Raw genomic sequence first — 57,671 nt, forward strand, 5'->3', positions numbered from 1 at the left:
GGAAGCCGGCCTCAAGACCAGGTGTCCCGGACCGCAAGGTCCCTAAAGACCCCTCGTAGACCACGAGGTTGATAGGCCGGGTGTGGAAGCCGAGCAATCGGAGGAGCTAACCGGTACTAATAGGTCGTGCGGCTTGACCATACTCCATGGAACGTGACGAGCATCGCGCCCGGAGCTCGGGTGTGAGCAGCGCTGCGCAGCGAGCGAGAGACGCTTCAGAACGACAACGCGGTGGGAAGCACCGCGAACAGAGAGCCTGCATGGCGGACGTCATGCGGGCTCTTTTGCTTTTGTCCGCGCGTCGCCGGCCCCGCGGAGCTGCCCTGCCCGAGGCGACCCTGTTCTTCTTCTTCGCGCGGCGCGGGGGCCCCGCCGGGCTCGCCCGAGGCTCGACCTTGCCGGGACGCCGCGCTCCCACGAGGGCCCCGCCCCCGGGAGGCCTCTGCTGCGCAGCTTTACCACGCCGGTTCCAGATGTACGGCGCGCTGCGGTTGCGATTATGTTCGCCGCATGCGGCCTCCGATGAAGCGGCCCACGCGGGCGGCGCAGCGCGTCCATCCGCGTGGAGTATCCGAGCGCCTCGAGCCTCTGCACGCGGCTCGCCTCGATGGCGTGAACCTTCCGGCGAACCGAGCGCGCCAGGCACCGTGCCGGGCGCCATGACAACGCACATAGAGACCACGTTGCCCGGCGAGGAGCCCGCCGAGCTGCCCGCCGGCGCATCGGCAGGGCAGGGCGCGGCGGCGGACGCGACGGATCGCCTCCCTTCTGTGCCGCGTACGGCGGCGCGCAGGCTCGTCTCGGCGTGCTTCTGGATCACGATGGCGCTCTGCCTCGCGCTGATGGCGTGCAAGACGGCGGCGCGCTTCGACCTGACCACGCTCTGGGACGACGCGTACATGTTCCAGCGCTACGCGCACAACATCCTCGCCGGGCACGGCGTCTCGTGGAACCCGGACGGGCCGCCGGCCTACGGGCTCACCTCGCTCGCCTTCATCGTCGTCGCCGTGCCGTTCCACCTCGTCACCGGCGGCAACACGAGCCTCGCCGCGATGCTTCAGAGCTTCATCTGGGGCCCGGCGCTGCTCGTCCTGCTCGTCCTGCTCGTCCTGCGCGCGGCGGGCGACGGGAAGGTCGCGCGGCTGTCCTGCTTCTCGCTTGTCGCGTTCTGCGTCGCCCGTTCCACGCTGACCGACCACTTCGTGAGCGGCATGGACACGTCGTTCGGCCTCTGCTTCCTCACCGCCTACCTGCTCCTCGCGCTGCGGCTGCTCGGCGACGCCCGGATCGCCGGCGGGGTGGCGCTCGGCGCCTTCGGCGGGCTCGCCTTCTCGGTGCGGCCGGAGCTCACGGCCTACGCCGTCCTCGTCCCGCTCGCGCTCGTCGCGCTCGAGCGCGACAGCGCCCGCCGGCGCTTCGGGCTCGCCGCCCTCGCCGCGACGGCGGGCGTCCTCGCCCTCCATCTCGTGGCCGCCAAGCTGTACTTCGGCTCGCCCCTCCCGCTCCCGTTCTACGCCAAGTCGACGAACCTCTACGGATCAGGGATCCTCCGCGCCTACCGCGGCCGGCCGACCATCGATCTCCTCGACTGGCTCGACTTCTTCTGGCCGCTCTTCGCCGTCATCGCCCTCGACGTGCTCGTGGGCCTCGGCGCGCGCCAGGCGGCCTCCGGCGCGCCGGCGGGGGAGGGGCAGAGGACCGGCCCCCGGGCGTGGTGGGCGGCGTCCACGGCGCTCGACAAGGGGATCCTCGCCGCGACGCTCCTGTGCCTCGCCTACTCGTGGTTGTTCGTCGTCCCGATCATGGGGTTTGCGCAGCGGTTCTATTACGCGCCGCTGCCAGGCCTCATCTACCTCGCTTGCCGGAGCGCTGTCCGGCTCGCGCGGACGCTCTCCGACGCCCTCGGGCAGCCCTCGCCGGCCGCCCTGCCCGTGGCCGGCGTCGCCGCGCTGGCGATCCTCTGGCTCCACCTCTCCACGCCGCTCGCCACGGCAGGCAAGGACCTCGCGGGCGCCGTCGCGGGGAACCGGCTCGGACACTTCAACATCGTCAAGCACGGCAACACCTCGGGACCGCAGAGCTACTGGTTCGCGATCGATCGCGTCTCGACGCTCCCCGACGACCTCGTCATCGCCACGACCGAGGTCGGGATGCTCGGCGCGATGAACCTCGAGAAGACGATCATCGACATGGCCGGCCTCAACGACCGGCGCTTCGCGCTCGAGCCGTTCTCCGCGGAGAGGTTCTTCGCGGCCTACAAGCCCGACCTCATCTACATGCCACACCCGCATTACGTGAAGATGATCGAGGAGCTGGAGGCCCACCCGGAGATGTCCCGCTACGTCGTCTACTCGAAGAAGAAGCTCGGGACGTCGCAGTTCGGCATCGCCGTCCGGCGCGAGAGCCGGTACTTCGAGCGGCTGCAGCAGATCGTGAAGGAGAAGGCGAGCTCGAAGTCGAAGTGACGCCCCGCTGCGCGAGGGCGATGGCGTCGAGGCCGAGCGACGCCTGCGGGTGAGGCAGTCTGGGGACGAGGCGTGGCGGCGCGCCCCATACGGCAGGCGCGATCGCGCGCCGCGCGCCGGATGCGCCGCGCCCGCCCGGTGGCATGCCCGCTGCACCAGCTTCTCCGAGGAGAGCTGAAACCATGGAATTTCCGGTGCGGCGAGAAATGTTCACTCGGCCCGAAAACAACGGGTGGGTGCGCACCCTGGCCAGGTTTGGGTTTGCGGCCAAGGGCGTCGTCTACGTGCTCATCGGCGCGCTGTCGCTCCAGGCTGCCTTCAGCGGCGGCGGGACGGCCGGCGGGCGCGAGGCGGTCGGGCTCCTCGGCGAGCAGCCGTTCGGGCAAGCGTTGCTGTTCCTCGTGGGGATAGGGCTGCTCGGGTATGCGCTGTGGCGAGAGGTCCTCGCCCTCAAGGACCCGGGCCACGTCGGGAACGACGCCAAGGGCGCGACCGAGCGCGTGGGCTGGGCCGTGAGCGGCGTCATCTCGGCGGGGCTCGCGCTGACGGCGTTCCAGCTCGCGCTGGGCCAGGACACAGGCGGCGACGGGTCCCGGACCTGGGTCGGCAAGGTGATGGAGCAGCCGTTCGGGGGCGTCCTCGTCGGCGTCGCGGGGCTCGTGGTGATCGGCGTCGCCGTCCAGCAGCTCCGCAAGGCGATGAAGTCCCGCTTCGCGAGGGACCTCAGCACGGAGGGCATGAGCCCTCCGGAGCGCACCTGGGTGTTCCGCATGGCCCGCGTCGGGCTCGTCTCCCGCGGCGTCGTCTTCGGCATCATCGGCGCCGCGCTGATCAAGGCCGCGCTCGCCCACGATCCGGGCGAGTCGAAGGGCGTCCGCGAGGCGCTCTCGACAGTGGCCGACTCGCCCTTCGGGACGGCGCTGCTCGTGCTCGTCGCCGCCGGCCTGTGCGCGTACGGCGTGTACATGTTCTTTTGCACGAAGTACTCGAAGCTGGCACACCCCGCGGCGTAGCGCGGCGGGCGCGCGCCCTGAAGACGCCTGTCCGGCGGAGGTCGCGCCATGAGGACCGAGGTCAGGAGGCTCTATGTCCTGCTCTGCGGCTACGAGATCCTCGAGAAGACGGTCTCGACGCGCGACAGCGGGGGGCGCTTCGTCCTCGCCGAGCCGGTCTCGGCCTACCTGCTCGAGACGGCGCGGGGGCACGTGCTCGTCGACGCGGGGCTGAACAGCGCGATCGTCCGCGACCCGGCGCTGCGCGAGGAGCACTACACGAAGCAGGGGATTCGCCCGCCGGTCATCCTCCCGGAGCACGAGCTCGGCCACCAGCTCGCGCAGATCGGGGTGCGACCCGACGACGTCCGTCACGTCATCTTGACGCACATGCACCTCGACCACGCCGGGAACCTCGGGATGTTCCGCCACGCGCGCATCTCGGTGCAGCGCGCGGAGCACGCGTTTGCTTTCAGCCCGGCGCACGGGCCCGCCTGGTTCGAGCGCGACTACGACCTTCCTGGCCTGCGCTGGGACCTCGTCGAGGGGGACTGGGAGGCGCTGCCCGGCGTCGAGGTCGTCCTCACGCGCGGCCACACTCCAGGCCACCAGTCCGTCGTCGTCGCGCTGGAGGAGACAGGCAACGTCGTGCTCGTCGGCGACGCGGGCGACCTCGTCGAGAACTTCGCCGACGAGATCCTCCCCGGCGAGAGCGTCGATGACGCGGCCGCGCTCGCCAGCATCCGCCGCCTCAAGCAGATCGCGCGAGAGCGGGGCGCGAGGCTCCTCCTCGGCCACGATCCGCAGCTCATCCAGAAGGTGCGGTTGCTGCCGGAGTCATACGCCTGACGGGGGAGCGTCGCCCGGGCGCCCTGCCCGCGGGCGGCGCCGCGGCGCCCGGCGCGCGCCCCCGGCGGTGCGTGCTTCACGCGATCCGCCTCCTCTGGTAGCCTCGCCCCAGACCGCGGCGCCGGCCGCACTGGAGCGCTACGTGAACTGCCCGAAATGCACCGCCTCGATGGATGTCATCACCTTCGGCGGGATCGACGTCGACCGATGCACCGCGTGCGGCGGTATCTGGTTCGACAGCCACGAGAAGGAGTCGCTCAAGACGATCGAGGGCTCCCAGCAGATCGACACCGGCGATCCCTCGGTGGGGCGGAAGAACAACGACATCCGGCGGGTGCCGTGTCCCCGCTGCACCACCCCGATGGTGCGGATGGTCGACCCGCAGCAGCCGCACATCTGGTACGAGACCTGTAGCGTGTGCGGCGGCGTCTACCTCGATGCCGGCGAGTTCCGCGATTACAAGGAGCACACGGTGGGCGACTTCTTCCGCAGCCTGTTCGTGCGGCCGCGCGGCTGACGGGGCGCCGCCGCGCGCTGTCAGCCGCGCGGCGGACTGGCACCCACGCCGGCCGGCGCAGCTCAGCCGGGGGGCGCCCGCTCGGCGACCTCCGCGGACGAGCCGCGCTCGGCGGGGACCTCGGGGAACGTCGCCAGGAGCTCGCCGGCGCGGAAGACCCACAGCGTGCCGGGCGTCGCCTTGCTCCAGAGCTCGTCGCGCGTGAGCGGCTCGGTGGCCACGACGGCCATGCGCGCTTCGGGGCCCATGCCCTGGACGTCGTTGAAGTTCACCTTGAGGTCCGCGTCCACGAGCGTCGCCTCGCCGAAGGGGGCGTGGCGGAGGATGCAGGACAGGTTGTCGCCGCAGCGGGCGTAGAGGTGCTCGCCGTCCGCGAACAGGAAGTTGAAGACTCCATCGCTGCCGAGCTCGTTCCCGAGCTCGTAGAGCGTTCGTCCGAGCTCGCGCCCGTCGCTCGGGTACTGCGCGCCGTAGGCGCTCCGGAGCTCCTCGAGGATGACGCAGAACGCATGTTCGCTGTCCGTGTCGCCGATGGGCGTCTCGAGGTGGAGCTGTCGATCCCTGACCGTGGGCAGGGTGCCGTTGTGCGCGAACACGATGTGCCGGCGGTGGAGCACCCGCATGAAAGGGTGCGTGTTCTTCAGCGCCGCGCCCCCGCGCGTCATCTTGCGCACGTGGGCGATGGAGAGCGCCGTGTGGATCGGGTTCTCGCGGATGAACCGGGCGAGGGGGCTCGAGAACGCGGGGTCAGGCTCGAGGAACGTCCGCGCGAACAGCCCGTCATAGAGCGAGACGCCCCAGCCGTCCGCGTGCGGTCCTGTCTGCCCGCCGCGGAGCGCGAGCCCCGTGAACGAGAACACGATGTCCGTCGGCACGTTCGAGACCATGCCAAGGAGCTCACACATCGCCTGCACCCTCCTTCTGCGCGAGCGCGTCGTCGACGATCAAGAGCCCGGTGACGCCGCCGCCCGCGCAGACGTTGCTCACCGCCGAGGCCGAGAGCCGCACCATCGCGCCTTCCATGCGGCCGGCGAACACGAAGGGGCAGAGATCGAAGTAGACCTCTTCCTCCACGATGCCGTCGCGGAACGTCGGCATGCGCTCGGTGCGCGAGGAGCTGCGCTCCTGCACGATCGCGCGCTGCGCCTCGCCGCCGAGGACTGCCTCCCTCCACGCGTCGGGCGGCGTCTGCCACCCGAGCAGGACGCCCTTGCCGCCGTACTCGTCGTTCGGCTTCAGCACGAAGCTCTCCTGCTCACCCAGGACGAGCTCGACGAGATCCACCTCGCGGCCCTTCCATTCGGCCCTACCTGCCTTCACCCGGCGCGTCCAGGGGACGTGCGCCGCGATGGCCGCGCGCTGCCCGGGCGAGAACAGGCCCGAGAACTCGGGGTCGCTGAGGACCGCGAACGCCGCCTTCTTGTTGAGGGGCTTCGTGCGGAACGAGTTCGCGACATGGGCCGCGCGGTCCCGGTACGCGCGGACGAGCGGGTGATCGACGCCGCGCCGCCCGATGAGCTCCTGCGTGATCACCCGGCGGTAGACGAGATCGATCGGCTCTCCCCCGGCGGACAGCCGGACGCCGTCGTACTCGAGCTGGTCCGGATCGAGGATCATCGTCCGGTGCCCTTCGGCCGAGAGCAGGTCCGCGAGCACCTTGAACTCGGCAGCCGTGTCGACCGTGGCCCAGTCGACGATCGCTATCGTGGGCCGCGGCTCGCGCCCGCCCCACGCGGCGTACCCCTCGCGCAGCGCGCGGATCAGCCCGCGGTGCGGCGCGGGCGTGCGCAGGCCCGGCCGGCTCCGGAAGGGCGCCATGTGGGGGAGGTCCATCAACGTCTGCTCGATGAGGAGCTGATCGGTGATGCCAGCGGGGGAGTCGGCGTTGAGCTCGATGAAGGAAAAGCCGCCCTCGGTCACCAGCATGTCGAGGCGCCCGACCGTGAGGAACGGGCCGTCGCCGGGATCCAGGGCCGCGAGGGCGCGCTCGTCCGCCGACAACCCCAGCTCGTCGGCCAGGGCGGCATCCACGAGCGCGCGCCGCGCGACGCGCTCGAGCGCGGCGGCGACCCGCTCGGCGGCGCCGGCGACCGCGGCGTAGTCCTGCTCCGTGATGAGATAGGGCCGCAGGTGGCGGCACAGCGCGCGCGTCCCGTGCACGAGCCCGATCTCCCGCTGCCCGTCGAGGAACGACGCGAACCGCGCCGCATCCATCGCGCCGGGCGCGGCGAGCTGCGCGTCGAGCTGCTCCGCGAGGGCCGTCGTCATGTCCCGGTTCATGACCACCTCACGTCGCGCCCGCGCCGGGGATCGCCCAGGCGTGCACGGGTTGTCCGGAGTCGACCTCGGCCATGTACCGCTCCAGCATCCTCCGGAGCGCCTCGGCTCGCGGCGCCCCGCGCGCCTCCATCGCCTCCATCGTGCGGAGCTGCCATACGGCCCCGGTGACGCCCCTGGCGACGCGCCGCTCGAAGATCTCCAGGAACCGGCGGGCCTCTGCCCCGTCCACCCCGGCGGCGAGCAGCCCCTCCTCGACCTGCGGCAGGAGCGAGAGGAGGAGATCGCGCGCGCGGATCCCCCTGGGCGGCGCCCCCGGCGCGGTCGGCCAGACCAGCTCGGCGTCGAGGCCGAACTGCGCTGCATGGTAGAAGTTCCTCGCGGCGAGGCCGAAGGGGAACGACGGCAGCAGCTCGGAGACGGAGGGCGCGAGCGCAAGGATGCCTCCGAGGAGGAAGCTGCCGTTCGCGAGCATGTCGTCGAGGGTCGGGCCCGACGGCAGGGCGCGGAGCTCGATCCGCAGGTGGCCGTCGCCCGCAGGGTCGTAGACCGGTCGATTCCAGTTCCAGACCGTGCCGTGGTGCAGGCGGAGCTCGTGGAGCTGGGGCACGCCGCCGGCCCGCGCGCACGCGAGGACGTCCTCGTCGCAGCACACGGGGAGGATGGGCTCGTGCAGCGCGACGCTCTCCATGAACAGCTCCGCGGCGCCGTCGCGCACCCAGCCGGTGCCGAAGCCGATGCGGGCCGGCTTCTTCCAGTCCGTGTCGGGGTCCGGCGGGCGGTCGTCGCCGGCCTGCTTGAACACAGCGACCCGCGTCTCGTGCCACAGCCGGTGGCCGAGGAAGATGGGCGAGTTGCCGGACGCCGCGAGCACGGGCGCTGTCATCATCATGGCCGCGTTGAACAGCCGCGCGAAGGCGTCGGGCGCCGCCCGGAGGTGGACCTGGAACGCTGTGTTCGCCGCTTCCATCGCGGGGTCGTCCGACATCAGCTCGAGCGGCTCGGCCCCGTCGATCCGGATGTGGAACGGCGCCTTGCGCAGCCGCGTGAGCCCCGCGGCGAGCGCGCGATACCGGGGCAGGTTCGTGATCGTCCCCGGGTTGAAGTCCTGCCGCTGGAAGGTCGGCAGGATGCTGACCGGGACCACGCGCGCCCCCCGCGCCGCGGCGCGCAGGCGGATAGCCTCGGCCGTCGCGCGCATCTGCTCGCGCAGCGCCGAGAACGGCCGGCCCGCGAGCGGCACCGCCTGCGTGCTGAGCTCGATGTCGAACGCGCCCATCTCGGGCGTGATCATCGGGCTCGCCTCCGCGCTGGCGATCTCCGGCCCGATCGGCACGGGGCGCGCCTCGCGGTCGACGAGGAACATCTCGAGCTCGGTGCCGATCGTCGTCTCGCCCAGGCCGAACCCCGGCCGGCTGAGCACCATCTCGAGCGCCGTGAGGTTCTGCTGGAGGCGCGCTTTGAACAGCCCGTAATCGACGGTCCTGAAATGATCTTGCTGGATCTCGATGCCCAAGGGACCTCCCGCTGCGATCCCGGCGAGAGCTGAGCCGCTGTTCGAACCAGGCTCCGGCCGTGGGCTGGAGCGCGCGCCGCCGAGATCGTGATCTTCCTGCCAGGGGTCGCGCACTGCAAAGGCAGGGCCACGAGCGGCGAGCTCGTCGAGGGCCGCGCAGCGGAGGAGGTTGGTTCCTGGTGATGCGGTTCCCTGCGTCCGTCGCGCTCGACCGGTGTGGCGCGCTGGCGGCCTGTGGCAGAACGCCGCGTGGATCGCTGCTGGCCGGTGTCACCGCTGTTTCGGGCCGGCGCAGCGGCGTGAGGTCACTGCTCGGCGCGCGGGACGCGCTCGACGGTGCATTGTCCCGCCGAGCAGCGGGCGATCGAGTCCTCCTTCGGCGCCATGCACTTCGCGACCGGGCAGCTCTCGGCCGCGCAGCTCCGGGCGCGCCACGCCTTGTGCGCCGCGAGCGCGTCGCGGTGGAACGCCTGGTTGCACGGCGGGCAGAGCTGGTCGCAGCACTGCTCGGGGCGGGCGCAGGACACAACGCAGTCGGCGTCGGCGGCGCATCGAGGCTGCGACGCGGCGCCGCTGCCGTCCAGGGCCGCGGAGCCTGTCGGCGCGGGGGCGCCGGACGTGGGCGCGACGGGCGTGGGCGACGTGGTGGTCGTGGGCGCCGGCGCCTGCGCCGGGGCTTCGCTGCGACAGCCGGCGAGAGCGGGGAGGGCGACGAGCACGAGCGAGCGAGAGAGCGACGAGGTCTTCATGCCGGCCATCATGGCACAAGCGCGCCGTGGGCCAGCTCCTGGTCGGCGCGCAACAGGGGCTTCTTGCCCCCGGCCGCCCGCGCCCCGGCCGGGAGACCGGTCGCTGAGGGCCGGCTAATAAAACGACAGCGGCTGTCCCGTGGCCTCCACGACCGCCATCCACAGATCGTCCGTCGGCCCCACCTGCTTGCGCATGCGGACGGCGAGGGGCATGGGCACGTGCACGAAGCGGCCGTGCCACCTGCCGATCAGCATCTCGGTGTTGCCCGCCATCGCGGCGTGGACCGCGTTCCGGGCCATGTTCCAGCAATACACGCTGTCCGAGGGGGACGCGGGGACGCTGCGGATATGATAGCTCGGGTCCAGGTACTTCAGCGTCGCCTCGACGCCGCGCGCCTTGAAGTGGGCGTTGATGCGATCGCGCAGGAAGAGGCCGATGTCCTTCAGCCGGACGTTGCCGCTGAGATCCGTCGCCATCGGCTCGGCGCTCGAGGTGCAGTGCTCTTGCAGGGCGCCCTCGGCCACGACGATCACGGCGTTGCCGTGGCGGGCCAGCCGGCGCTCGAGGTGCGCGAGCAGGCCGCACGGGCCGTCGAGCTCCGCGTGGACCTCGGGGATGAGGACCACGTCCACGTCCGCCGACGCGAGCGCCGCGGAGCACGCGATGAAGCCCGAGTGCCGGCCCATCAGCTTGACGAGGCCGATGCCGTTCTTCGCCCCCGAGGCCTCCACGTGCGCGCTGCGGATGACGTCCACGGCGGCGGCGAAGGCGCTCTCGAAGCCGAAGCTGCGGTCGATGAACTGGATGTCGTTGTCGATTGTCTTCGGCACGCCGATGACCCCGATGGGCAGGCGGCGCTCCTCGATGGCCCGGACGAGCGACATCGCGCCCCGGATGGTGCCGTCTCCGCCGACGACGAAGAGCACGTTGATGCCCATGGCCTCGAGCGTGTCCGCCATCTGGTGCGGGTCCTGGTTGCCGCGGGACGTGCCGAGGACGGTGCCCCCCATGCGGTGGATCTCCTCGACGCTGCGCGGGTCGAGGCGCATGGGGGCGTGCCCGAAGCGCGCGACCAGCCCCTCGTAGCCGTAGCGAAAGCCGAAGATCTCCTGCACGCCGTAGCTGGCCGCCATCGTGAGCACGAGCCCGCGGATGACGTTGTTCACGCCGGGGCACAGGCCGCCGCATGTCACGATGCCGGCGCGCATCTCCCGCGGGTCCCAGAACACGCGGTTGCGCGGCCCGGCCAGCTCGAACGCCGGCGGCCGCGGGCCGGAGGCGCCCGCCAGGACGGCGGAAAGGCGATCGTCGAACAGCACCTTGTCGGCCTCCCCGACGTACACCGTGGCCTTCTCGCCGAGCTTCTCGGCGACGGGCGAGGGGTACCGGCAGGGGCCCAGATCCTTGATGGCGAGATCGGCAGAGGTCACCACGTGGAATGCCTCCGTGGACGGGGACGCGGCCCCGCGGCGCGAGCCGCCGCGGGACCCAGGCATTGTCATCCGGCGCCGGTTTCGTCCTCTTTTCCGGGGCGAGACGCTGTCGTAACGCCCTGACCGCCCCGCCGGGCCGCGCGACTCGACGCGTCGTCGCGCGACGAGGTCGCGCGCCAGCACGAGGACGGCGACGCCTTCGTGCTGGTCGCGGGCGAGGAGCCGGTGGCGTGCGCGTACTTCGACGCGCCTACGAGGCGCTCGGCTTCAGGCTGATCGGGGAATACGGGCTCCGCCTGTTCGGCGGAGCCTGAGCGGGCGCGGCGCGCGGAGCGAGGTCGCTAGTTGCACGAGCCCAGATCGGCCCACTCGGCCGGGCACCACGACGCCGGACTGCTGGGCGGGCAGTCCGGGTTGGACCACCAGATCTGCTGCGTCGCCCTCCACAGATGGCCGCCCTGGACCACCCGGGTGTCGGTCGCGTACACCTGCCCCGACGCCCACGCCGGAAGGTCTCTGCAAGTGACGTCATGGAGGCGGCCCTGGGGGATCGGCTCCCGGACCTGGCTCGGGCTCGACCAGTACAGCTTGCTCTGCGCGCCCCCACCGGAGTCGAAGTACTCGACCTTCAGGTCGTAGCGCTGGCTCGCCACGAGCGAGAGGGTGACGCTGTCCTCCGTCGGGCTGTGCGGCGTCCAGTTGTCGATGACCAGCGTGCCGTCGACCCAGACGCGCACCCCGTCGTCGGACCGGGTCGTGAGCGTGTAGGTCTCCGAGTAGCGCGGCTCGAACTTGCCGGTCCAGCGCACGGAGAAGTTGTCGACCGGGATGCCGCTCGCGGGCGAGCCCTCACCCCAGTCGAAGTTCAGCCCCGGGTCGGTGCGGACGACCGGCGTGCCCGAGAGGCTGGTGTTCGCGAAGTACTCGCCGCGGAGGCCGTTGCCGTTGCCGTCCGGCGGCGGGGTGCAGGCCTCCCAGGTGGAGGGCGACGCGGTGAGGTTGCGGTTCTGGTAGGCGTAAGGCGCGAGCTGGTTGAACGACCAGGTGCTCGCGCCCGACATCGTTTGCCAGACGCCCGCCGTCGTCTTCCGCTCCTGGCGGAGCATCTTGATCGGCTCGTCGCAGGATATCTGCGGCGTGACGTAGCCGTCGGAGGCCCAGTGCTCGACGTCGTGCGTGTACATCTCGACGGTCCCGGGCGCGTCCTCGGCCAGGAACTGCCAGCCGGTGCCGTCCTTCATGTCGACGTGGAGGCAGATCTGGGTGCCGCTCACGTCCGCCACGTGCGTCGGCGTGCACCGCTCGTACTTGAAGACGACCTGCTGACCTGGCTGCAGATCGCCGAGGTTGCCGCCGAGGGTCCCGCCGCAGGTGCCCCCGGAGCTCCACTGGGTGTTGCAGTTCGGGTGGTTCCCCACGACGCCGTTGTCGTCGCCGAAGTAGTAGACGAACCAGCCCTCCGGCGTGTGGTAGAGGCCCGACTCGATGTTGTAGTACCACTGGCCCACCGCGGTCCAGGCGGTGCTCTCGTTCAGGAGCTCGGGCACTTCCCACTCGATGATCCAGCCGCGCGTGTCATCGATGTTGCCCGTGTAGCTGCTCGTGAGGTCGTAGCTGCCCCACGCCAGGGTAGCGACCCCGAGGGGTTCCTCGTCCGCCCCGGCGACGCAGCCGCTCGGGCCGAGCGCCCCGAGGAGCAGGAGAGCGGCAGAGGCGCCCAGCCGGGCGGCGCGCGACGCGCGGAAGGAGCTGGCATGTGTCGGAAAAGCGCTATCGTTCGGCATCGAACCTTCCCTGAGAGACGCTCCGCGCTGCGCGCGAGGGGCGGCGGCGCGGGCGTGAGGTTTGAGGAAGCACGCCGGACCAGCCGCGAGGGCCAGCGCGTCCGCCGCGTCATCCGGGCGTGCTCGCGCGGGGCTCTCGCGTGGCTCGACTGGCGGTATCTAGCCGACGGAGTTGCGCCTTCCAGTGCATAGGCAGCATGCGCTCCATGCAGCGCATGCATCTACGGGCGATGGCGTCGAGTCCGGGGAACAGAGGGCACAGAGGGCACAGAGGGCACAGAGGAGAGAAAAAGAAACTCTTTCTCTCTCTCTCTCCTCTGTGCCCTCTGTGCCTCTGTGGTTCAAATTCTCTCCCATCATCTTTCCCACAAAGGAGCCAGGGACGCCCTGCGTCGCTCAGCGCGCCACGCTAGAACTCGACCATCAGCCCCACCGAGGGATAGATGATGAAGCTGTCGAGATCCACGGCGACCGCCCGCTCCCCGAGCACGGAGAGCTCGCCGCCCGTGAAGATCTCCGCGAGCGTCAGCTCGAAGCCGAAGAACACGTGTTTGTAGCCGAGCGCGACGCCGGCCTGGCCGCCCACGTAGAGCCCGGTGCCGGAGAACGAGGCGATCTCATGCTCGCCCGGGTAACCGGTGAAGGCGGGCAGGTCCACGGTGAGGCCGGCGTCGAACGTCGTGAACATCAGGCGAGGACCGCCCCAGACCCGGTACCACGTGCCCGCCGTCCCGATCTGGATCGGCAGGTCGATCTGCCATCGCGTGAAGTCCTCGAGCTCGACGATGCCCAGGATGCTCACGACCGGGAACCCCACCACGTAGCGCCCGACCCCGACGCCGGCCGTCAGATCGACGCCGTCCTTGTCGCGCTTCAGGAGCTGATAGCGGGTGCCCAGGCGAAACGCGCTGCCTGTGTAGCGGAGGTTGAGCTCCCAGCGGTCGAGCGCGGTGTAGCCGACCCCGATGTGCGGCGTCACCGAGGGCGGGTTCAGCGCGAGCGCGCCGCCCGCCTCGAAGAGCGTCTGTCGCTCGCCGTCGGACAGCTCCCGGGACTCCGCCACGTCTGCCAGCACGAGGCCGGCGTCGATGAGCGATGCGATCGCGCCGGTCGGGATCGAGACGTCGAGCCCGAGCTCGGCCTGGACATGGCCCTTCTCGGCCACGTGGGCCGGCTGGAACGTGGAGAGGGCCGGCGCGCAGCCGCACGTCCAGAGGGCGAGGAGCGCGAAGGCGAGCTGGCGCATGGCGCCCCCACGCTACCACGCGTCGCCGGGCGAAAGGCCGCGCTCGCCGGATGCCCAGGCGAGGCGGCAGACTGTCGGGCTCAGCCTCGCGCCTTCTTCACGCCGATGTCCCATGGAGCGGGGGTACGGGGCCGCAAGCCCCGCGGCAGCCCGGTGTGCGCCGCGGCCGAGGCGCCTTCCGGGCGCCACGCCGATCCGGTAGTGCTGGCCCGACTCCGCCCGCGCATGCCCTCTTCGACAAGGCCTCCGTCCGTCGCCCAGCGCCTCGAGCGCGCCCTCGAGGTGCTGGTGCCCGCGCTCGACATCGTCGAGGCGCGCGTCGACGAGGGCGCGCCGCCGGCCTGGTGCGAGGCGCGGGGGTGGACGGGCTTCCTCCTCTCGCTGTCCGACGGCGATCTCGCCCGCTGCGAGGCCGAGGGGCTCGCGGCGTGCATCGACGGGCTCGACGGCGCGCCGCCGACCCTCGCGGCCCTGGCGCGCGCCGCGGATGAGGCCGCGAGGCTGCCCCGGCGCCCGGTCCGGCCCCTCCCGCCGGCGTCCCTGGACGAGCTGAGGGCGGTCCCGGCGCGCAAGCGGCTCCAGCTCGAGGCCCTGCTCGGCGCCGTGGCGCCGATGGCCGCCCGCGCCCGCCGCCTCGTGGACGTGGGCGCGGGGCACGGGCACTTCACCCGCCTGGCCGCCGCGCGCTTCGACCGCGACGCGATCGGCCTGGAGCGCGAGCCCGACCGCGTGGCGACAGCCTCCGCGCTGGCCGCGGGCGGCCGGGCGCGTTTCGTCGCGTTCGACGCCTGCCAGGAGGCGCTCGCCTTCGCCCCGGACGACCTGCCGGTCGGCCTGCACGCGTGCGGCGAGCTCGGGGACCGCATGGTGACAGCGGCGGCCGAGGCGCCGTGCGACCTCGCGCTTGTGTCGTGCTGCTTGCAGAAGATCGGGGCGCCGGCCCGCGCCCCGCTCTCGGCCGCGGGCAGGGCGGCGGGGCTCGTCCTGAGGCGCGAGGCGCTGGGCCTCACCAACCTCACGCCGCGCCGCGCCGGCGTCGAGGCCAGCCTGGACGAGGAGCTCGCGGCGCGCGAGCGGCGGCACGCGCTGCTCTCGCTGCTCCGCGGCCGCGGGCTCGACGTCGCCCTGGGCGAGGAGATGCGCGGGATCAACCGGCGGCGCGCGCACGGCGGCCTGCGCGAGCTCGCCGCGCGCGCCCTCGCGCTGCGCGGCCTGGCCCCGGCGACCGAGGCCGAGCTCCGCGCGCGCGAGGCGGCGGCGCGCGCGGCGTTCGGCCGCATGCGCCGGCTCACGCTGCCGCGCTACCTCCTGGCCCGGCTCACCGAGGTCGCTGTCTCGCTCGAGCGCGCGATGGCCCTGTTCGAGCGGGGCCACGAGGTCGAGGCGGCCGTCGTCTTCGAGCCCGAGGTGACGCCGCGCAACATCGCGATCTTCGCGAGCGCGCGGCCGGGAGGGCTCGGGGGCTGATCGGCGCGCATGTGCGCGAAATCACAGGATATTTCCCTGTCTGCGCCCCTGCGCCTTGGCGCCCCTGCGTCGCGATTTCTCCCCCGATCGCCTCGGCCATGAGCGCCTGGAGGCGCCCGGCCTACGGGGTGCTGACGGTGATCTCGCCGAGGAAGGTCCGGCCGTTCTGGCGGCTCGTGGATGAGCGGTAGGTCTCGGCGACCGGGTAGTCGTACCGCGCGTCCATCGCGTTGTAGAGGCCGAACACGTAGCGGGTGTGAAAGCGGCGGATCTCCCCGGAGATCGTGAGATCCGCGACGATCGCCGTCCCCGTCGCGGCGTCCCCGTCGCGGGGGATCCGCCGCGGGGCCTCCACGTTGAGCCGCAAACCGGCCGAGAGGAGCCGGTCGACCGCCGGGATGACGCCGCGGAACGACGCGAGGTGCTCCGGGACGTTGATGAGCCGCTCCCCGCCCGCGCGCTGGGCGCGCTGGTAGCCGTAGTTCGCCGACAGCATCCACCCCTGCCGCCACTCGCGGCGCAGCTCGACGTCGGCCCCGGCCACGATCGCCGCCGACCTGCTGTTCTGGTAACGCGCCACCCCGGGGCTGTCCTCGGTGACGCTGATGAGATCCGAGGCGCGGCTCGCGTGGATCGCGCCGAGCGCGACCCACGCGTCGCCGAGGCGCTGCGAGTACTCGATCTCGCCCGAGAGGATCGACTCCGGCGAGAGCTTGAGGCCCCGAGCGGGGTCGACGGCGGCCACCTGCGTCTCGCCGTCCGCGTAGAACTGCTCGGAGATGCTCGGGGCGCGGAAGGCGCGCCCGCCCATGATCTTCAGGACCCCTCCGGGCGCGGGCCGGATGATGATCGCCGCGCGCGGGACCACGATGGGCTCGAAATCGCTGTAGGCGTCCACGCGCGCGCCCGCCGACAGGCGCAGCCACGGGGCGGGCGAGCCGTCGGCGATCAGGTAGCCGGCCGCGAAGGCGTAGGTCGCGCGCTTGTCCAGGATCACGGCGGGAGGGTCCTGGCGGATGTTGTGCAGCGTCGCCTCCGGGTGCGCCTGTGCCTCGCCGCCCGCCGTGAGCCGGAGCCCGGAGAGCGGCGTCCACGCCGCCCGCGCCTCCAGGCCCATCCAGGTGCCGTACTGGTTCTCCGAAATCAGCTCGTCGAACGCGTAGTAGCCGTGCCACACGAAGCGGTTCACGTGGCCGCGCACCATGAGCTGCAGGTCGGGCGCGAGCTGCGGCTCGAAGCGCACCTCGGCCATCATGTGCGTGTCCTCGTACCTCGTCCTGAGATCGTTGAGCCGCGTGCCCACGTAGCCGATCGGCACGAGCTGCTCGCGCGTGTGGACCATCCACTGCGCGGTCAGCGGCCCGTACCAGGCGCGCCCGTACGTGCCGCCGGCCCGGAAGGCCTCTGTGGACTCGGCGATCTGCGTGCGCGGGCCGTCGCCGGGCTCCCTCAGCGCGACCGGGACGTCGAACCCGTCGGAGCGGGCCGCGGAGACGCTCGCCCGCACGCCCGCGTCCTTGCCGGCGTTGTAGTGGAACCCGGCGCGCGCGTGGCCCACGCTGTCGTAGTAGGCGCCGACCGCCGCGTGCGCGGAGGTGGGCTCGTCGCGCCCGCGCGGGACGAGGTTGACGATGCCGGAGAGCGCGCCCGTGCCGTAGAGCAGCGAGCCCGGGCCGCGGACGACCTCGATGTGATCGACGTCGTGCAGGTCGTCGCGCGCGTCCGAGCCCACGAACGAGGCGTTCAGCGTGTTGTCGTTCGTCGAGTGCCCGTCCGAGAGCACGAGGAGCCGGTTGCCGTAGTCGAGCGGCTCGCCGAGCCCGCGGATCCCGGCCGAGTAGACGACATGGTCGTTCGAGAGGTAGACGCCGCGCGTGCCGCGCAGCGCCTCGGCGATGGTCGGGTACCCGAAGGCGCGCAGCTCCTCCTGATCGATGACGCTGACCGAGGCGGGCGCGTCCTCCATGCGCTCGAGGACGCGCGAGGCCGACGACACCTCCCGGAGCGGCTCCATCGTGAGGTCGCGCAGCTCCGCCTGCTGGCCCGCCGTCACCTCGAGGGTCCGCTCGACGGGCGCGAAGCCCCGCAGGCTGACGCGGACGCGGCGCCGGCCCACCGGGACGCCCTGGATCACGGACGGCGTGAAGCCCATGGGCCGGCCGTCGATCTCGACGAGCGCGTTGGGCTCGCCGTCGCGCACGAGGATCGAGCCCGTGAGCGGGCTGAGCGTCGCCGTGACGGGCACAGTCTCGTGCGCGTTGACTGTCAGCGTCTGCGGCGCCGCCTGGTAGCCCGGGCGCGCGAAGTAGAGCACGTGGCGGCCCGGCGGCAGGTCGATGTCGCAGGGGGCTGTGCAGGCGGGCGGCGCGCCCTCGCTGTCGACGTGCACCGTGGCCTCGCTCGCGCCGCGCACGTCCACCCGCACCGCGCCGACGATGCGGCGGAGCACGACGAGCACCTCCTTGGTCTGCCCGAGCTTCACCTCGAGGTCGTCGACCGTCATCGTCTCGTGGCCCGCGAGCTCGACAAGGATCCGGTAGCGCCCCTCGGCCAGGGCGAGCCGGCGCGGCGTCTTGCCCCGCACGCCGAGGTCCTTGCGGTCGACGTAGATCCGGGCGTCCGGCGGCGACGTGGCGATGTGCAGCACGGCCACGCGCGGCGCGATCCGCTCGAGCGCGGCCCGGACCTCGGCGATGATCTGCGCGTCGGTCTCGCCCTCGAGCGCGTCGTCGTAGTACCGGTGCGCGTCCGCGAAGCGGCCCAGCTCCTCGTACGTGAGCGCGATGTTGAAGACCACGTTGCGGTTCGGCACGAGCCGGTTCGACGCGAGGAAATGCTCGAGGGCGGCGTGGAACTGCCCCTTCTTGAAGAGATCGCGGGCCAGGTCGAAGTGGAGATCGGCCTCGTCGGCCTGGCCCTCGCCGTCGGCGCGGGCGACGGAGGCCTGCAGCAGGGCGCCCACGAGCAGGGGCACCGCGGCGAGCCGCCACCGGCGGGCGCGCGGGGGCCGGCCGGCGCGCGTGTTCGAGGGCTCTCGACGCATGCCGCTAGCGGCGCTCGCGCAGGCGCGCCGATCTCGCCGGCGCCGGCTCGCCGCTGGCGGCGGGCTCGGTGGCGGCCGCGGGCTCGCCGCTGGTCGCCGGCAGCGCCGGGCGCGTGCGGGCCGGCCTCGACGACCCCGCGGGCGCGAGCGCCGCGCCGGCCGCAGCGAACCCGCTCGCCGCGACGGCCGCGGGGGGCATGATGGCCGAGGACGGCGGGAGGAACGAGGGCCCAGGATCGGCGCCCGCGGGCGCGGCAGGAGGGTCCGGCGCCGGCGCGACCGGCGAGGCCACCTCGCCGGCGGGCGGCGCGCCCGCGACAGGCGCCGTCGTGCGCCCCAGCCAGGCGAGCGCCGCCGTGCCCCCGAGGATCACAAGGAGCGCTGCCGCGACCGCGTGCCGCCGCCCATGCCGCCCGCGCGCCTCGGCACCGCGGCCGCGCTCGCGCGGCTCGGACGGCGCGGCGGCTGACGCCTGCAGCGCTTCCGGGCGCGTCGCCGTGGTGGAGAACGGGTCGGCCGCGGTCGTCGCTGCCGGCGCGGGGGCGGCCGCGGTCACCAGCGCGATCGTCGCGTTCGGGGCAGGGGCAGGCGCGGACGCGCGCGCGGGCGGCGGCGACGGCGACCGCGCCGTCGCCGGCGCGACGTCGGCCGCGGACGCCTGCGTGGGCGGCGACGACGGCGTGGGCCTGCTCGGCCGCTCGAGCGCGACGCACCGGGACGCAGGCGCGGCGTCGCGCGGTCCGGTCAGCGTCTGGGCGTCCTCGTCGACGGCCCTCGGGCGGCCCGGCGACGGCAGCGCGTCCGCTGTCTCGCCCCCCATGGCCCTGCGCAGGATGCGGGCCGCCTTCCGGCGCGCGGGCTCCGACCCCAGCGGCTCGAGCAGCGCGACAAGCTCCGCGACCGTCTGGGGCCGGCGGTCCGGGTTCTTCTCCAGGCACATCAGGATGACGTACTCGAGCTCGACCGGGATCTCGGGCCGGTGCGCGCGCGGCGGCACGGGAGGGTCGGTCACGATGCTCACGAAGAGCGCCGACACGGACTCGGTCTCGAACGGCAGCCGCCCGGTCAGGAGCTGGTAGAGCGTCATGCCGAGCGCCCAGATGTCGCTGCGGGCGTCCACCGTCCGGGTGCTGCGGATGTGCTCCGGCGACATGTAGCGGGGCGAGCCGAGCACCACCGACGACGCTGTCAGCTTGGCGTTCGCGCCGAGGACGCCGGCGTCCGACGCCTTCGAGATGCCGAAATCGAGCACCTTGATCACGGCCGAGCCGTCCTTGCTGCTCGCGAGGAAGAGGTTGCCGGGCTTGAGGTCGCGGTGGACGATCCCGAGCGCGTGCGCCTCGGCGAGGGCCTCGCAGGCCTCGATCACGTAGCTCACCGCCTGCTCCGCGGGCAGGGGGCCGCGCGTCTCCAGGAGCGCCTCGAGGTCGATGCCGTCCAGGTACTCCATCACGAAGTACGGCAGCTCCTCGTCGGTGTGCCCCACGTCGATGACGCGCGCGATGTGCTCGCTGGCGATGGCGGCCGCGGCCTGCGCCTCGCGGAAGAAGCGCTCGACGGCGCCGGGGGTGGTGCGCCCCTCGGGGAGCAGGAACTTCAGCGCGACCCGGTGGCGCAGCGACACGTGGTGCGCCGCGACGACGAGGCCCATGCCACCGCGCCCGATCACCCGCTCGACGCGGTACTTGCCGCCGATGATGTCCCCGATGCGCGGAATCCTGCGCCACGAAGCCGGTTCCGCCGCTTCCCAGCCTGCTTGGGCCATCGACCGATGAGTATACACCAGCCCCCTGGCCCTCCGGCACAATCTCGCCCCCGATCCCACCCGCGCCGGCGCCGTGTGCGACATGTCCGCTCTCACCCCCACCCTCGCTGTCGGCCGGCGCGCCAGGCGAGCGTTTGCGCCGCGCGCTCACGGGAGACGCGCGCCGAGCGCCGCGCGCCGCTGCGCGTTGCTATGCTGGCGGGTCGCCCTCGGAGAGGTCTCATCATGCATGAATTCACCGCGACAGGCCCGCTCGTCGGCGGCGTCCTCATCGGACTCGCCGCGTCCCTGCTCCTCCTCTTCAACGGGAGAGTCGCCGGCGTCAGCGGCGTGCTCGGAGGGCTCCTGTTTCCGTCCCGGAGCCCTGGAGACGCCGCCTGGCGCGCGGCCTTCCTGGCTGGCCTCCTCCTCGGCGGCCTCGCGCTCGCGGCCGCGCACCGCGGCGCCTTCCCGTCCGTCGACGGCGCTCGCTCGCTCGGCCTCGTTGTCGTCGCGGGGCTGCTCGTCGGTTACGGCGCGCGGCTCGGCAACGGGTGCACGAGCGGCCATGGAGTCTGCGGCCTGAGCCGCCTGTCGGTCCGATCGCTCTGCGCCACGATGACGTTCATGGCGACCGCGGCCCTCACCGTCTACGTCAGCCTGCATGTGCTCGGGGCGGCGCGATGAGGCAAGTCGCGCTCGCGCTGCTCGCCGGCGCGCTGTTCGCCGTGGGGCTCGGCGTCTCCGGCATGACCCAGCCGTCCAGGGTCATCGGCTTCCTCGACGTGGCCGGCGACTGGGACCCGAGCCTCGCGTTCGTGATGGTGGGCGCGATCTCGGTGCACTTTCTCGCCTACCGCGTCCTTCGCTGGCAGGAGGGTCGAAAGCGCGCCGGGGCCGCCAGCGCGCCGCGCTTTCCCCTGCTGGCCGACCGCATGGACGTCCCGGCCCGCACCGGCCTCGACGCGCGCCTCTTCGCCGGGGCCGCGCTGTTCGGCGTCGGCTGGGGCCTCGCGGGGTATTGCCCCGGGCCGGCGCTCGTCTCGCTCGCGACCGGCTCGCGCGCCGTCGTCGCCTTCGTCGCGGCCATGGCGGCCGGCATGGCGATCGAGCGCTTCACCAGGGCGAGGAATCACGAGGAGTCAGGGCCAGAGGAATCAGGGCCAGAGGAATCAGGGCCTGAGGAGCGAGGAGGCCCAGCGCCAGCGCGACGCCGCTGACCGCGACCGCGGCGACGCCGCGCGTTCGAGCCAGGCCGCCCTTGCGGCGTAACTGTGCGCCATGTAATGCTCGAAACCAGGTGCCCGATGCTGGCCGCGGTCGTCCGCGGCCAGGTCGACGAGAGGCTTCGGCCTTCACCAATGCTGGGAGAGCGCGCCATGAGGATGTCACTCGGCCCCTTTCTGGGGGCGGCTGTCGGTCTTTGTCTGCTATCGGCCTGTGTCGACCCGGACGGCTCGACAGGGCTCGCGGCCAGCGAGGCCGCCACGGAGAGCGAGCTCGGGGCGGCCACCGAGGAAAAGTCATTCGAGGTCTGGGCCGTCGATCAGTCCAACACGAACGGACTGACGTACGGCGGCACTGTGTACATTTACAATGGCCAGGGCCTCATGGGCGCCTCCGGGGTGAATCCGGCCGCCGCGGAGGTCATCGACCTCGGGGGCGAGACGGCGGCGCTGTGCTTCGCGCAGACCGGCGCCAATCCGGTGCGGCCGCACATGCTCTTCTTCAACGCCGCGCACACCCACGCGGTGCTGTCCTTCGTGGCCAGCGGCCATGTCGCGATCTTCGACGCCGAGACCCGCGCGCCTGTCGCGTGCCTCCGCTCCTCGCCGGGCGCGGACGGGGCGCGGCAGGCCCACGCCGCGGTGCCGGCGCCGGACGACTCGTACATCCTCGTCGCCAACCAGAACGGCAAGCTGCTCGAGCGCATCGCGACGGACTACGCCGCAGGCACGTTCGCGTGGGATCACGACGCGACGCTCGACCTGACGAGGTGCATCGCGCCCAGCGGGGATCCCTGCCAGTTCCCGCACATCCGGCCCGACAACGCGCCCATCTGCCCGATCATCGACGCCTCCGGCACCTACGGCTTCATCACGCTGCGCGGAGGCGGCCTGTTCGTCGTCGACCCCACGGCGACGCCGATACAGATCGTGGGCGAGTACGACGCGACCACGGTGCACGGCAACGGCTGCGGCGGCGTCGAGGCCGGAGGCTCGATGTTCATCGACTCCGGCGGGGGGACGGCGGCGAACCTGGACCAGTTCGACCTGTACCGGTTCCCGCTCACCGGCTACGCGGCGACCAACGCGGCCAACACCCCGCCGCCCGAGGTGGTGTTCACCGACGCCTCGCCCGACAGGGACGCCCACGGCACGCTGCTGACGAAGCACGCCGGCTCCGTCTGGGTGCTGGACCGGATCCGGGGCGTGGCCGAGGTGTTCGACGTCGCGACGAACGCGCGTACGGGGACGGTCGACCTGAAGGGCCCGTACTCGAGCGATCCCGCGCCCGACCTGATGGACATGTCGCCCTCGGGCAACCGCATCTTCGTGACCTTGCGCGGTCCGACGCCGCTGAGCGGCGACCCGCACGCGTCGGTGGGCAGCACGCCCGGCGTCGGGGTCATCCACGTGACCGCGCACGGGCGCAGTGGCAAGCTCAAGGCCATCACGCCGATCACCAACAAGGATGGCTCCGGCGTGGAGCGGGCCGATCCGCACGCGATCCGGGTGCGCCGGCTCTGATGGCGCCGCGGCGGTCGGGGCGCGGACGAGCCCCGTGCCTGGCCAGCGCGACGGCCGCCCGGGCGCGCGCTACTTGCGGTGCTCGCCCTGCTCGACGGCGGCCGCGCCCTCCTTCGTCTCCCAGAGCCGCGCGGCGATCGCTTCCTTGATCCACGCGAGGTGTCGGGCCTCGTCTCCGCGATTGCGCTCGACGACGGCGCGCGCCTCGCCCGGGAGCTCCAGCTTGAGCGCGGCTTCGTACATGTGATTCGACAGCTCCTCGTTGCCGAGCATCGAGAGGAGCGCGCTCCGGTCGCCTCGGCTCGCGATCGCGGTGAACCCCTCGATCAAGAACCCCTTCAGATCGCGCTTGATCTTCGGCTCCTCGCCGCCCGCGCGGACGATCTCGGCGAGATCGTTGATGTGCTGCTGGTGGTCGTCCTGGAAGCCCTTGAGCTTCCGGCGGATCTCGGAGACCTCGCAGGCGTCGAGCGCCTGCTGGTACGCGAGCACCGCGTCGGCGTCGAGCTGGATGAGGTCGTTCAGCTTGTTGACGGCAGTCTTGTTCATGCGGGCGCCTCCCGCGAGGCAGGATGAGGCCTGCCGCAGAGGAGGCCTACCGGGCAGTTCCTGAATCTGCGCGGGCGCCGCGGAGCGAGCACAACCAGATGTCGTGAGCGGCGTGCACGGGAGTCAGAGCCGTTGTGTACCGGGCGGAAGGCGCCGGGGCGCGAGAGGCCCGTGATCTGGATGGGGAGGACGGCGGCGCGGCTATCCGGATCGCCGGAACAGGCCGAGCAGCCGGCGGAGCAGCCCGGGTTTCTTGGCCGGAGCGCTCGCCGTCGCCTGCTCCTGGCTGCGGCGCGTGGACCTGGGCGCGGCGTCGGCGGGCGCCGCCGCGGCAGCGTCGCGGCGCTTGCTCGCGGAGGCGGAAGGCTTGCTGTTCGCGGCGTCGCGGGGCTTGCTCGCGGAGGCGGAAGGCTTGCTGTTCGCAGCGTCGCGAGGCTTGTTGTTCGCGGCGTCGCGGGCTGTGTCTGCGCCTTGCTCCACGGTGCGCTCCGCCGCCCCGTCCGGCGCGGGCCTCGCTGCCTTCTTGCCGGACCGCGCCTGGACCTTGGCCTTCATCGCCTCCTTGGCGGTGAGCGCCGGCTTCTTCTTTTTCGGGAACGCGGCGCTCGGCGGAGGCACCCACGCGGTCTGCCGGCGCGGCTCGGGGGCCGCCGTCGTCTCCGGTTCCTGGGGAGGCGGCGGAGCCGGCGCCGCGCCTTGCGCCTCGGCGCGCTGCGGCTGTCGGGACGCCTTGCGGGAGGCGCTGGGCGCTCCGGCGGCAGGGGCGGCCTTCGCCTCGGCGGGCGCCGCAGCCGTGCCTCCTGCATCGCTCCGGGCGGGGGCCCCTGCGTCGTGCGCGCGACGCTCCCGCGAGGCGGCGTCCGGCGCGGCTCGCGGTCCGTGCGCGCGGGCCTGGGAGGCGCCGCCGGCGCCCTCGGCGCCTGCCCGGCCGTGCTGCGCCGCCCCCTCCCGCGGCGCCCTGGTCCGTTCCGTCGAGCGCCGCTCGGCAGCTCCACCGTCGCGCGCCTCGCGCTCGGCGGCTCGTCCCTCGCGTGCTCCGCGCTCGGCGGGCCCGCTGTCGTGCGTCCGGCGCTCGCTCGCTCCGCGCCCGGCGGGACCGCGCTCGCGCGCCCCACGGTCGCCCGGTCCACGCTCCCCCGAGGTCGCCGGGCGTCGCGCCGGGACCTCCTGCGCGGGCGGCGGCGTGCGCGGCCGCCTCATGTCGATGACCCTCCGCGGCCGCGGCCCAGCGGGCGCTGCGGCGGGGGGCGCCGCGTCGGAGGTCGCCGCGCCAGCGGGCGTCGCCCCGGCCGCTGCGCCCTCCGCCGCCGCCGTGGCGTCGCTGGACGAGGCCTCCGCGCCGCCCTCGGCCGCCTCACCGGCGGCGTCCGTCGCCGCCTGGCGCGGCGCGCGCTCGCCGCCGGGCTCCGCGCGCTCCGGCTGCCCCTCCTCGTTGTCCGCTGTGTTTTGCTCGACCATGGGCCTGCTCCATAGCGTTGTCCGGGGCGCCGCGAAACCGGATCCCTCGCCCGCTCGGATCGAGATCGAGGCCGAGGCGCGCTCGGCTCATGCCCATCATGGACGCGCGTGCTCGCGCGCGAGCGCCTGGAAGCCCTCCTCCACGCGCTCGATCCGATCCTCCCTCGCGCCGCCGGCGATGGGAGCGGAAGAACGTCCGCCGCGGAGCTCAGAGAGCTGCTGCGAAGGGGGACGGGATCAGGAGGGACCGCGCGATGGATCTCCCGTTCCGGGAGCACGGGCCGAGGGGGCTGGAGAAGGTGCGATCCAACCATGAGCGGGAGCTCGCCGCCCGCTGATCTCTCGCGCTTCCTGCGAGCGACAGTGAGCCCCGGAACCGCCCTGGCCTTCAGCGCGCGCCGGCGACCGCGCGCCACCAGGGGGTCGGCGCGTCGACGTGCTCGGGCTCGATGGCCGCCCCGATCTGCGGCGTCACGACGCGCGCGCCGCGCTCGGCCGCCAGGGAGAGCAGCGTCTCGGCCGGCTCGTCCCAGTCGTGGAGGGCGAGGTTGAAGGTGCCCCAGTGGACCGGCAGCAGCGTGCCGCCGCCGAGCATCTGGAACGCGGTCAGCGCGTTCTCGGGGCCGAGGTGGATCGCCCCCCACGCGGGGTGGTACGCGCCTACCTCGAGCATCACCAGGTCGAACGGGCCGTGTCTCCTGCCGATGTCCGCGAACTCGGGGGTCAGCCCGGTGTCGCCGGAGAAGAAGACCTTGCGCCGCCCTGCCTCGATGACCCAGGAAGCCCAGAGCGTCTTGTTGCCGCTCGTCGGCCCGCGACCCGAGAAGTGCTGCGCCGGCGTCGCGGTGAAGCGAAGGCCGCCCACCTCCGCGCGCTCATGCCAGTCGAGCTCGGTGATCCGCGCGGGGTCGACGCCCAGCGCCTCGAGGTGCGCCCCCACGCCGAGCCCCGTGACGATCGGGACGCGCATGCGGGCCAGCGCCTCGATGGTGGGCGCGCAGAGGTGATCGAAGTGGTCGTGCGACAGCAGGACGGCGTCGAGCGGCGGCAGCTCCTCGAGCGCCGCCGGGACGGGGTGGAACCGCGCTGGGCCTGCGAACGAGACGGGGGAGGCGCGCTCGCCGAACACCGGATCGGTGAGGACGCGGCGGCCGTCGATCTCGATCAGCACGGTGCTGTGGCCGAGCCACGTGACCCGCAGGCCTGTCGCGCTCCGTCGCGCCCATGTCTCGTGAGGCCGCGCGAGCGGCAGCGGACCGGGCGGCGCCCGCCGGCCGCGACGGAAGAAGTACTCGCCGATCACGGGCAGCGTACCGCCCTTCATCGCCGGGCCGGCGCCAGACGGGTTCTCGAACCTGCCGCCCCTGAACTGAGCGGACGCGCGCGCCCGCTCGATCCGGAGCCCCTTGCGACGCTGGGAATCGTTCATGAGGGGACGACCTCCTGCCGGGCGCGGCGCCTGGCGAGCCAGAGTCCGAACGTGACGGTGACAAGAGCGGCGCCCATGCCGACCCACGCCGACGGAGGGGCGTCGCGCAGGGCGTTGAAGAGCCGTTGACCGAAGTACGCAGTGGCCAGCAAGGGGAGGGTATAGCCGGCCAGCGAGCCCCAGAAATGGGTGGAGAAGCGCACCCCGGAGACGCCGAAGAACACGTGGAGCATCGGCGGCATCCAGAGCACGAGGCGGAGCATGAACACAGTGAAGAACGCCCGCCGCCTGAGCGCCTCGTCATAGGCGCGGAAGCGCGCCGGCACCCGCTTCGATACCCAGTCGCGGGCGACGAAGCGAGCGAAGGAGAAGCCAACGACGCTCGCCGCCATGGTGCCGGCCATCGAGAGCGCGAACGCCACCGGCCAGGGCCAGATGAGCGGCGCGGCCAGGATGAACACCGTACCCGGCACGCCGAACGGCTGGAGCGCGGCGTACGCCGCCACGAACGCGACATACCCCCACGGCCCGAGCTCCACGAGCGCCTGCTTGACCTGCGCGGGCTCGCCGAAGATCTCGAGCAGACCCGCGCGCTGGGCCACGGCGAGGAGCGCGATCACCGCGGCGACGGCGCCGATCTTCGCGCCCCGGAGGGCGCCGCCGGCCGCCGCCGAGCCGGTCATGGGCGCGGGCGACGAGGTCCCGGCCGGCTCGCCGGGGGAAGCGGCCGCGCCGCCGGGCAGGAGCGCGACTTCGGGCAGAGGATCCGGCGGGCGCACGACACGAGCTTTACGACCAGTGACCAGTTTGTCAAGTGGCGAGTTGACAGGATGGACCTGTTATGTCAAATCTGGTCACCGTGCACGAAACGAGCGCCGCCGACAGGCCCGCCGACGAGCGCCGCCGCAAGCTGATGGACGCGGCGCTGACGGTGTTCCTGCGCTTCGGCTTCCGGAAGACGTCGATGGACGAGGTCGCGCGCGCCGCGAACGTCTCGCGACAGGGCCTCTACCTCCACTTCGCCACGAAGGAGGAGCTCTTTCGCGCGTCGGTGGCGTACTTCCTCGACTCCTCCCTGGCCGCGGTGACGACCGCGCTCGCCGCCGCGGAGCGCCCCCTGGAGGAGCGGCTCGTGGCCGCGTTCGACACGTGGACCGGCCGGTTCGTGGGCGCGTTCGGGGCCGACGCGGCGGATCTCGCGGCCGTCACGAAGGATCTCGTGGGCCCTCTGGCCTCCGAGCGTGAGGGGCAGTTCGTCGAGGCCGTGGAGGACGCCCTGCGCGCCTCCGGGCTCGTGGCCGCCTACACGCCGGCGGGCGTCACCGGGCGCCAGCTCGCGGACACCCTGTACGCCTCGGCGCGCGGCCTGAAGCACAGCGCCGCGACGCGCGAGGACTTCGTCGAGGCCATGTCCGTCGCCGTGCGGGTGATTTGCCTGCCGCAGCAGCAAGGGCGAGAAAAGCGGGCGAAGCCAGGGCGGCCACGCTGAGCCGCCGCGTTCACTCCGCGGCCTGCGCCTCGACGTCCGCGCAGCAGCGGAAGCCGACCTCGTAGCCGTAGTCGTCTTCCTTGTGGAAGGTCGTCATCGGACGGCACTGGCTCCGGATCGGACCCCACCAGCCGCCCTTGAGCCCGCTGCGGTAGGGGGCCTTCTGATCGGTGCGCACCACCCACTCGTTGGCGTTGCCGTTCAGATCGAAGACGCCTGCCCACGAGGCGCACGCCGCGCGTGAGCCGGCCGGCTCGCGGCCGTCCAGGCGCGAAAGCTCGGCGGCGCACCGCTCGTTCTGCTGGCACGCCTGGTAGTGGAGCAGCCGCTGCGAGTGGTCCGGAAAGCGGTAGTCGCGGTCCTGATTGCACGTCTCGGCGTTCCGCTCGTAGCCGTAAACGTAAGGCAACATCTCGGGGCCCTCGCAGGCGAAGTTGAACTCGGCCTCGGTGCACAGCCGCTTGCCCTGCGCCTCGCACATGTCGGCGGCCTGCTCCCACGAGGTCAGCGTGCGCGGCAGCTCGCCCGGGACGTTCGGGTACTCGTACCGGTCCATACAGTACGAGAGACTCTCGGTCTTCTTGGCGACGCACCGCGACGGCTCACGGAAGCGCAGGCACCGCGCGGCCACGCCCGGCTCGCCGTGGCGCTTCGTCCATTCGGGGTGGTACTCGAGGCATTCTTGCACCACCGCGGGGCAATACTCGCCCTCCACCCGCACCATCCCGCCGGGGCAGCCCTCGGTCGCGCCGGGCAGGTCGACAGGCGCGTCAGTCGCACCGGGCTCGGTGACCGGCGCCTCGGTCGCGCCGGGCTCGGTGACCGGTGCCTCGGTCGCGCCGGGCTCGGTGACCGGCGCCTCGATCGCGCCGGGCTCGGTGACCGGCGCCTCGGTCGCCGTGGGGTCGTCCAGCGTGGGATCGGCCAGCGGCCCGCCGTTCTCCGCCTGCGACGACGCGACCTGCTGAGGGCCGGTCCTCTCGCCCGGAACCTCGCGCATGTCGACGGTCCGGGGGTCGCCTTCTTCCGTGTCCGACTGGCTGCCGCAGCTCGAGGCCGCAACGCCAAACAGCGTGATTAGTACCGTGAATCCCAGGGTTCGCACGTTAACCTCTTCCCACGTTGACCTACATCGGCATACATGCGTGGGCCAAGAACTGAACCGAGCTCGCCTTGATCGTCCCGCGAGCGTCGGGAGCTGATTGGAGCGATTGCAAGATCTCGGCCCAATGCCGCGTCCGGTGACGTCGGGACATAAGGCTGCTTTTCGAGGCGTCGTCCCGGCCACGTGGCCGCCGACTGGCCACGATGGCCGGCCAGCGCGCGGCCGCCTCGGTGCGCCGCCACGCGCGCGAAATGCGCGCGAGCCCTGCGTCTTTGTGCGCGGCTGGGTGGCCGGGGCTCGTCGCGCGGCGTGCGTTCATGCGCTGCGCCAGCGAGCCGGAGCTCGACGCGCTGCGCGGCGCGGAGGACCGAGCGGCGGCTGGACTGATGCGCTGTGGGTCGGGTTCTCGCCCGGGAGCTGATCGCCCTGCCGCGCCGGCGTGGCCGGTCGGCCACGCCCCGGCGGCTCGGGGTTCCGGCAAGCCGGCCTGGCGCTCAGCCCTGGCCGGCTTGCCCCGCCATCCGGCTACTCGCCCAGGTAGGGGACGAGGTTGACGCTCTCGCGGTCGATCTGGTGAATCCCGTAGCGACCGGCCGCGAAGATGACCTCTTCCCCGCTGACAACGAACCGCTCGGGCCAGCCCCAGAGGGGGAAGAACGCCTGCGCCTTCGGCGCCTCGGGCTGCTCGAGGGAGATCGCCAGCGCGCCGCCGGGCACCTCGAAGAAGGCGCGCATGTCGGCGGTGTTGCGCAGCGACGCCCACGACGCCATGCGGACGGTCGAGAGCATCTCGAACTCGGGGACCGCGGGGTCCTCGTTCTCCGTCTCCGGCGGCGGAGGCGGCGCCTCCCCGGCGGCCCACGGCCCGAGCGTCGTCAGCTTCTGGTTGGGATCCCAGCCGTAGTACCACCCGTAGGCCGGCTGCCAGATCAGGCCGTGGGTCAGGACGGGCAGCCCGCGCCCGTCGATGGAGATCGTGTTGACCCGGCGGTTCGGGAAGCGCTGGTACTCCTTCAAGTACGCGAGCCCCTCGTGCAGCTCGAGCCGCGCGATCGCCGTCTCGATGAACTGGTCGCCCCACACCCGGTCACTCGAGTAGATCGACGTGCCCTGGATCGCGAGGATCTCGCCGGGCACGTTGATCCCCGGATCGATCGCGGGCTGCGACGGATCGGTCAGGTTGAGGTGCGTGAGGAAGTACTGCGTGTGCGGGCGCGGGTCGTCCGGCGCCCCCATCGAGCGCTTGATGTTGAAGTAGAGCTCGCCGTTGTCGTTGAGCACGTTGACCGTCTCGCTGTCGTCCGGCAGCGCGACGGCCGGCGCGAGGGTCGGGTTGTCCGGGTCGGAGAGATCGACCACGTTGATCTCGATCTGCGCCCAGCTCCGGCGCGGCACGTACTCGTAGCAGTACGTCGAGGTGACGTTCGGGATGTCGTTCCGACCGATCTCGATCGGCGTGCAGGTCGTGTCGGCGCCGGCGTGGTCGGTGCACTCGGCGAACCCGCCGTTGCAGTACTCGTCGACGCCGATCTTGCGGCACATCCGCTCTCCGGCGACGTACGTGCAGCCCTCCTGCCCGAAGCAGCCCGGCTGGCCGATCGCGCTCGTCCGGCAGCCCCAGCCGACCCCGAGGTCCTCGCTGTGGCCAATGACGCGCAGGAAGGCGAGGGCGTCGCGCGCGGGGTGCACGGTCGAGAACCACCTCGATCCGGCGCTGTAGGTGGCGATCGAGGGCAGGTCGCTCGTGTCGAGCGTGCCCGCGGGCCGCGGCGCCGTCGGATCGGATAGGTCGAGCACCTCGACGTGCGTCACCTTGCCGACCCAGTTCTCGAAGGTGGTGGTGAGGGACACGAGCAGGTCCCCTACCTGGTAGATCTGGGCGTTGATCGGCAGCTCGAAGCTGGCCACCGGCTCCACGAGCTGGGTGAGCCCCGTGCTCGGGACGACCTCCGCCTTGAGCGTCCGGCTCTCGGGCGGGTTCCAGTAGAGATCGTAAGGCACCTTGATGCGCACGCGGTGATCGCCGAACGCGAGGACGCGCACGTAGTCCGGGGCGAGCTCGAGCCGCCCGAGCTTGTCCGGGGTGTCGAGCGCGTCCTGATCGTAGAGGGAGAGCTCCTCGTCGGACACGTTCGCCGTGACCTCGTCTCCCGCGCGGAACGTGCGGCGCACGGGGGTGCCGTGCTCCATCACGCCGCGGCGGGTCAACGTGGTGCCCGAGAAGGTGAAGATCTGCACGCCGGAGAACGGCCGCCAGTAGTTGTCGACGTTCCTGCTCGCGGAGAACGGGAGGAGCACGAGGCCCGTCTCGGCCTCTCCTGTCGGCGCCACCGCGTCCACGGCGTTGTCGAGCACGGTGAACGCGCGGTGGTCCCAGTCGGCCTCGGACCAGCTCCAGCCCTCGGCGCCGCTGTCGACGTTCGCGCGCGCGAGCAGGGGCGTCGGGTTGGTGAGGTCGGTGATGTCGTAGAGGCTGGCCGCGAGCTGGCGGCCGTTCGCGTCGTCCACGCCGATCCCGATGAGGCGGGTCGCGCCGAGGACGGGGCGGAAGAAGTTGTTCCACCCGGACACGATGAACTCGCTCTGCTCGGTGACGTTCCCGTCCGGATCGATGGAGAAGGCGTGGAACGGGTCCTGCTGCCTGTACGTGACCGCGAAGGCCCGGTCGTCGAGGAAGACGGCGCCATAGAGCGACTGCTCGGCGCCGAAGTCCTCGCTGTCGATCGGCGTGGGGTTCTCGGGGTCGGTCGCGTCCCACGTCTCGAGGTAGCTGGGCGTTCCGTCGGACCACCGCGGACCGGAGAAGACGCGCAGCATGTTGTCGCGGAAGTCCATGTGGAACTGGGAGCGCACGTAGCCCGCCGCGTTGACGCTGCCGCGCTCCACCATGGACCCGTCGCGGCTCGAGATGTCGATGATCGAGATCTCGCTGGGCTCCCCCGACCAGCCGAAGTTGTTGCGCGCCACGAGGAGCACGTCCGCCTCGGCGTGGATGGCGGTCACCGTGTCCCCGAGCTCGATCTCGTTGCGCTCGATCAGCGCGTCGACGCCGACATCGAAGCTCCTGACCAGGGTCTTGTTGACCCACTGGAAATGTCCGGGGGTGATCTCGACGAGCTCCGATCCGTTCGAGGCGACGTAGAGCGAGCTCGCTGTCTCGCCGCGGGCGAGGCGGCTGGTCGTGATGGCCCCCGTGACGGGGTATTGCGACAGGAGCTTCGGCGCGGTGCGATCGGTGATGTCGATGAAAAGGACGGTTGCGCCCGTCCGCCGCTCCACGGTGAGGCCGTCGGCCTTGAGCTGGTAGCCGGCCCAGTCGTTCAGGAGCACGACAGCGCGATCGCCGACGACGTACATCTCGACCGGGGTGCCGGCGATCTGCATCTGGCCGAGGAACTTCGGGCTCGACGGGTCCTGGATGTCGATGACCTGGAGGCCGCGCCAGGGGTTGAGGTTGAGGAGCTGCCCGTTGCCGAGGACGCGGTAGATGTCGCCCTCCTCGAGCTCGCGGCCGGCCTCTTCCTCCTCCTCTTCTTCTTCCTCCTCCTCCTCCTCCTCTTCTTCCTCCTCCTCGCCGAGGTAGCCCTCGGTGAAGGGATCGTCGGCCGACACGAACTCGGTTGGCCCCTCGGGCGTCTCTGGATCGGGGTCGGGGTCGGGGTCGGGGTCGGGGTCGGGGTCGGTGTCGGGGTCGGGGGGGTTTTCGTTCTCTTCGTCGTCCGGTCCCGGATCCGGCGGGATCTGCTCCTCCTCCTGGGGCTCGGGTTGGTTCTCGTTCCCGCATCCCTGTCCCAACAGCAACAGGAGCGCGGCCATCACGCTGGCCTGCGCTGACAGCACGCCTCTGAATAGCGTTCTCTTCGCCACGGACTACTCCTCCCTAGTACCTCGCGCGAGGTACGGAGCCTGCGCACATCGATGTGTCCTACACGGTTCAGCCGCGGTCAGAACGTCCCGGTCCAAGGACGACGGCCCCGAGTCCCCGGTGAGCGGTCGAAGGCGCGTCCGGCACGGCGCAGCCCGCGATCGGTCGGTCCTCGCGGTATCCCGCTACCGTGGACCGTGAAGTTGCATCGAGCGGATTATCCACCTTCTGGATGGCCTGCTCAATGCGGAACGCGCTGAAGGAACGAGAGGGAATGCGGTTCTTCGCGCGACATACCGCAGTCGCGCTGGTCGGAGCGGAGCGCCGGTTGCTCACACGGGGACCCGTCTGCCTACAGCGCGGGCGGTGCTCGCGCGCCGGCCCAGGCTCGACAAGGCCGGCTCCCGCGTTCCTGCGCCGGCCTGGCCTGTTTCGTTGCATGGGCAGGCCGGTCCACTGCAAGATGCGCCGACGCACGACAGCGCGCGCCGCCCGGCGTGGCCTTCCTGGCAGCATCCGGCGCCACCCGAGCCGCGCGCTCGACGTTCAACTTCACTTCCGGAGGCCGCGGCGACAGCGATGACCAACGAACCGACCTTCATCGAAAACCCCGTGCTCCGGGGCTTTCATCCGGACCCCTCCATCCTCCGGGTGGGGGAGGACTACTATCTTGCCACCTCCACCTTCGAGTGGTTTCCGGGCGTGCGGCTCCACCACAGCCGCGACCTCCGCCACTGGAGGCCCATCGGCCATGCCCTGGACCGCCGCTCCCAGCTCGATCTGCTCGGCAACCCGCGCTCAGGGGGCGTCTGGGCGCCTTGCCTCACGCACGCGCGCGGCGTGTTCTATCTGGTCTATACCGACGTCAAATGCTGGGGCCGCGGCTTCGTGGACGCGCACAACTACGTCGTCACCGCCAGCCGCATCGAGGGGCCGTGGTCCGAGCCCATCGCGCTGAACCGCGGCGGCTTCGATCCCTCGCTGTTCCACGACGACGACGGGCGGATGTGGCTCGCCAACATGGTGTGGGACCACCGCCCCGGCAACGACCAGTTCCCCGGCATCGTGCTGCAGGAGTTCGACCTGCAGCAGCGCCGGCTCGTCGGCGAGCGCCGCTGGATCTTCCGCGGCAGCGGCCTCGGCCTCACCGAGGGGCCGCACCTCTACCGGCGCGGGGACCACTACTACCTCCTCCTCGCCCAGGGCGGCACCGCCTACGAGCACGCCGCGACCCTGGCGCGCTCCCGCCGCATCGAGGGGCCCTATGAGGTCGACCCGAACACCCCGCTCCTGACGTCCCGCCACGACCCGAGCCTCGAGCTGCAGAAGGCCGGGCACGGCTGCCTCGTCGAGACCTCGACAGGGGAGTGGTACCTCGCCCACCTGTGCGGGAGGCCGCTCCCGGGCGAGCGCCGCTGCTGCATCCTCGGGCGCGAGACGGCCCTCCAGCGGGTGCGCTGGACCGACGACGGATGGCTCGCGCTCGACGGGGCAGACAGCCCGCGCTCGCCCGCCGTCCGCGTGCCGGCGCCCAGGCTGCCGGCCGACCCTGTCGAGGCGCCGCCGGTGCGGGACGACTTCGACAGGGGGTCGCTCGGCGTCCACTACCAGACGCTGCGCGACGTGCCCGACGAGAGCTGGGTGTCGCTGCGCGAGCGCCCCGGCCACCTGCGCGTCCGCGGCCGCGAGTCGCCGCAGTCGCTGCACCGGCAGAGCGTCGTCGGGCGCCGCATCCAGTCCATCCGGTGCCGCGTCGAGACCTGCCTCGAGTTCGAGCCGACCTCGTTCCAGCAGATGGCCGGGCTCATGTGCATGTACGACGACGAGAACTTCTTCTACGCGCTGCTCAGCCACGACGAGCAAGTCGGGCGCTCGGTCGCGCTCCTGGGCAGCGAGCTCGGGAAGCTGACATGGCTCGCGCGGCCGCTCGCCTTCTCGGCCCCGCGCCTCCACCTCCGCTTCGAGCTCTCCGGCAAGGATCTCCAGTTCTCGTGCTCGCAGGACGGAGCGCGCTTCGACCCGCTCGGGCCGGCGCTGGACGCGTCGCTCCTGTCGGACGAGCGCACCTCGCTCGGCATCGGCTTCACCGGCGCCTTCGCCGCGCTGTGCGCGCACGACCTCACCGGCCAGAGCCTGCCCGCCGACTTCGATCACCTCGACTACGAGGAGCTCCCGCAGGGCCGCTGAGCGCGGCCGCCTGCTCGACCCGCCGTCGCCGCCGTCGTTGCCTCGCCCGGCGCCCTCGTCAGGAGGCCGCTTCGGCGTCCGGCGGCGGCGACACCGGGAGCGCCACGAAGAACGTCGCGCCCTTCGAGAGCACGCTCTCCACCCAGATGCGCCCGCCGTGGCCCTCGACGATGCGCTGCGCGATGGCGAGCCCGAGGCCGGTCGAGCGCTCGCCGCCGGTGCTGACCGTCCTGGCCCGACCGAACGGCCGGAAGAGCTTGCCGATGTCCTCCGGCGCGATCCCGGGCCCCTCGTCCTGGACCGACACGATCACCTCGCCGCCGTCGCCGTTCCCGCCGTCCGGGGCGCCGGCGCTCTGGACCCGGACGCGGATGGCCGTGCCGGGAGGGGAGTAGTGGATCGCGTTGCTGATGAGGTTGTTGAGCACCTGCTCCAGCTTGTGGACGTCCACGTCGACCCGCGGGACGCTCTCGTCGCTCTCGACGACGAGCTTCATGCTCTTCTGCCCCGCGAGCACCATGTTGAGCGCCACGTTCGACTCGACGAGCTGGATGAGATCCGTGCTCTTCCGGTCGAGGTTCAGCTTGCCGAGCTCGATCATCGACACGTCGAGCAGGTCGTTGATGAGCGAGAGCATGAACTTGCTCGAGCTCCGGATCATCTCGATGATCTCGACGCCGCCCTCCCGGAGCAGCGAGGTCGGCTCCCCGCGCCGCTGCGTCATCAGCATGAAGTCGCTGTAGCCCAGGATGACGCCGAGCGGGTTCCTGAGATCGTGGGCCGCCATGCCGACGAAGCGGTTCTTCTCCTCGTTGAGCCGGACAAGCTCCGCGTTCTTCGCCGCGAGCTCCTCGTGCATCTGGAGGAGCTGTCGGTTGCTCTCCTCGAGCGTGTCGGCGTACTGCTTGAGCTTGAGCTGGCTCCGCTTGTGCTCGATGGCGTAGCGGATCGTGCGCTCGAGGATCTGCGCGTCGAACCGCCCCTTCACCAGGTAATCCGCCGCGCCCGCGCTCATCGCGGCCATGTCGATCGCCTCGTCGCCGACGCCGGTCAGCATGATGATCGGGATCGCGCAGCCGAGGTGGTTCGCCTCGTGCACGACGTCGAGCCCGGTGCGGGCGTCGAGGCGGAAGTCGAGGAGGCAGACGTCGTAGCCGCCGGCGAGCAGCGCCTCGATCGCCTCGTCCGAGGTGCTCAGCCACGTCACGTCGTAGCGGGTCCGGGATACCTCGCGGAGGAGCCGGCGCGTGACGAGATGATCGACCTCGTCGTCATCCACCAGAAGGATCTTGATCTCGCTGTCGTTCATCGGGAGCCTCGACATCACCGACCCCGCGGAGCCCCGTCGCGCTCGCGCCGGGCCGCCCCGCGCCACGCCGCCCGCCGCGGGGCCGTGGCCGTGGTCATGGTCGTCGCCCTAGTAATCATTGCCGGCGCTTCTGCTCGTCCACGACACCCACGAACGCGCGCGCCAGGGTGATGAGCTGCCCCGCGTCGAACGGCTTGACGAGGAACGCCGAGGCGCCGAGGCGCGACAGGCACTGCCAGTCGGCCGCGCCGCCGGTCCCGGTCGCCACGATGATCGGAAAATCTCCGCCCTTCGGCAGCTTCCTCACCGCCGCGGTGAGGGCGATGCCGTCCAGGCCGGGCATGTCGAGGTCGAACACGCCGAGCGACGGGGGGTTCGCCTCGATCGCGGCCAGCGCCGCGCTGCCGTCGGGCGCTGTCTCGATGATCGCGCCCGGCAGCGCCTGCGCGAGGACGCTGACGAGGAAGGCCCGGAACGACGGGCTGTCGTCCGCGACCATCACGCGCGTCGAGCGCGCGTACGTCGGCACGGCGCTGCGCGCGTCGAGCAGCGCCTCGCGCAGCGCCTCGGCGCTCGCCGTGCGCTGGTCCGGCTCCTTGGCCAGCGCCGCGAGCACCGGCGCGTCGAACGACGACGGGAGGTCGAGGCAGAGCTCGCTCGGCGGGATCGGCGGCTGATAAGCGTGCTGCATGACCAGATCGATCGTGCTCGTGCTCTGGAATGGCAGGCGGCCGGCGAGCAGGTAGTAGGCGACAACCCCGAGCGCGTAGACGTCGATCCGCGGCAGGAGCGCCGGGTCGAGCTGCCGGCCCAGCGCGACCTCGGGCGCCAGGTACGCCGGGGTGCCTGAGAAGGCGAGCTCGATCCGATCGCCGCGCGGGATCCGCTTCGCGAGGCCGAGATCGGCCACGACGACGCGGAGGGCGTGGCCGACCAGGATGTTGCTCGGCTTGACGTCGCGGTGCGCGATGCCCGAGGTGTGGATCGCCGAGACGCCGAGGCAGGCCTGGTCGAGGATGCTCAGCGCCTCGTCGAGGCCGAGCCGGCCGCCCTTGCTGTGGACGTAGGTGTCGAGCGTGACGCCGGGCACGTACTGCATGACGAAGTACGGCGCGTTCTCGTACTCCCCGAACGCGTAGATCTCGACAACGTTCGGGTGGTGCACGCGCGCCATCGCCCGCGCCTCCGCGAGCAGCCGGGCCTGCATCTGCGCGTTGTCGAGCTGCTCGGGGCGGAGCAGCTTGATGGCCACGTCCCGCTGGAGCTGGTCGTCGCGCGCCAGCAGGATGACGCCCATCGCGCCTTCTCCGAGACGTCCGAGGATGCGATAGACGCCACCAAGGATTGTGCCGTCGGGAGGCACCTGAACATGGCCTCCTCCCTCGTGCATGCTCGACCGCGTGGCCGCCAGGGCCAGGTCCTCGTCGCTCAGCGTCGAGCTCTCGGCGTAGCGATCGACCGGCGACCCGACGCGCACGGGGGACCGGTCGCGCACGACCGTGTCCACGCCTTGCAGCGTATCCGCGACGTCGGGCACGAGCGGCGCCGGTGGATCACCGCCGTTCTCGCTTCCGGAGCTGAAGCCAGGCGGGCCGCCCGCCGCGTCTGCCATGGTGCGCATGATACGTGCCCTGCTCATGCCTATCAATGACGAGCGACACGCATCGCCGATGCGAAGCGTCGTGCACGCGGCTGTCGGAGGACATGTCGCAGGAGCGTCACGGCGAACGGGCACTGCTGAGCACGCGAGCGCGCCGAGTCAAGCGCGATGTCGAGTTTGTGTCGGGAGGATGCACGGCTCAGCGCGCCTGGTTCTGTGAGCTGCGCAGCGTTTGCGCGCGCGGCGCGGCCCACGAGCCATCGGTCGGTCAGCGTTCAGGGCGCGCCGATCCCCGCGAGGTACGCCTTCGCGAGATGGCTGTTGTCGTTCTGGGATGGGTGGAAGTCGCGGCGCACATACTCGCGGATTCCGCGGAGGAACACGTCCTTCACGATGGCACGCGGCCTGTGGAAGGGGAGGCGCTCGCCCGGCTCGTCGCGGCGGGGGATCTCCTGGAGCAGCAGGACGAGCAGGGCGGCGAGCCAGAACATCGAGAGCGTGATCGTGGCGACCGCGAAGCCGAGCATGCGGAGGGCGTAGCTCGGGTTGACCACCTTGAGCACGTCGAAGGCCACGGTCTTGTGCTCGATCTCCTCGGCGGCGTGCCAGAGCAGGAGCGCGCGCGCCGTCGGGTGGGCCAGGTCGAGCGTCCCCGCCTGGAGCGCGTCCTCCGCGAGGATCGCGGTGTAGTGCTCGAGCGCCGCGGTGACCGAGAGCCGCAGCTCGTGAGAGCAAAGGCGCTCGATGCCGTCGTAGGCGACCTTCTCGTAGGCGCGGAGGAAGCCGTCGATCGCGTAGCCCTGCCCGCGGAGCAGATCGAAGAACCGCTCGTGCGCCTTCGCGTGGTGGCTCTCCTGGCCGAAGAACGCCTTCATCTGGGCGCGCAGCGCCGGGTCGTCGATCCGGTCGGCGTAGCGCGCGACGCTCCGGATGAAGAAGCGCTCGCCCGCGGGGAACAGGAGGTTGACCGCGTTGGCGACGTGGGTCGGCACCGCCGCCCCGCCGAGCCAGCGGCGCGTGAGGCCCTGCTCGAACGGCACGGGCGGCTTGCGCGGTCTGAGGGACGGCTGCTCGGTGACCATCGTGCTCTCCTTCCTCCCGAGGTGCTTGCTCCCGAGGCGCCTCCGGCGCGCTCCGCGACGCCGGCGGAGCCCTCCCGGGCGCGCCGGAGCGCCGCCCAGAGCGCGGGCACAGGGAGCATCCATACCAGTTATTGAACCAGAGTCAATAGTGTTGAACCTGGGTCAATTGCGGCCCGGGCTCGGCTGCGCCGGCGGAGCGGCTTGCGGCGCGGCGGCCGGCTGCGAGGGCGTAGGTCTCCAGCCGGTCGACCAGCCCGACATCGTGCGTCGGCAGTCGCTCGGCGATGAGGGGGCGCACCGCGAGCAGCCCAGGGAGCCCCCCGAGCGCCTGGGACACCGCGCGGGGGATATCGATGTTGATGGGGAGGAGCGCTTCCTGACCCAGCGCGCCGAGCTCAGGCGCGATCCTGTCGAACGCCGCCGCCGCCTGGGGCGGTGCAGCGGGCTTCTTGGGGTTGGCTTTTTCTTGAGCGGAGCAGAAGGCCTGGCCATGAGGGGAACACCTCTCGTTGATGTCCGACGCGGAGAGGCGGAGAGCTCGCTATCGTGCCCTTTGTCCCCCACGCTGGATTCGATATGACCGTCCGGCGCGCGCCGGGCGGTCAGCCTCGGCGACAGGCTGAAGCTGACCGGGGTGACGGTCGCGGTGGGCAAGGCCGGTAACGGAGGCGCCGGGGCGGCGGGGCAGAATGGAGCTGCCGGCGGCAATGGTGCTGTCGGCGGGTTTGCATCAGCGACCCCACCCAGCAAAGCCGGGTGCGACGGCGGAATGGGTGGCGCAGGCGGCCCAGGAGGGGCCGGGGGTGGCGGCCGGGGCGGCTATGCCGTAGGCGTAGCGCATGCGGTGACGCCCAGCGAAGCGCCGGCGGTGCAGCTCGCCGCGGGCACACCCGGCACCGGCGGCAACGCCGGCCCCGGAGGCGCACCGGGGGACGCCGGAGCGCCGGGGAGCGAAGGGAGCTGATGGGACTTCGCGACGCAGTCGCCGTGTGGAGGGTGAAGCGATGAAGTCCCCGATCGAGACGCCGGCCGGCCTGCTCCCGTGGGTGGATCCGGTGTGGAGCTCGACCGCGCCGGAGGCGCGGAAGGAGCAGCTTGCGCGGCTCGCCCGGGCCAAGGCGCGCGGCTCGCTTCTGCTGCGGATAGCGCGAGGCGCGGACGTGCGGGCGGAGCTCGCACAGATTGCGGCCAAGGCGGACGCGCTGGAGGGCGAGGTCACCGAGGCGTGGGCGAGCGCGGCGCTGGTGGAGGGCGCAGGCGAAAGGCGCACGTCGCGGGTCGGCGCAGCGGCCTTGGTGCTGGCGGTCCTGTGCGGCGTGGCGCTCGCGATCCTGCGGCTGCGCGGATGAAGCGATGTAGCGGCGTGACAGGCTCACGGGTTGTAGCGGCGGCCGGTGAGGTAGCTCGCGACGGCCAGCTCCACGGGGCGGAACAGGGGGGTGGGCAGGGCGTCGAGCGGGTACCAGCCCCAGCCGGCGATCTTGTGGGGCTCGCGCTCCTCCGGCTCGCCCTCGAACTCGTCGGCGAGGAGCTGGATGTCCACGTAGTGCTTGCCGTAGGCGACGATGTTGCTGAGGCACAGGAAGGAGAGCCTCGTGACGACAAGGCCGCTCTCCTCGCGCACCTCGCGGATCGCGCAGTCCTCGAACGACTCGCCGAGCTCGAGGTGGCCCCCGCACCAGGAGTAGCTGCCGTCGCCGTGGCTGCCGCGCCGCCGCGCGAGCAGCACGCGGCCGTCGCGCACCAGCATGACGCCCACGCCCACCTGCGGCCGCTCCGCGGCGCTCCCTCCGACGATCGCTCCTCCCACAGGACACCTCCCGCGCGGCGGAACAAGCGCGCGCGAGAGCGCCCTCTACCACGGCGGCGCCGCGCGGATCTGCCGCCCGCCCCGCGAGGCGCCGCCGCTCGCCCGGGCGCAAGGGCCGGATCCGATTGACTTCTCAGTGAACGCGCGTACCGTGCCAGTCCCTATGGATGCGACCTTGCCGTGGGAGCTGAACCCCGCCCTCGACCAGAGCCGGCTCCTCCTCCTGGCGCAGACCGCGTTCGACGTCCGCAACAAGGCGTTCAGAGAGGCGAACCGCGAAGAGGGGGATACGAGCTGGGGAATCGGCTGCAAGGCGCACGAGCGGTTCGGTCACGCCCTCTGCCGGCTCTCGGAGAGCGGCAACCACCCCTGGCTCACTGTCTACCGCGACGGGCTGTACCTGATGCCGCACATCGAGGGGGTCGCGGTGCGCGTGTACCGCGGCCCCGCCGACAAGCCCTCTCAGCGGCACCTCGAGGCCGCCCGCAGCGAGCACAATCGCCGCTCGGAGCCGCGCCAGATGGCGTTCTCGTTCATGGGGCAGGAGATCGAGCCGGACGGCCCGTGGTTCTGGATGATGGCGATCGAGACGGACGTCGAGGGGCGCGCGCTCCGCGCCGTGTTCTTCCAGGCCAACGAGGCCGGCGGCACCCGGAACGCGTGGGAGGCCCCTGTCGAGCGCCTCGCCGACGCGCCGGCGCTCGCGTCGACGCCCGCGCCGGCGCCCGAGCCCAGGGACAAGCCCGCTCGCCCGCCTCGACCGCGCGCGGCCCCGGGCGCTCCGGGGAAAGGCACGCTCGCGTCGCGCGAAGGACGACCGCTGTTCCAGGCGCAGACCGTGCCCCTGCCGCTCCTGTCCCAGCCGAGCTGACGGCCGCCGACGGCGGGCGGATCAGGCAGATCCTGGCGGGAAAGGGGGGTCGGAGGGGGAGCAGACGTCACACAGGCATTCCCATCGCCCGGCAGAGCGCGTTGAACTCCTCCGTGAAGCGCCCGTCCTTGCCGCGCAGCACGAGCGGCGGCTCGTCGCGGGGCGGCGCCGCCTCGGCGGCGCGGCGCAGCGCATAGACCGAGAACAGCGCCGTCTTGCCCTCCTTCGGGACGACATCGCGCCACGCCTCGAGCGCGAGCCCCGCGGCCGCCGCGGCGGCCTCGACCCGCCCCCGCTGCCGCGCCGCCGCGCAGGCCACGAACGGCGCGCCGGGCGCGAGCAGCCGCGCCGCCGTGAGGCAGTAGTCCTCCACGCCGCCGCGGTGCTCGAAGCGGCACGGCCCGCGCTGGAGATGAGGGGACTCGATGCCCGTGCCGACAGGCAGGTACGGCGGCGTGCCCGTCACGAGATCCGCGGGCCCCAGCCCCTCGATCGGCGCAGGATCGCGCAGGTCCCCCCACCGCACCTCGCAGCGCGCGTCGAGGCCGTTCCACCCGACCGAGCGCCGCGCCATCGCCGCGCTCACCTCCTGCGCCTCCACGCCCGCGCAGCGCGCGTCCGGGAAGCGCCACGCGGTGAACAGCAGCACCGTGCCGATGCCGCACCCGAGGTCGACCGCGCGGCGCGGGGGCGCGTGCGCGACCCGCTCCGCCGCGAACCACGCTGTCACGAGGTCGTCGGCCGACCAGCGGTGGCCGTCGAGCCGCTGGAGGATGCGGAAGTCGCCCGAGAGGTAGCAGAGGTCCTCGCCGGGGCCGGGCCACACCTCCGGGCGATCCGGCGGCGTCGCGGGCCGCGGCCCGGGGGCGACCCAGCCAGGCGGCCGGCGCGCGGGCCGCACGACCCCGCCGCCCGGCGCGGGGGACTGCTGGACGTCGAGCGGCACGGCAGGCGGAGCGATCATCGGACCCCATGTACCACGCCGCCGCGGCGTCAGGGATCCCTGCACGCCTCGAGGAACTCGGGGTCATCACAGAAGAGGCACGGGGTGGTCTCGCAGTCGAGCGCAGGACACGACTCGGGGCACCCCGGGTCGTCCGGGTCGCAGTTGATGATCTGCCAGGTGAGCGAGCTCATGTCCTCCGGATCGGCCGGGCAGTAACACTGGTTGAAGGCGTGCGACGCCATCATCGTGACGGTGTGGCACTCCCGATCCGGCGTCACCCCGTCGGTCGGGAGACTCGCCGTATCGAGGTCCCACGGGAGCGTGAAGGAGCGCTGTCCGCCGGCGATCGTCCCCGCCCCGACGACCGACCTCGGGGGCTGGAGCCTTCGATACGGGCTCCCGCCGAGGCTGCGCCTGCCGTAATCAATGTAGAGGGCGACCCACACGGGATCGCCGTTGTCCTCGGACAGCACCGACGCGGTGAAAGCCCTGCCGAAGCTCGGATCGACCATGTGGATGGGGATGTGCTGCGGCGGGAAGATCGCGCTGAGCACCGGCGCGCTCTTCGAGGGGTGATCGTACTCCGGCGGCGAGATCACGAGGCAGCCCGAGGCCGACGCGGCGAGCGCCGCCGCCGCGAGCGAGCGCGCGAGGACGGCGACGAAGCGCGGGCGCGCCGCGAGGGCGGCGGCGCGGACAGGGGGATGGCAGGGGGGAGCGATCATGGTGGCGCGGTGCGGGGGGCCGAGGGACGCGGGCCCGAGCCCGGACGCCGGAACTGTATCCGCTCGGGCGGCGCGCGGTGCATCTAGCTGCATTTGGACGGCCTCGGCGGAAGCGGCGCGCGGCGCGCGGTGCGCGGCGTCGAGGACGCGCGGCACCGTCGCGCCGCGAGGTCACTTGCGCGTGCCGGCCGGCGCGCTGTCCAGCCCGTAGACGACCTTCACCTGCGTGCTGAACTGCACCTCGCCGGGCGCGACGGGGGTGCCCGCGTCGCCGTAGGCAGCGGAGGCCATGGACATGCGGGCGTGGACGGGGCCCGAGTCGACGATCTCGCTGATCGCGACGACGCGGCCCAGCGCGACGCCCTGGAGCCTGGCGAGCGCCTCGGCGCGCGCCCGCGCGTCCGCGATCGCCTTCTCGCGCGCCTGCGCCTCGAGCGGGTCGGTCTTGTCGAGGTCGAACGAGACGCCCCACACGTTGTTCGCGCCGGCGGAGGTGACGGCGTCGAGCACCGCCCCGACCTGGTCGAGGTTGCGGATGACGGCCGTCACCGTGTTGCTCACCCGGTAGAAGTGCGCCGGCGGAGCGGGCTGGGGCGGCGCGAGGTCGGGCGGCGGCGGGGCCTTCGCCGCGGGCGGCGGCGTCGGCTTGGGCCCGCGCGTGGCGGGCGCGGCGGGCGCGGCGGGCGCGGCGGCGGCCTGCGCGGCGGGCGCGGGCGCCGCCGCGGAGGCCGCCATGGGCTGCGCGTAGGCGGTCGGCGCCCACGGCGGCACGTCGGGCTGCCGCACGAGCTGGATGGAGTAGTTGCTGGTCTGGATGTCCTTCTCCGCGATGCCGGCCTTCCTGAGCGCCGCGAAGATCTCGTTCATGCGCGCGGCGGCCGCCTTCGTCGCCTCCGCGACCGTGGGCGCCATGACCTCGATGCCGAGCTGGGTGCGGGCGACGTCCGGCTTCGCGCTGACCTCGCCCCGGCCGACGACCGTGATGGTGTTGACCTCCGGGCTCACGGCCTGGGGCGTCGCCTGGGGCGCGCAGGCGGCGAGCAGGGGCGCGGTCGACAGCAAAAACCCGGCGAGACATAGCCGGCGCGACAGAGAGCTCTGGTTCTTCATGCCCGTGCAACGCGCGACGCCCGCGCCGGCTTACAGGGCGCGGCGCGGGTCGGCGCGGTCGACCCGCGCGACGCCTGCAGGGGCCGCCTCGCTGCCCTCGGCAAGTTGCGCCACGGCGCGCCGGGTGCGCTATGGTCGTTCACGTGCTCACAATACCCAGCGATGAAGAGGCCCTCGGAGGTCTGCAGGGGGCCACGATCGGCAGCGACCTCTCGTCGAGCATCGGCTATCGGATCGTGTCGCGCGCCGGGTCCGGGGCGATGTTCGTCTCGTACTACGCGGTCCGCACCGCGCCCGAGGGCGAGACCCCTGTCGTGGTCAAGATGCTCCGGCCTTCGCTCTTCAGGCAGCTAGGTCCGTCCGCGGCGGTGATCGTGAAGAAGGAGGCGGTGTCCCTCGGCCGCCTCAACGAGCAGGTCCCTCCGACGCCCTTCGTTGTCCGGCTCATCGACACCGGCACGTTCGCGGTGCGGCGCGGCACGAAGACGCTCGATCTCCCGTGGATCACGATCGAGTACGTGCACGGCGGCGTCCAGGGCGTGACGCTCCGCCAGCGGGTTCAGGGGACGATCCAGGCCACGGGCCACGCGTTCGATCCGGCGCGCGCGACGCGCGCGATCGAGTGCATCTCGAGCGGGCTGTCGGCGGTGCACGACGTGGGCGTCATCCACCGGCAGCTCACGCCGGAGAGCATCCTTTGCTGCGGGTCGGGCGACGAGGAGCTGTTCAAGATCAGCGACTTCGGCCTGGCGCGGCCGCGGGGCATCCGCGAGACGATCATGGCCGGCGTCGTCGGCAACGCGGGGGTCGTGCCGCCGGAGATGCTGTCCGCCGATCCGAGCACCATCGGGCCGTGGACCGACATCTTCAACCTCGCGTGCGTCATCTTCTTCGTGCTCACGGGCGAGGAGTACATCGTCGCGGAGTCGCAGGCGCAGGCGCTCATGGCGGCGATGGCGCGCACGCGCCGGAGCATCCTCGAGACGAGGTGGCTGCACCCCGCGCTGCGCGGGAACGACCAGGCGTGCAAGTCGATCGACTTCGCGCTCCGCTGGGCGTCGGCGGGCGAGGCGCAGGAGCGCCTCCAGGAGGCCGTGGCCGTGGCCGCGATGCTCTCGCCGTACCTCCGCCCCGCGTCGCCGGTCTCGGCGCTGGAGCAGCGGCTCGTCGCCAACGCGAGCGAGCAGCGCGCGCGCGCCCCGGAGGAGATGGCCCCCATGACCATCCCGTCCACGCACGTGAAGTCGCCGGCGCAGCTCAAGGGGGAGCTCGGCCAGACGATGCTCTCGCCGCGCCAGCCGAGGGGCGCCGACCGCCCGAGCCCGGACCGCGCGATCGAGGCCGAGCTCGTCAGCGTGCAGCCGCCGCGCGCCCTGCGGGAGGCGCCGCAGCGGGGGTCGACGATCGTCGAGCGGTGGACGTGGAGCGTGCTCCACCACCCGAGCCTCGACTCGGTCATCCGGAGCGTGGCCTGGGACGGCTACGGCCGGTGCCTCGCGGCGGCGACGGGCGGGCTGCTGTTCTGGAACGGGACGGGCTGGAGCGAGGCGTCGTCCGGCGGGCTGCCGAGCCCGCAGGGCGTGCGCTTCGCGCACCGGATCGGGCCCGGCCGCTGGCTGCTCGGGGGCGACGCCTCGACGCTCGCTGTGTACACGACCGGCGGCGTCACGGGCGTCTTCCAGCTCCCGGGCGAGCCGCAGAGCCACGTGGCGCTGAGCGGCGACCTCGAGGACATGGGCATCCTCGTCTCGACGACCCAGAACGACCCGCGGCCGCTCCTGCACGCGTTCATCGCGAAGCGGTGGCTGCGGCCGATGCCGGCCGAGGGCGTCGCGCTCCTCGCGGCTGTCGCGCGCGTCGAGGACGAGCGGTGGATGCTCGTCGGCCGGTCGACGGCGGGCGAGGGGCTTGTCGCGCTCTACGCCCCGCTCGACTGGCACCTGGAGCGCATCCCCGCGCCGCCCGCGCGGGCCTTCGTCGCGTGCGCGGGGCGGCCCGATCTGGGGCTCGGCATCGCTGTCGGCGCGGAGGGGAGCGTCGTCTGGCGGTACGGGCAGAGCGTCTTCACCGAGAACATCGAGCCGCGGCGCGCCCTGTCGGCGGCGACGATCGACAGCGAGGGCCGCGCCTGGGCGGGGAGCGCCGGGCGCATCTGGGTGCGGCGCGGCGGCGTCCCGCCGATGGCCGGGGCGTGGGAGTGCGTCTGGGAGAACGACGCCTGGGTCGGCCCTGTCGTGTCGCTGTTCGTCGACTCGGAGGTCGTCGTCGCCATCACGGCGGACGGGGGGATCATCGAGGGGCGCGTCACCGGCTGACGTGCTCGCCCGTCCGCTGCACGTCGCGCGGGCCGCCGCGCGCCCGGGCCCCGTGCGCCGCTGAGCCGGCCCTACCGGGCGTCCGGGGGCGCGTGGTACCGCGCGACGACGATCGTGATGTCGTCGTCCGGGCTAGGGCACCAGCCGTCGACGTCCCGCAGGATCCGGTCGCGGATGGCGTCCACGGGCTCGGCCTGGGCGGCCTCGATGGCGGCGCAGAGCCGCTCGATCCCGAACTGCTCCCGGTGGACGTTGCGCGCCTCCGTCACCCCGTCGCTGTAGAGCACGAGGACGTCCCCGTCCTCGAGGACGAGCTCGGCGTCGCGCGTCATCGCGTCGATGGAGGGCAGGACGCCGACCCAGACGCCGGAGCTCGGGATGCAGGCGCAGCGCCGCGTGCTCGCGCGGCACACGATGATGTCGTCGTGCGCGCCCGCGAAGGTCACGCGCCCGCCGCGCTCGTAGCGGAGCAGGACCAGGGTCGCGTGCTCGTCGCGCTTCAGGCGACAGCGGATGTTGTCGTGGAGCGTCTGGTTGAGCGCCGAGATGATCTCGGCGGGGCTCATGGCCTCCGCCCTGCGCGCCATCGCCGCGACCATGCTCTGGATCATCAGCATGACAAGGCCCGCCGCGAGGCCGTGCCCCGCGACGTCGCCGATCCCGATCCAGCCGCCCTCCGGCGTCCCGATGACGTCGTAGTAGTCGCCGCCCACCTCGGCCGCGGGCCTCATGAACGCGCAGAGATCGAGCCCCTCGATCGCGAGGCGCGGCGGCACCAGCTTGGTCTGGATGTGCTGCGCGACCACGCTCTCCTGGCGGCGCTGCTCCTGCTCGAGCCGCTCGCGTATCTCCACCTGCCGGACGATCTCCCGGTGCATCGCCACGGCCTTCAGCGCGGAGCCGAGCTGGAGGCGCAAGGTGTCGTAGACCACCTCGTTGGCCCCGCTGCCGAGCGCCGCGATGCCGTAATGCTCCGTCTCCCCGAAGGTGATCGGCATCGCGAACACGCTCCAGCGCTCGGCGGCGCCGAGGAAGCCGGGCGGGGCGAGGCTGCGCGCCGGGAAGCTCCCGCGCGGCGGCTCCACGTCGCGGCCGTCCTCCATCAGGAAGAGCGACCTCAGGGTGGCGCGCTTCGGATCGTCGTAGAGCGACACGGCGGCGCGCGTGAGCGACAGGCCGGGCAGCTCCGCCGCCAGCGTGCGCCGGAGCAGGGGCAGGCTCAGGCACGTCGACAGGCACCTCCCCGTCCAGCTCAGGTGGACCGAGGCGAGCTCCAGGTGGAGCCGCCGCTCCGCCTCCGCGCGCGTGGAGGCGTGGGCGATCAGCGCGCGGCACGCGTGCCAGAGCCGCTCGACGTCGTCGTGCTGCGCGCCCGCGCACGCCCGGCGGAGCCGCGCGCGGAGCAGCGTGACAACGCCCTGGAACTGGTCGAGGGCGGCGCCCTCGCGCGCCGCGTCGTCGAGCACGCGCTTCAGCGCCTGCAGGAAGCGACCCTGCTCCCCCGCGAGCTCCTCCTCGAGCGCCGAGAGCAGCTCGCCGGGCCAGGCCCTCGGCGGCGCGCCAGGGAAGAGCACGGCGCTCGCGAGCGCGCGCTCCACGTCGTCGCGCTGATCGCCGAGCGTGGGCGGCCCGTGCGCGGCCGGCGCCGCCGCGAACCCGCGCGCCGACGCGCGCGGGAGCGTCTCGTAGTAGCCGCAGCCGCACGACTCGCGGCGCGTGAGCTCGACGGGGAGGAGGCTGCAGTCCGGGACGCGCTCGCCGCGGATCATGCGGACGACCTTCGCGACCGCGAGCGCCCCGAGCTGCTTGATCGGCTGGCGGATGGTCGTGAGCGACGGCTTCGTGACGCGCGAGACGGCGACGTCGTCGAACCCGCACACGAGGACGTCGCCCGGGACGTCGAGGCCGTGGGCCTTGATCTCGTCCATCGCGCCGAGGGCCATGTTGTCGTTCCCGGCGATGACCCCGTCGAAGTCGACCCTGCGCGCGAGGAGCTCGCGCATCGCGCGGCGGCCGCCCTCGATCAGGAAATCGCCGAGCACGAAGAGCCGCTCGTCGTAGGGGATCGAGCGCGCCGCGAGCACCCTCCTGTACGCGTCGGCGCGCAGCGTCGCCTCCTCGTTGCTCGGCGGCCCGCTGATGTACGCGACGCGCTGGCAGGCGTGGTGATCGAGCATGTGCGCGACGATCGTCTCGGCCCCGCGCGCGTTGTCGACGATGACGCTCGGGACGCCGTCCAGCGCGAGCCCCACGCTGCACATGGGCAGGGGCGCGTACGACCGGCAGAACGCGTGGGTGCGCTCGGCGCCGAGGTGGTTCGTGAGCGCCGACGAGACGATCACCAGGCCGTCGACCGTCTCCGCGCTGATGAGCGGGTAGATGCTGGTCGTCGCCATCATCGAATAGCCCGGGCGAGCGTGCGTATCGCCGAAGGCGACGAGCAGGTTGACGTCGTGCTCCTCGGCGGCGCGCTCGACCCCGAAGCGCACCTCGGACTGGTATTCGCCGGTGAGATAATCGGTCAAGAGCGCGATCGTTGGGCGCTTCGCCGCCATGGATGTCGCGCTCAGTGCACCTTCTCGTCGATCGACACCATGCTCGGGGACATGCGCTCGAGGGCCGTCAGGCTCCGCCGCTGCCACGCGAGCCGCGCGTCCGTCACGAAGCGGACCTCGCACTTGAGGCCCTGGGCGGCGACGCCGCAGATGAAGGCGATGAACGCCTTCAGGCAGCTCGAGTTCAGGAAGTAGAGGGCCCGTATATCGAACTCGACGGCGGCCAGGGAGAGGCGCCTCACCTCCTCCTGGACCTCCTTGCAATAGCCGCCGAGCGGCGCGGCCGCCGCCATATCGCCGGTCCCGGTCAGCTTGATGCTGAGGCGGTCTCCGAGGAGCGCAGGCTCGATGCCGAAGCTGTCCGTGACGACGTGATCAACCCTTAAGCTGCTCATTCGTCCTCCACCGCTCGAGCGGCGCGTGCGCGATGATCGTGAGCTCGTTGCCCTCGATCTTGTAATCGACGTCGAGCCCCCCCTCGGCGCGGACGCGGGCGAGCCCCAGGCCGGAGACTCCCTCGATCAGCGCCGTCCCGGTGATGAGCTCGTCGTAGTGCTTCAGCGGGTCGCTCGCGGTCTTGAGGTCGAGCAGGCGCTTCTCGACCTCCCTCAGGCGCTCCGGGGACGCCTCGTTGCGCGCGCGGATCTTCATGATGTGCGACCGCTCGTCCTCCTCGAGCGCGAGCTCGAGGCTCACGCGAGGGCCGGTGGAGTACTTGGTGATGTTCTCGGCGAGCTCGTGCGCGGCCATGTAGAACCGCGAGCTCACGTTCGCGTCGTCCAGGACCGCGCCGCAGAAGCTGGACACCAGCCGCAGCACCGCCGTCGCCAGGCGCTCGCTCGGAAAGAAGGTGATGCAGAGGAACAGCGATGCACCCTGCGTCGGTTCGGGAGATGACACAACCTGTTACCCTACGCCGCTCACGCGCTGGATCCAACCACTACTTCCGCGGGCGGCGTGATCTCGGCGCTCATGTAGGGTGGTGTCCATCGACAACGCGGGAGCGCCTGGGTGTCCGTCGCGTCGTGGTGTGTGTAACGCGATGCGTTATTGTGAGCTCGCTGGCACGCTCGTTGATGTGATCACGATGCCCATCGACGGTGAAGTGTGTCGTGGATCCGGCGCAGCGCCGAGCGCCTCGCTCACAACCGCCGTCCGCCGCGGGGGAGGAACCCCTGTGGTCAACCCCACAAGGAGGTTATCGCTGTATGGAACGACGGTCCCTTGCGCCCGGGCGATCGCGCCGCGGCCCCCATCGATCGACGGTGATCTCGGCCGTTCATCCCCTCGTGAGGCGCGGCGTCCTCGCCGGCGCCGCCGCCGCGGCCCTCGGCTGCAGCGGCGGGCCCGGCGCGGAGCGCGGAGCCGGCGACGACGGCGACGTCGAGGCGGGTGAGCCGCCCGCGCTCGGGGCCGCCTCTCTGGCGCTCTCGAGCGACGGCAAGGTGTGTGTCACCCTTCAGCGCGGGACGCGCGGCACGGTGAGAGATGCGACACTGTGGCAAAACGCTGCGGCCTGGAACGACTCCACCTCTCCGAACCTCTCGACTGGATTCGTCTCGCGCGCGGGCCACCGCCGGTCCGTCGTGCAGTTCGACCTCTCTCTCGTGCCCGCCGGCGCGACGGTCGTGTCTGCCACGCTGGGCTTCCACCAGACTCACAAGCTGGAGAGCAGCGAGCTCAGCGTCCACCGCGTCACGGTGCCGTGGGACGAGCGGACCGTCTCGTGGCGGAGCCTCGGCGACGGCGGCTTCGACGCGGAGAGCGTGGCGACGATCGCGGCCGAGGCGGGGGTCGGCGCCCGCGCGACGGACGTGTCGCCGCTCGTGCAGACGTGGGTGCTCGGGACAGCGGAGAACCACGGCGTGCTCCTCGACGAGGCGCCCGCGCGCCTCACCAACCTGAGGAGCAGCGAGATCGAGCGCGCGGAGGAGCGCCCCCGGCTCGAGGTCTGCTACGTGACCTGCTCGGACGGCGTGATGAACGGCCACGAGGCGGGCGTCGACTGCGGAGGCCCGCACTGCGCCCCCTGCGTCGGCGCGACGACGGGGGCGTCGAGCGCCGCGACGTCGAGCGCCGCGACGTCGAGCGCCGCGACGTCGAGCTCGACGGGCGCCTGGAGCGCGGCGGACGGTCCGTGCGTCGACCCCGACGCGCTGCCGCCCGACCCGTCGCCGCCCGAGCGGCTCTCCGAGACCGGGCTCTACGCGGACATCGCGACCCGGTCGCGCGCGGCGAACACGCTCGAGTTTCGCCCCGCGTACGAGCTCTGGTCGGACGGGGCGAGCAAGCGGCGCTTCGTGTACCTGCCCCGCTGCTCCACCGTCGACACGAGCGACATGGACCACTGGTCGCTGCCGGTGGGGACGCGCTTCTGGAAGGAGTTCCGCGCCGAGGGCGTGGCCGTGGAGACGCGGCTCATCCACCGGTTCGGGCCCGGGATCGACGACTGGCTGTTCGCCGCGTACGCGTGGGACCCGTCGAGGAACGACGCGTTCCTGGTCGAGGAGGGCGTCGAGGACGCGCGCGGCACCCGGCACGACATCCCGCGGACCGCGGACTGCTGGGAGTGCCACGGCAAGCTCCCGGAGCGGATCCTCGGCTTCAGCGCGCTGCAGCTCAGCCATGACGGACCGGGCGAGACCATGGCGTCGCTGAGCCGCGCCGGGTGGCTCACCGTCCCGAGGCCGCGCGGGGTCCGCCCGCCGGGCGACGCCGAGGCCGCCGCCGCGCTCGGCTACCTGCACGCGAACTGCGGCAACTGCCACAACAGCACCGGGGTCGCGACGCTGCGGACGCGCCTGCTCGCCGCGAACACGACGGTGGAGAGCACCGACACGTACACGACCGGCGTGGGCGTGACGCCCAGCTTCTGGGAGTCCGGCGTGGTCCACCGGATCACGGCAGGAGACCCCGCGTCGAGCGCCGTCGTGCGCCGGATGGCGCACCGAGGCACGAGGGCGCAGATGCCGTCGATCGGGTCGGACGCCGTCGACGCGGCGGGGCTCGCGGCGGTCAGCGCCTGGATCGACGGGCTGCGACCGCCGGCCGGGGCGGCGGGCGGCGGGAGCAGCGGCGCGGCGATGAGCAGCGCGAGCGCGAGCAGCGCGAGCGCGAGCAGCGGCGCTGGCGCGGGCGGCGCGGACCCTGGCACCGGCAGCTCGAGCTCCGGCGCGGGAGGCGCGGGAGGCGCGGGCGGCGCGAGCCCCGGCGGCGGCTCCGGCGGCGCGTGCTCCGGGGTGCCCCGCCTGAAGCTCACGCAGATCGCTTCCGGCCTGGAGGCGCCCCTCTTCCTCACGAGCCCGCCGGGCGACAGGTCGAGGATGTTCGTCCTCGAAAAGGACGGGGTCGTCCGCCTCATCAAGGACGGCGTCCTCCAGGCCACGCCGTTCCTCGACATCCGGGGCGGGACCTCGTGCCCGCCGTCGCGCCCCGCGAGCGCGCACCCGCTCGTGTGCACGCCCAGCCCGACCGCGGAGGGCGGGCTGCTCGGGATGGCGTTCCACCCCAGTTACGCCAGCAACGGCCGCTTCTGGCTGTTCTACACCGCCGCGCCCAGCGGCAACGTCACGATCGCCGAGCTCCGCCGCTCGGCCTCGAACCCCGACGTCGCCGACACGTCGGCGGCGAGCCTGCCCGTCCGGAAGCTCCTCGACGCGCGGCACGGCGGCTGGAACCACGCCGGCGGCACGCTCGCCTTCGGGCCGGACGGCCACCTCTACGCCTCCGTCGGCGACGCGGCCGTCACCCCGTACTCGACCTCGCCGGCGAAGGACCTCTCGTCGCCGCTCGGCAAGATCCTACGGATCAACGTGGACACAGGGCTCGGCCCGTCCGGCAACCTCACCGGCGAGGGCGTGAACCCGCTCGTCTGGGACCACGGCCTGCGCAACCCGTGGCGCTTCAGCTTCGACCGGCGCACGGGCGACCTCTACATCGCCGACGTGGGGCAGAACGCGTGGGAGGAGCTCAACATCGAGCCGGCCGGCACCGGGCGGCGCAACTACGGCTGGCCGACGATGGAGGGCAACCACTGCGTCGCCGCGGGGTGCTCCCGGGTCGGCGTCGCGCCCGCCGTGGAGCACAGCCACTCGAGCGGAGAGGGCGGCTCGATCACCGGCGGATACGTCTACCGCGGCGCCGCGATCCCGTGCCTCCAGGGAAGGTACGTCTACGGCGATTACGGGACGCACCGCTTCTGGACGCTGCGGTGGGACGGCGCGACGGTGCGCGATCACGTGGAGATCACGGCCGACCTCGCGTCGAGCCTGCCGGCGGCCTCCTTCGGCGAGGACGCGGCCGGCGAGCTCCACGTCGTCATGCTCACGGGGGAGGTGTTCCGCATCGACCCGAGGTGATCCGGCGAGCGCCGGGGCTCGCCGGGGCGCGCCGCGCCGGGCCGCGCGGGGCCGCGCGGGCGCCGCGCTGCCGGCCTACCCCGCGAGCTGCCCGTAGCCCGACCGGAGCTTCGCGAACCGCGGGTGCCAGGCCCGGCTCTCGGCGAGCAGCGGCGCGGTGCGCGCGAGGAGCAGCGCCACGTCGTCGGGTCGGCCGGCGTCGAGCAGCGCGCGCGCGCGCCAGTAGAGCAGCTCGACCCGCTGGTCGGCGCTCAGGCCGCTGCCCATCTCGCCGCCTGGCTCCCCCTCCTCGCGCAGCGTCGCCCGCGTGCGCGCGCCCTCCATGCTGTGCCTCGGGTCGCGCACGGCGAGCTGCATCACGCCGAGCAGGGCCTGGGCATAGTGCGGGAGATCCGCGACCGCCCCCTGCGCCCGGAGCCACCGGAGCTGCCGGCTCGCCTCCGCGTGCTCGTCGCGCATCGCGTGGATCCGCGCGAGCAGGAGCGCGCTGCCGTAGACCGGCCGATCCTTGAACTGCTCGTCGAGCGAGCGCACCTGCCGCACGAGCGGCAGCGCCTCGTCCTCGCGCCCCCAGAGGTAGAGCAGCTCCGCGAGCTTGATCGTCGCCTCGCGCTCCGCCCAGGCGTTGGCCTCCTCGCGGGCGAGCTGGACAGCGCGCCGCAGGTCGGTCATCCCGCGATCCGGCGCGTCGAGGGCCGGCCAGAGCTCCGCGCGGCGGACGAGCGCCGCGCAGAGGTGGACCCGGTCGCCGCGCTCCTCGCAGCAGCGCACCGCCTCGTCGAAGCGCTGCTCGGCCTCGTCGAGGTGGCCGCACCGCGCGAGGACGCAGGCGAGGAGCGTCAGGCCGGTCACGTGCGTGTCGTGGTCGGCCTCGCGGACGATCTCCACGCCGCGCGAGAGCCGCTCGAGGGCGTCCTCCAGGTTGCCCTTGCGGAACGACGAGCGGCCGGCCGCGATCTCGAAGCGCGCGGCGAGCGCGGCGAGCGCGGCGTCCGCAGGGCCCTCGCGGGGGTCGAGCAGCGGGATCACCTCCTCGACGCGCGCCGCCGACTCCTCCCAGGCGCCGGCCCAGTCGAGCGCCGTCGCCTCCTCGAGCAGCGCCTCCGCGATCATCCGCGGGTCCTTCATCGTCCGGGCGAGCGCGCCCGCCGAGCGGAGATCGTCGAGCGCGTCGCCGGTGCGCAGGACGCGGTAGCGCACGCGCGCGCGGCCGAGCAGCGCGAGGTAGCGCTGGCGCTGATCGTCGCCGTCCGCCCAGAGGAGCGCGGACGAGTAGTGCCCCTCCGCGACGGCGTTGTTGTGCCGGTCGCGCTGGAGACCGCCGAGGATCAGGTACGCGTGCGCCGCGCGCGCGCGCGCCCCGGAGGCCGCGGCGTGGCGCGCGATCGGCTCGAGCAGCTCCGGCGCCCGCGGCTGCGCCTCGGCCAGCGACTCCCAGACGGCGAGCGCGTGCCGGTGCACCCGGGCGCGCTGCTCTTCCGGGAGGAGCGCGTAGATCGCCTCCTGCAGGAGCGCGCTCCGGAACGCGTAGCGCGCCCCGCCGCACGGCGTGTCCTCGCGCCGCGCGGCCTCCTGCGCGCCGCGCGGCGCGAGGATCCCCCGCGCGGCGAGCGCGCGCAGGCTGCCCGGGACGTCGACGCGCGGCGCCTCCGCGTCCTCGCGCTCGAGCGAGCGCTGCGCGGCCGCCGCCACGTCCTCCGAGAGCTCGAAGCCGAGCACCGCGCACAGCGTCGCGCACGAGGCGAGCTCCGGCGGGAGCGCCTCGAGCTGCCGCGCCGCGAACCACTGCCAGGCCGGCGACGGCGGGAGCTTCTCGAGGTCGGCGGTCGCGAGCTGGTAGCTGTTCGACCGCGCCCGCAGCCGCACGAAGCCCCCGCGCTTCAGCGCCCGGGTGAGCTCCACGAGGCAGCGGGGGTTGTAGCCGGCCCACGCGCAGATGCGCCGGAGCGCGGCGCTCGGCGGGGGCTCCGCGGGCCGGAGGAGCTCGGCGCAGAGGAGGAGCCCGGCGGCGTCGTCGAGCGGCAGGAGCGCGACGTGATCGCGCGCACTCGTGCGGGCGCTCAGCGCGTGGCGCCGCGCCGCGAGCTCGGGCGCGCCGGCGAGGAGCACCCAGAGCGGGAGCCGGGCCTCGCGGCGCGTCGCCAGGTCGAGCGCGTCGAGCGTGAAGCCGTCGGCGAGGTGCGCGTCGTCGAGGATCACGACGACCGGCCGCTCCGTCGCCCGGCGGCGGAGCCCCTCGGCCAGCGCGCGGATCACGCTGCCGCGGCGCGCGACGGGCCGCGGCCGGTCGGCGGAGCTCGCCGGCCAGCCCATGCAGGCGGCCACGGCGGGCCACACCTCGGCGCCGAGCGGGTCGCCGAGCCGCTCGACGCAGAGCGCGCGCGGGTCGCCCGGCGGGGCGCCGTCGCCGACGCCGAGCACCGCGGCGAGCAGGGCGGCCGCTGTCTGCGCGGAGCGGCCGCTCCCCGGCGGCGCGGGCCCGGCGCGCGCGGGGAGCTCCGGCTCGGCGCGCAGGGAGATCACGAGCGCGCCGGGGTGCGCGAGGCGGGTGCCCTCGGCGAGCTCCTCGGCGAGCCGCGACTTGCCGGCGCCGCGCTCGCCGACGAGCGCGCAGAGGCCGGGCCCGAGGCCCGCGAGGGCGCGCTCGCGGCTCTCGTCGAGGGCGCTCAGGGTGTCGCCGCGCCCGACGAGCGGCGGCGCGGCGCGCGCGGCGTCGCGATCGTCGGGCGGCAGGGGCGCCTCCTGCGCGAAGAAGTAGCGGCCGTCCTCGCTCGCCGCGACGACGTCGAAGCCGGGGTGGGCGGTCACGAGCTCGGCGCTGAGCGCGATCCCGCGCCACGGCCCGGCGGGGAGCCACGACTCGGGCCGCTCCACGGCCAGCCCGGCGACGACCTGGACGCTGTCCGCGTCGCGCGCCTCACGTCGAAGCTTCAGCGGCGCGACGTGGATCGCGAGGGGCGCGCCGACGGACGCGACGATCTCGCGCCCGGCGAGCAGCGCGCGCTCCGCGGCCGCCTCCTTCGGTCCGGGGAAGATCGCGACGAAGCGGTAGCCGCGCTGCCGCGCGAGGTGCCCCCGGTGCCGAGCAACGGCGGCGCGGACCTCGGCCTCGGCGCCGCGGGCCTCAAGGGCGAGCACCACGGTGTCGTGCCGGTCCGAGGAGATCGAGGCCGCGTCGTCCCCCGCGGGCGCGGCGACCGCGCCGGCCGGGCCGAGCGCCGCCGCGCCCGCCGACGCGAGCGCGGCCCGCAGCGAGACGGCGTCGCGAGGGCGGAGCGCCCGCTCCTTGGCGAGGCAGGCGAGGACGAGGTCCTCGACGGGCGGGGGGACGGGCGCGAGCTCGCCCGGCCGGGTCGGCTGCCGGCTCAGGTGGCCCTGCGCGACGCTCGCGCGGTCGCCCGAGAACGGCGCGCGCAGCGTGAGCAGCTCGAAGAGGAGCGCGCCGAAGGCGTAGAGGTCCGCGCGCGCGTCGATCGGCTCGCCCCGGAGCCGCTCGGGCGAGGCGTACTCGGGCGCGCCGAGCATGGCGCCGAGCGTGGTGAGGGCGCTGTCCGCGGGGTGGCACACGACGCCGCGCTCGCGCTGCGACAGGCCGAAGTCGAGGAGCCGCACGCCGCCGCCGGGCTCGAGGAAGACGTTCTCGGGCGCGAGGTCGAGGTGGACGAGGCCGCGCTCGTGCACCGCCTGGAGGCAGCCCAGGACGGCGAGCGCGACGTCGAGGGCGGCGCGCAGGTCGAGCGCGGCGGACAGGCCCTCGAGGCGGGTGGCCAGCGTCTCGCCGTCGAGCCGCTCCATGGCGATGTACGCGCGGCCGTCCTCGAGCACGCCGTTCTGGAGCAGGCGCGGCGAGACCGGGGGGCCGAGCTGCTCGAGCGCCCACGTCTCGCAGCGGAATCGCTCGCGCGCGAGCAGCGCGTGGGCCCTGCTGATCTTCAGCACCGCGGGCGCGCCGTCGTCGAGCCGCGTCGCGTCCCAGAGGATCGAGAACGAGCCGGTCGCGAGCGGCTGGCCGACGCGGAAGCCCGCGAGGGACGGCGGCGCCTCGGCGTCGAGATCGAGCGGCGCGGCGTGGCGC

The 57,671-nt window shown here is 72.8% G+C and carries 41 protein-coding genes and 1 rRNA gene (2 of these 42 only partly in view); 15 read left to right on the top strand and 27 right to left on the bottom strand.

The genetic code is table 11. The features are described from left to right. The 5 genes from WMF42_RS10155 to WMF42_RS10175 all read left to right on the top strand — a co-directional run. Positions 1–141: ribosomal RNA gene (locus tag WMF42_RS10155) — 23S ribosomal RNA — on the top strand (it extends 2,869 nt beyond the left edge of the window). Between the two features lie 518 nt (positions 142–659). Continuing rightward, positions 660–2,465 (top strand): hypothetical protein, encoded by a 1,806-nt coding sequence (locus WMF42_RS10160; protein ID WP_437691749.1) that lies wholly within the window; start codon positions 660–662, stop codon positions 2,463–2,465. A gap of 182 nt (positions 2,466–2,647) precedes the next feature. Then, positions 2,648–3,478, top strand: a complete 831-nt coding sequence (locus tag WMF42_RS10165; protein ID WP_437691750.1) for a DUF1206 domain-containing protein — start codon at positions 2,648–2,650, stop codon at positions 3,476–3,478. Positions 3,479–3,526: 48 nt separating this feature from the next. Further along, positions 3,527–4,306 carry an N-acyl homoserine lactonase family protein gene (locus WMF42_RS10170; protein ID WP_437691751.1) on the top strand — a complete coding sequence of 260 codons (780 nt, stop codon included), beginning with the start codon at positions 3,527–3,529 and terminating at the stop codon, positions 4,304–4,306. Between the two features lie 142 nt (positions 4,307–4,448). After that, positions 4,449–4,823: a zf-TFIIB domain-containing protein gene (locus tag WMF42_RS10175; RefSeq protein WP_081426829.1), complete on the top strand. Its 375-nt coding sequence runs from the start codon at positions 4,449–4,451 to the stop codon at positions 4,821–4,823. 62 nt (positions 4,824–4,885) lie between these two features. Here WMF42_RS10175 and WMF42_RS10180 read toward each other — a convergent pair whose 3' ends face one another. The 7 genes from WMF42_RS10180 to WMF42_RS10210 form a co-directional block, all read right to left on the bottom strand. Next, positions 4,886–5,728, bottom strand: a complete 843-nt coding sequence (locus tag WMF42_RS10180) for a class II glutamine amidotransferase (RefSeq protein WP_061611030.1) — start codon at positions 5,726–5,728, stop codon at positions 4,886–4,888. Then, positions 5,721–7,103 (bottom strand): hypothetical protein, encoded by a 1,383-nt coding sequence (locus WMF42_RS10185; RefSeq protein WP_437691752.1) that lies wholly within the window; start codon positions 7,101–7,103, stop codon positions 5,721–5,723. The genes WMF42_RS10180 and WMF42_RS10185 overlap by 8 nt, the downstream gene beginning before the upstream one ends. A gap of 7 nt (positions 7,104–7,110) precedes the next feature. Next, on the bottom strand, positions 7,111–8,616 hold the full coding sequence (locus WMF42_RS10190; RefSeq protein WP_437691753.1) for a glutamate-cysteine ligase family protein: 1,506 nt from the start codon (positions 8,614–8,616) through the stop codon (positions 7,111–7,113). Between the two features lie 305 nt (positions 8,617–8,921). After that, positions 8,922–9,365, bottom strand: a complete 444-nt coding sequence (locus tag WMF42_RS10195) for a hypothetical protein (RefSeq protein ID WP_437691754.1) — start codon at positions 9,363–9,365, stop codon at positions 8,922–8,924. A 114-nt stretch (positions 9,366–9,479) separates the two neighbouring features. Continuing rightward, positions 9,480–10,799 (bottom strand): ATP-dependent 6-phosphofructokinase, encoded by a 1,320-nt coding sequence (locus WMF42_RS10200; RefSeq protein WP_061611022.1) that lies wholly within the window; start codon positions 10,797–10,799, stop codon positions 9,480–9,482. 341 nt (positions 10,800–11,140) lie between these two features. Next, on the bottom strand, positions 11,141–12,583 hold the full coding sequence (locus tag WMF42_RS10205) for a PA14 domain-containing protein (protein WP_199694026.1): 1,443 nt from the start codon (positions 12,581–12,583) through the stop codon (positions 11,141–11,143). A 409-nt stretch (positions 12,584–12,992) separates the two neighbouring features. Further along, positions 12,993–13,829, bottom strand: a complete 837-nt coding sequence (locus tag WMF42_RS10210) for a hypothetical protein (RefSeq protein ID WP_061611021.1) — start codon at positions 13,827–13,829, stop codon at positions 12,993–12,995. 225 nt (positions 13,830–14,054) lie between these two features. Between WMF42_RS10210 and WMF42_RS10215 the strand changes: the two genes are divergently transcribed. After that, the gene (locus WMF42_RS10215; RefSeq protein WP_437691755.1) at positions 14,055–15,296 is read left to right on the top strand and encodes a methyltransferase; all 1,242 of its coding nucleotides are present in this window, start codon (positions 14,055–14,057) and stop codon (positions 15,294–15,296) included. Between the two features lie 121 nt (positions 15,297–15,417). Here the strand turns inward: WMF42_RS10215 and WMF42_RS10220 are convergent, their stop codons facing one another. Together WMF42_RS10220 and WMF42_RS10225 are read right to left on the bottom strand one after the other, a co-directional pair. Next, positions 15,418–18,339: a TonB-dependent receptor domain-containing protein gene (locus WMF42_RS10220; protein WP_437691756.1), complete on the bottom strand. Its 2,922-nt coding sequence runs from the start codon at positions 18,337–18,339 to the stop codon at positions 15,418–15,420. A gap of 4 nt (positions 18,340–18,343) precedes the next feature. Then, a complete protein-coding gene (locus WMF42_RS10225) occupies positions 18,344–20,104 on the bottom strand; it encodes a serine/threonine-protein kinase (RefSeq protein ID WP_437691757.1) in 1,761 nt (586 codons plus the stop codon). Between the two features lie 225 nt (positions 20,105–20,329). On the opposite strand from WMF42_RS10225, the gene WMF42_RS10230 reads away from it, so the two are divergent. The 3 genes from WMF42_RS10230 (at position 20,330) to WMF42_RS10240 (ending at position 22,833) form a co-directional block, all read left to right on the top strand. Further along, positions 20,330–20,770 carry a YeeE/YedE family protein gene (locus WMF42_RS10230; protein WP_061608479.1) on the top strand — a complete coding sequence of 147 codons (441 nt, stop codon included), beginning with the start codon at positions 20,330–20,332 and terminating at the stop codon, positions 20,768–20,770. Then, the gene (locus tag WMF42_RS10235) at positions 20,767–21,303 is read left to right on the top strand and encodes a DUF6691 family protein (protein WP_437691758.1); all 537 of its coding nucleotides are present in this window, start codon (positions 20,767–20,769) and stop codon (positions 21,301–21,303) included. Before WMF42_RS10230 ends, WMF42_RS10235 begins: the two co-directional genes overlap by 4 nt. 159 nt (positions 21,304–21,462) lie before the next feature. Then, positions 21,463–22,833: a hypothetical protein gene (locus tag WMF42_RS10240; RefSeq protein ID WP_437691759.1), complete on the top strand. Its 1,371-nt coding sequence runs from the start codon at positions 21,463–21,465 to the stop codon at positions 22,831–22,833. 69 nt (positions 22,834–22,902) lie between these two features. On the opposite strand, the gene WMF42_RS10245 is transcribed toward WMF42_RS10240, so the two are convergent. The 4 genes from WMF42_RS10245 to WMF42_RS10260 form a co-directional block, all read right to left on the bottom strand. Then, complete coding sequence (locus tag WMF42_RS10245) at positions 22,903–23,382, bottom strand: DUF2383 domain-containing protein (protein ID WP_061608481.1); 480 nt, start codon at positions 23,380–23,382, stop codon at positions 22,903–22,905. Between the two features lie 201 nt (positions 23,383–23,583). Next, positions 23,584–24,840, bottom strand: a complete 1,257-nt coding sequence (locus tag WMF42_RS10250) for a hypothetical protein (RefSeq protein WP_437691760.1) — start codon at positions 24,838–24,840, stop codon at positions 23,584–23,586. 388 nt (positions 24,841–25,228) lie between these two features. Beyond that, entirely contained in the window at positions 25,229–26,269 is a 1,041-nt protein-coding gene (locus WMF42_RS10255) for an MBL fold metallo-hydrolase (protein WP_061608488.1), read from the bottom strand. After that, positions 26,266–27,048 carry a TVP38/TMEM64 family protein gene (locus WMF42_RS10260; RefSeq protein WP_437691761.1) on the bottom strand — a complete coding sequence of 261 codons (783 nt, stop codon included), beginning with the start codon at positions 27,046–27,048 and terminating at the stop codon, positions 26,266–26,268. The genes WMF42_RS10255 and WMF42_RS10260 overlap by 4 nt, the downstream gene beginning before the upstream one ends. A gap of 80 nt (positions 27,049–27,128) precedes the next feature. Between WMF42_RS10260 and WMF42_RS10265 the strand changes: the two genes are divergently transcribed. Next, entirely contained in the window at positions 27,129–27,758 is a 630-nt protein-coding gene (locus tag WMF42_RS10265; RefSeq protein WP_081426514.1) for a TetR/AcrR family transcriptional regulator, read from the top strand. 10 nt (positions 27,759–27,768) lie between these two features. On the opposite strand, the gene WMF42_RS10270 is transcribed toward WMF42_RS10265, so the two are convergent. Together WMF42_RS10270 and WMF42_RS10275 are read right to left on the bottom strand one after the other, a co-directional pair. After that, a complete protein-coding gene (locus WMF42_RS10270; protein WP_437691762.1) occupies positions 27,769–28,758 on the bottom strand; it encodes an SUMF1/EgtB/PvdO family nonheme iron enzyme in 990 nt (329 codons plus the stop codon). A gap of 630 nt (positions 28,759–29,388) precedes the next feature. Next, the gene (locus WMF42_RS10275) at positions 29,389–32,730 is read right to left on the bottom strand and encodes a beta-propeller domain-containing protein (protein ID WP_437691763.1); all 3,342 of its coding nucleotides are present in this window, start codon (positions 32,728–32,730) and stop codon (positions 29,389–29,391) included. A 577-nt stretch (positions 32,731–33,307) separates the two neighbouring features. Here WMF42_RS10275 and WMF42_RS10280 point away from each other — a divergent pair. After that, positions 33,308–34,915 (top strand): glycoside hydrolase family 43 protein, encoded by a 1,608-nt coding sequence (locus tag WMF42_RS10280; RefSeq protein ID WP_437691764.1) that lies wholly within the window; start codon positions 33,308–33,310, stop codon positions 34,913–34,915. Positions 34,916–34,973: 58 nt separating this feature from the next. On the opposite strand, the gene WMF42_RS10285 is transcribed toward WMF42_RS10280, so the two are convergent. The 4 genes from WMF42_RS10285 to WMF42_RS10300 all read right to left on the bottom strand — a co-directional run bounded on the left by WMF42_RS10285 (position 34,974) and on the right by WMF42_RS10300 (position 39,243). Beyond that, entirely contained in the window at positions 34,974–36,224 is a 1,251-nt protein-coding gene (locus WMF42_RS10285; RefSeq protein ID WP_061613070.1) for a hybrid sensor histidine kinase/response regulator, read from the bottom strand. A gap of 115 nt (positions 36,225–36,339) precedes the next feature. Beyond that, on the bottom strand, positions 36,340–37,845 hold the full coding sequence (locus WMF42_RS10290; RefSeq protein WP_437691765.1) for a protein kinase domain-containing protein: 1,506 nt from the start codon (positions 37,843–37,845) through the stop codon (positions 36,340–36,342). 254 nt (positions 37,846–38,099) lie between these two features. After that, positions 38,100–38,906 (bottom strand): metal-dependent hydrolase, encoded by an 807-nt coding sequence (locus WMF42_RS10295; RefSeq protein WP_437691766.1) that lies wholly within the window; start codon positions 38,904–38,906, stop codon positions 38,100–38,102. A gap of 142 nt (positions 38,907–39,048) precedes the next feature. Then, positions 39,049–39,243, bottom strand: coding sequence for a hypothetical protein (locus WMF42_RS10300; RefSeq protein WP_437691767.1), 195 nt, complete (start codon positions 39,241–39,243; stop codon positions 39,049–39,051). 667 nt (positions 39,244–39,910) lie between these two features. On the opposite strand from WMF42_RS10300, the gene WMF42_RS10305 reads away from it, so the two are divergent. Continuing rightward, entirely contained in the window at positions 39,911–40,255 is a 345-nt protein-coding gene (locus WMF42_RS10305) for a hypothetical protein (protein ID WP_437691768.1), read from the top strand. A gap of 23 nt (positions 40,256–40,278) precedes the next feature. Here the strand turns inward: WMF42_RS10305 and WMF42_RS10310 are convergent, their stop codons facing one another. Then, entirely contained in the window at positions 40,279–40,716 is a 438-nt protein-coding gene (locus WMF42_RS10310; protein WP_081426721.1) for a nucleotide triphosphate diphosphatase NUDT15, read from the bottom strand. Between the two features lie 175 nt (positions 40,717–40,891). Between WMF42_RS10310 and WMF42_RS10315 the strand changes: the two genes are divergently transcribed. Beyond that, complete coding sequence (locus WMF42_RS10315; protein WP_437691769.1) at positions 40,892–41,587, top strand: hypothetical protein; 696 nt, start codon at positions 40,892–40,894, stop codon at positions 41,585–41,587. Positions 41,588–41,654: 67 nt separating this feature from the next. On the opposite strand, the gene WMF42_RS10320 is transcribed toward WMF42_RS10315, so the two are convergent. The 3 genes from WMF42_RS10320 to WMF42_RS10330 form a co-directional block, all read right to left on the bottom strand. Continuing rightward, positions 41,655–42,551 (bottom strand): tRNA1(Val) (adenine(37)-N6)-methyltransferase, encoded by an 897-nt coding sequence (locus WMF42_RS10320; protein ID WP_437691770.1) that lies wholly within the window; start codon positions 42,549–42,551, stop codon positions 41,655–41,657. 29 nt (positions 42,552–42,580) lie between these two features. Further along, positions 42,581–43,258, bottom strand: a complete 678-nt coding sequence (locus tag WMF42_RS10325; protein WP_437691771.1) for a hypothetical protein — start codon at positions 43,256–43,258, stop codon at positions 42,581–42,583. Between the two features lie 171 nt (positions 43,259–43,429). Beyond that, positions 43,430–44,368 carry an SIMPL domain-containing protein gene (locus WMF42_RS10330; protein ID WP_437691772.1) on the bottom strand — a complete coding sequence of 313 codons (939 nt, stop codon included), beginning with the start codon at positions 44,366–44,368 and terminating at the stop codon, positions 43,430–43,432. Positions 44,369–44,511: 143 nt separating this feature from the next. Here WMF42_RS10330 and WMF42_RS10335 point away from each other — a divergent pair, with 143 nt between their 5' ends. After that, the gene (locus tag WMF42_RS10335; protein ID WP_437691773.1) at positions 44,512–46,683 is read left to right on the top strand and encodes a serine/threonine protein kinase; all 2,172 of its coding nucleotides are present in this window, start codon (positions 44,512–44,514) and stop codon (positions 46,681–46,683) included. A 71-nt stretch (positions 46,684–46,754) separates the two neighbouring features. Here the strand turns inward: WMF42_RS10335 and WMF42_RS10340 are convergent, their stop codons facing one another. The 3 genes from WMF42_RS10340 to WMF42_RS10350 are packed head-to-tail and all read right to left on the bottom strand — an operon-like array spanning position 46,755 to position 50,138. After that, positions 46,755–49,238, bottom strand: a complete 2,484-nt coding sequence (locus tag WMF42_RS10340; protein WP_061608987.1) for a SpoIIE family protein phosphatase — start codon at positions 49,236–49,238, stop codon at positions 46,755–46,757. An 11-nt stretch (positions 49,239–49,249) separates the two neighbouring features. Further along, a complete protein-coding gene (locus WMF42_RS10345; RefSeq protein WP_061608988.1) occupies positions 49,250–49,633 on the bottom strand; it encodes a hypothetical protein in 384 nt (127 codons plus the stop codon). After that, positions 49,614–50,138 carry a hypothetical protein gene (locus tag WMF42_RS10350; protein ID WP_061608989.1) on the bottom strand — a complete coding sequence of 175 codons (525 nt, stop codon included), beginning with the start codon at positions 50,136–50,138 and terminating at the stop codon, positions 49,614–49,616. The genes WMF42_RS10345 and WMF42_RS10350 overlap by 20 nt, the downstream gene beginning before the upstream one ends. A gap of 389 nt (positions 50,139–50,527) precedes the next feature. Here WMF42_RS10350 and WMF42_RS10355 point away from each other — a divergent pair, with 389 nt between their 5' ends. Continuing rightward, on the top strand, positions 50,528–53,596 hold the full coding sequence (locus WMF42_RS10355; RefSeq protein ID WP_437691774.1) for a PQQ-dependent sugar dehydrogenase: 3,069 nt from the start codon (positions 50,528–50,530) through the stop codon (positions 53,594–53,596). A 75-nt stretch (positions 53,597–53,671) separates the two neighbouring features. On the opposite strand, the gene WMF42_RS10360 is transcribed toward WMF42_RS10355, so the two are convergent. Beyond that, on the bottom strand, positions 53,672–57,671 hold the 3' portion of the coding sequence (locus WMF42_RS10360) for a serine/threonine-protein kinase (RefSeq protein ID WP_437691775.1). Its footprint extends 74 nt past the window's final position; 4,000 of the gene's 4,074 nt are visible here — the last part of the coding sequence; the start codon falls outside the window, past its right edge — the gene reads right to left on this strand; its stop codon occupies positions 53,672–53,674.

This window comes from Sorangium sp. So ce176 (genome assembly GCF_051519835.1).
Lineage (GTDB): Bacteria > Myxococcota_A > Polyangia > Polyangiales > Polyangiaceae > Sorangium > Sorangium cellulosum_G.

Bases quoted from the DNA above. Each gene is read 5' to 3' on its own strand.
- WMF42_RS10160 (WP_437691749.1), top strand. From the start codon at position 660: ATGACAACGCACATAGAGACCACGTTGCCCGGCGAGGAGCCCGCCGAG.
- WMF42_RS10165 (WP_437691750.1), top strand. From the start codon at position 2,648: ATGGAATTTCCGGTGCGGCGAGAAATGTTCACTCGGCCCGAAAACAAC.
- WMF42_RS10170 (WP_437691751.1), top strand. From the start codon at position 3,527: ATGAGGACCGAGGTCAGGAGGCTCTATGTCCTGCTCTGCGGCTACGAG.
- WMF42_RS10180 (WP_061611030.1), bottom strand. From the start codon at position 5,728: ATGTGTGAGCTCCTTGGCATGGTCTCGAACGTGCCGACGGACATCGTG.
- WMF42_RS10185 (WP_437691752.1), bottom strand. From the start codon at position 7,103: ATGAACCGGGACATGACGACGGCCCTCGCGGAGCAGCTCGACGCGCAG.
- WMF42_RS10195 (WP_437691754.1), bottom strand. From the start codon at position 9,365: ATGAAGACCTCGTCGCTCTCTCGCTCGCTCGTGCTCGTCGCCCTCCCC.
- WMF42_RS10205 (WP_199694026.1), bottom strand. From the start codon at position 12,583: ATGCCGAACGATAGCGCTTTTCCGACACATGCCAGCTCCTTCCGCGCG.
- WMF42_RS10210 (WP_061611021.1), bottom strand. From the start codon at position 13,829: ATGCGCCAGCTCGCCTTCGCGCTCCTCGCCCTCTGGACGTGCGGCTGC.
- WMF42_RS10215 (WP_437691755.1), top strand. From the start codon at position 14,055: ATGCCCTCTTCGACAAGGCCTCCGTCCGTCGCCCAGCGCCTCGAGCGC.
- WMF42_RS10220 (WP_437691756.1), bottom strand. From the start codon at position 18,339: ATGCGTCGAGAGCCCTCGAACACGCGCGCCGGCCGGCCCCCGCGCGCC.
- WMF42_RS10225 (WP_437691757.1), bottom strand. From the start codon at position 20,104: ATGGCCCAAGCAGGCTGGGAAGCGGCGGAACCGGCTTCGTGGCGCAGG.
- WMF42_RS10230 (WP_061608479.1), top strand. From the start codon at position 20,330: ATGCATGAATTCACCGCGACAGGCCCGCTCGTCGGCGGCGTCCTCATC.
- WMF42_RS10235 (WP_437691758.1), top strand. From the start codon at position 20,767: ATGAGGCAAGTCGCGCTCGCGCTGCTCGCCGGCGCGCTGTTCGCCGTG.
- WMF42_RS10240 (WP_437691759.1), top strand. From the start codon at position 21,463: ATGAGGATGTCACTCGGCCCCTTTCTGGGGGCGGCTGTCGGTCTTTGT.
- WMF42_RS10245 (WP_061608481.1), bottom strand. From the start codon at position 23,382: ATGAACAAGACTGCCGTCAACAAGCTGAACGACCTCATCCAGCTCGAC.
- WMF42_RS10250 (WP_437691760.1), bottom strand. From the start codon at position 24,840: ATGGTCGAGCAAAACACAGCGGACAACGAGGAGGGGCAGCCGGAGCGC.
- WMF42_RS10255 (WP_061608488.1), bottom strand. From the start codon at position 26,269: ATGAACGATTCCCAGCGTCGCAAGGGGCTCCGGATCGAGCGGGCGCGC.
- WMF42_RS10270 (WP_437691762.1), bottom strand. From the start codon at position 28,758: ATGCGCGAGGTTCCGGGCGAGAGGACCGGCCCTCAGCAGGTCGCGTCG.
- WMF42_RS10280 (WP_437691764.1), top strand. From the start codon at position 33,308: ATGACCAACGAACCGACCTTCATCGAAAACCCCGTGCTCCGGGGCTTT.
- WMF42_RS10285 (WP_061613070.1), bottom strand. From the start codon at position 36,224: ATGAACGACAGCGAGATCAAGATCCTTCTGGTGGATGACGACGAGGTC.
- WMF42_RS10290 (WP_437691765.1), bottom strand. From the start codon at position 37,845: ATGCGCACCATGGCAGACGCGGCGGGCGGCCCGCCTGGCTTCAGCTCC.
- WMF42_RS10295 (WP_437691766.1), bottom strand. From the start codon at position 38,906: ATGGTCACCGAGCAGCCGTCCCTCAGACCGCGCAAGCCGCCCGTGCCG.
- WMF42_RS10305 (WP_437691768.1), top strand. From the start codon at position 39,911: ATGAAGTCCCCGATCGAGACGCCGGCCGGCCTGCTCCCGTGGGTGGAT.
- WMF42_RS10320 (WP_437691770.1), bottom strand. From the start codon at position 42,551: ATGATCGCTCCGCCTGCCGTGCCGCTCGACGTCCAGCAGTCCCCCGCG.
- WMF42_RS10325 (WP_437691771.1), bottom strand. From the start codon at position 43,258: ATGATCGCTCCCCCCTGCCATCCCCCTGTCCGCGCCGCCGCCCTCGCG.
- WMF42_RS10330 (WP_437691772.1), bottom strand. From the start codon at position 44,368: ATGAAGAACCAGAGCTCTCTGTCGCGCCGGCTATGTCTCGCCGGGTTT.
- WMF42_RS10340 (WP_061608987.1), bottom strand. From the start codon at position 49,238: ATGGCGGCGAAGCGCCCAACGATCGCGCTCTTGACCGATTATCTCACC.
- WMF42_RS10345 (WP_061608988.1), bottom strand. From the start codon at position 49,633: ATGAGCAGCTTAAGGGTTGATCACGTCGTCACGGACAGCTTCGGCATC.